Source organism: Mesorhizobium sp. WSM4809, from assembly GCF_055811655.1.
Genome location: NZ_JBVVQW010000002.1, coordinates 220,392 through 269,818 on the forward strand (window position 1 = coordinate 220,392; position 49,427 = coordinate 269,818).

The following is a 49,427-nucleotide window of genomic DNA, read 5'->3' on the forward strand; positions in this document are numbered from 1 at the left end:
TTCGTCGCGTCGACGCAAGCGCCATCCAGCCATACACCGGATGGCGCTGCCTCCTTCGAGGATTGTCTCAAGGTCGCGCCCGTGCCCGTTCGCCATGGCGGGATCGACATCGACCTCGCCATGCTGATCTACACCTCGGGCTCCACCGGCCGCCCCAAGGGCGTGATGATGACGCATCGCAATATCGATGCCGCGGCCGAATCCATCACGACCTATCTGCGCAACACCCCTGACGACATCATCCTCAATGTCCTGCCCCTGGCTTTCGACTACGGCCTCTATCAGCTGCTGATGGCGATGAAGCTCGGCGCGACCCTCGTCCTCGAAAAATCCTTCGCCTTTCCGCAGGCCATTTTCGAGCGCATCCGCGCCGAGAAGGTCACCGGTTTCCCGCTGGTGCCGACGATGGCGGCGCTGATCCTGCAGATGCGCGATTTGGCGCCGGGTTTCCTGCCGAGCCTGCGCTATATCTCGAACACCGCCGCCGCCCTGCCGCCGGTGCATATCGCCCGGCTGCGCGAGCTGTTCCCCGGCGTGCAGCTCTATTCCATGTACGGTCTAACGGAGTGCAAGCGCTGCACCTACCTGCCCCCGGAGGAGCTGGACCGCCGGCCGGGTTCCGTCGGCATCGCTATTCCCAACACGGAAGCGATCGTCGTCGACGATGAGGGCAACCGCGTGCCACCGGGCGTGGCGGGCGAGTTGGTCATCCGCGGCCCGCATGTCATGCAGGGCTATTGGCGCAACGACGTGGCCACGGAGCAGATGCTGCGTCCCGGGCCGCATCCCTGGGAAAAGCGGCTCCACACCGGCGACCTGTTTCGGACGGACGAGGACGGCTTCCTCTATTTCGTTGGCCGTAAGGACGACATCATCAAGACGCGCGGCGAAAAGGTTGCCCCGAAGGAAGTCGAAGCTGTGCTGCACGCCCATCCCGGCATCGTGGAAGCCGTGGTGACCGGCGTGCCGGATCCGGTGCTCGGCCACGCCATTGCCGCCCTCGTCGTTCTCTCGGACGAGACCCTGAGCGAACGGGACATCATTCGCTACTGCTCCGTTCATCTCGAGGATTTCATGGTGCCGAAGCTCATCGAGTTCCGCCGCGAGTTGCCGAAGACCGATACCGGAAAGGTCAGCCGAAGACTGGCGGCCGAAACGTTGGGGACTGCAGAATGAACCACTCCCTCGCCCCGAGCCGTCCCGCCTTCTCGGCCGACGCGCTGACGCTCGACAACGCTGCGGAAACCGATCGCATCGTCGCCGGGTTGCGCGAGCAGCTACGCGGCATGCGCAAGCGCGGGCTCGTGCTCGGCCTCTCTGGCGGCATCGATTCCAGCGTCTCGGTCGCGCTCGCCGCCCGCGCCGTCGGCGCGAAGAACGTCTTCTGCCTGTTCATGCCGGAAAACGACTCCGATCCCGACAGCCTCCGCCTCGGCCGGCTGGCCGCCGAAACCTTCGGCGTCGAAGCGATCGTGGAGGATATCGGCCCGACGCTGCACGCGATGGGTTGTTATGAGCGGCGGGATGCCTTCATCCGCGAGCTGGTGCCGGAATACGGGCCGGGCTGGGCCTCAAAGATCGTCATCGCCAATTCGCTCGCCGGCGAGGGCTACAACATCTCCTCGCTGGTGGTGCAGGGCCCCGAAGGCCGGCAGACGAAGCTGCGCATGTCGCCGGCGGTCTATCTCGGCATCGTCGCCGCCACCAACATGAAGCAGCGCACGCGCAAACAGATCGAGTACTATCACGCCGACCGGCTGAATTTCGCCGTGCTCGGCACGCCGAACCGGCTCGAATACGACCAAGGCTTCTTCGTGAAGAATGGCGACGGCGCAGCTGACGTCAAACCGATCGCCCATCTCTACAAGAGCCAGGTCTATGCGCTTGCCGCCCATCTCGGCATTCCCGAGGAAATCTGCCGCAGGGCGCCGACGACCGACACCTATTCCCTCGAGCAGACGCAGGAAGAGTTCTATTTCTCCCTGCCCTATGACCGCATGGATATTTGCCTCTTCGGCCTGAATAACGGCCTTTCAGCCGTGGAGGTCGGCACCGCCGCGAAGCTGACTACGGTCGAGGTCGAACGCGTCTGGGCCGATATCGCCGCCAAGCGCCGGGCGACGCGCTATCTGCACCTTGGCCCGCAGCTCGTCCGCCCCGTCGAGGAAATCGCCTGCTGAGATCGGCGCGACAATCGGGATTATGTTGCCGCGCGCGCACAATGATGGCCTATTCGAACCGCTCCCCGGCCAGGCGATTCCAGTGCTCGCCGGCCAGCCCGTTGAAGAAGCCTTGCGAGCTCAGGAACGCGTTCACCAGTTCCTCGTCGCGCGAATGCACCACGGTCGAGGCCGGTTGAGTGAAGGCGACCCGTCGACCCAGCATCGCTGCCAGCAGGGCGGGTTGCGTCCGGCCGCGCAGGCCGGCGGCGCCGCGCCGCGCTGCATCGCCAATCAAGCAGTCGATGACGGAACCAGCTTGCCCCGGCAGGGCCAGAACCTGCAGCACGCGCGCCATCCTGCCCGGGCGGGTGTGATAGAGGAAGGCGCCGACCAGCGCCCCGCTGGGGGAGGAGACGGACGCGAACACGGCCTCGCCATAGTCCGGCTTCTGGGAAGCCTCCCCGAGGATATGCGCAAGCTGCTCCGCGCTCCAGTCGGGTCGGAGCGGGAACTGGCGCATCAACGGGTCCAAAAGAGCCGCAAAACCGGCATGATCGATTTCGGCAACCTTGAGGCCGCCCTTGCGATTCCAGAGTTCCGGGACCCCGGACCAGCGCATCTCGTTCTCCTGCATCCGTCCGCGAAGATAGCGATCGAGTCCGCGCGCGAGCGGGTCAAGCAAGCGCACGGCGCCGGCTCGCCGCGAGGCTAGATCGAGCAGGAAGGCCGAAGGCCGGATTACCCGGATCCAGTCCAGGCTGTATTGCGGCAGGGCGACCCCGCGCAGTTTCGTCCACATCTGCGTCGAGAGGGCATTTGCGGTTTCGCTGAAGGAGATGTCCTGCGGCCCGGCCAGGAATGTCCTGAGCAGCCTTGCGCCGGCCATCGGGTCGTTCGCCCGCGTTTCGACCATGAGCGAACCACAGATGGCGGCGCGCAGCTTGCGCTGGCCATGCCTCATCGGCAGTACATTCACGCCGACAAAGCCTGAAATGTCGCCTTCGCTCGCAATATGGACGAGAGACGCGATCTCCGGATCGCAGACCGGGCCTTCAAGATAGTGCCAGCGCAGATAAGTCTCAAGCGCCGGAGGCGGCGGCTTTCCACCGTCCCGGAAGGTTCTTTGAAAGAGCCCGACGACGGCCGGAATATCCGCAGCCTGCAGGGGACGAATCTGGCTCATGCCAAACTTGCGGAGGATGAGATCGCGGGCGCACCGTTCTCCAGCTTGCGGAGGAGTGCGACACGCGGCATTCCGACCTCATCCTTGGCGAATGTCACGGGTTCATAGGCCTTGGCTCTGGCTATCAGGGCAGCCACCTGGCGGTCCTGCCCCTGCCCGAACTCGAACAGCAGCCAGCCACCAGGCTTGAGGAAATCGATTGCGTCCCGGATCAGCCGCTGGTGGATCGAGATGCCGTAAGGCCCCCCGTCGAAGGCCTCGCGCGGCTCGCCCTCAAGCAGATGCGCGCTCTCGCCTTCGAGGCGCGCGGTCGAGATATAGGGCGGATTGCAGACAATCATGTCCGCCGCGCCGATAAGCCCATCGCCCTCCAGCGCACCGAACAGATCCCCTTTCCGGATGGCGACCCGGTCCTGAAGGGCCAAGCGTTCGGCATTGCTACGGGCGAGCGCGACCGTGCTGTCAGTCACGTCCACCCCCCAGACGCAGGCCGACGGAACTTCCGCCGCGATCGCCAGAGCAAGGTTGCCGGAGCCGCAGCACATGTCGATCACCATCGGGCCGGGCGCGCGATCGCGAAGAATCGCGAGCGCGCTCTGTCCGAGCAACTCTGTTTCCTTACGCGGCACGAGAACGCCCGGAGCCAGTTCGAGCATCACGCTCATGAAACGATGCAGGCGGGGCGTAGAACGACCGGCTAGGGCTGCTGCTCTGTGCGGCACGGCGGTTCCTTACGTCATCCGACGGTATTGCATACACAATGACCTATCGCGCTCCGGTAAACGGCTGCTAAAGATATCCGCCGATACTTCGCAGCGCGCCAGCTCGGCCATATAGATGCCGTCCCATCCAAGGGATGTGGCTCCAATCAGAGCTACCCAGCTGTAAACTTCAATGACCGACTTTGGGCGCATTGCTGTCATTCGCCTCCGGCGCATAAGTCGCCGCGTCGCCTAACACGCTAAGCCCGCCACTCATCCTGTCAGGCGGCAGTTACCTTGGATCGGATTCTCCGCCTCAAGTATCCGCTTCCAGCAAATGAAGATTGAAAGTTTTCCATTCCGTTTGTGGATTCATTTTTTTCAAAATTTTGACTAAGACGATATAACGCATTGACTTTATGCCGATTAAAGTCCCTCTCCCGCTACCACTTCAAACGCCACTATCGTACGCAATGGCCGATTGTGGCGGGCTGCCCATGCGGTGTCCTGTGCGATAGCGGCTATATCTGACCTTCCTAGGGCGAGTAGAAGCCTTCAGCGACCTACAGCATCTCGCTCAGTGACGCCAATGCGGCTAACGATGCCGTCACCAGATATTCTCGCCGTCACCCACGCGTATCGGCTTCACCCATCGGAAGTTTCGCGCTCGCCTGCCGGGCTTCGCCTTCGATCTCGATCTTGCTCCGCGCTTGAAGATCGAAGCGCACCGTTACGGTGCGCATGCGCGCATGCAGGACTCCGTCCAGCGTACCGCGCATTTCATGCAGATAAGTCAGCGACGATTTCCCAAGCTTTTCTATAACGCTGCGAACGGTGACCAGAGTTCCCGCCGCGGTTTCATGCACGTAGTCGATCTCCATCCTCACATCCGCCCAGCCGAGGGTCGGCGTCAAACGAGGATCGGCAATCCTGCCCAGCAACTGGAAACTGGCGTCATCAAACATCGCCACATAATGACGAACGTTGAGATGGCCCATCGCGTCGCACATCCAAGGATGCACGACGCCGACATAGGTTTCGATGCCGGGCGTCAAAACCCGACCTCGTTTGCGCCCTTGAGATCCAGCAGTTGACGGGCTTCGTCGGGCGTCGCGATTTCGAGCGACAACTCGTTGAGAATGCGCTTTATCTTGGCAACCTGTTCGGCATTGCTCTTAGCGAGCGTGCCCTTGCCGACATAGAGGCTGTCTTCCAAACCGACCCGTACATTGCCGCCCATGATCGCGCCCATCGTGCAGAGATTTATCTGGTGCTTGCCCGCGGCAAGGATCGACCAGAGATAATCGTCTCCGAACAGCCGATCAGCCGTCCTGCGCATGTGCATCATGTCTTCTGGGTCGGCGCCGATTCCGCCCAGCAGCCCGAAGATCGTCTGGACGAAAAGCGGCGGCTTCAGCAGCTTGCGGTCTAGAAAGTGCGCAAGCGTATAGAGGTGACTGACATCGTAGCACTCGAACTCGAATTTCGTGCCGTAAGCCTGGCCGACTTCGACGATGATACGCTCGATCTGCTCGAACGTGTTGGAGACGATGCCCTTCTTTGTGTCTTCCAGGTAGCCCTTCTCCCAGTCGTATTTCCAGTCGGTGTATTTCGGCGCGATGTGGTGCAGGGCGAAATTCATAGATCCCATATTGAGCGAGCAGAGTTCCGGCTTCGAAGCGTGCGCGGCTTCAAGGCGCTCTTCGAGGGTCATCTTCAGCCCGCCGCCGGTGGAAATGTTCATCACGGCGTCGGTCTGCTGCTTGATGCGCGGCAGGAAATCCATAAACAGCTTTGGATCAGGGGTAGGCTTGCCGGTCTCCGGATCGCGGGCATGCAGATGGATCACCGACGCTCCGGCTTCGGCTGCTCCGACGGCGGCGTCGACGATCTCGGACGGCGTTATCGGCAGATACGGGCTCATCGTCGGCGTGTGGATCGAGCCGGTGACCGCACAGGTGATGACGACTTTCGGCGATTTCTTCATTGTTGAACTCTCTCTTGTCTGCCTTTTGTTGTTATCTCTCGAGCGCGAGGCAATCCTCACGACCACAGCCCAATCGAACCGCCTCGCCCGCATTGAGTTCGGACCGAGACGACGATGCGGCAAGCTTGACAATGAATTTCAGGCCGCCCGCCGTCACAGCGACGAGCCGGATGTGATCCCCGACATAGACGGACTGAACGACGGTTGCCGCAATCACGTTGAGGGCGGTGGAGCCATCGTGCAATAAGGACATGCGCTCGGGCCTGATCGACAGCGTCACCCTGGCGCCCGCAGGGGGCGTCGCGCCAGGGGAAATGGCGTTCAACACCAGATCGCCATCGTCGAGATGGACGGCCACGCCACCGTTTTCACCGCCGGCAAGCACGGTGCCGGACATGCGGTTGTTCTCGCCGATGAAGCTCGCCACAAAGCTGCCCGTCGGACGCTCATACAGTTCGCGTGGTGTCGAAAGCTGCTCGATGCGGCCGGCACTGAACACCGCGATCCGGTCCGACATGGTCAGCGCCTCGGTCTGGTCGTGTGTCACATAAACGAACGTGACGCCGAGCCGGGCATGGATATCCTTGATTTCGAACTGCATCTGCTCGCGCAATTGCTTGTCGAGGGCGCCGAGCGGTTCGTCCATCAGGACAAGATTTGGTTCGAAGATCAGGGCGCGGGCAACCGCGACGCGTTGTTGCTGCCCACCCGAAAGCTGCGCCGGACGCCGGTTGCCGAATTCGGGCAACTGGACCATATCGAGAACGTTCCTGACACGTCGCGTCACCTCGTCGCGGCCAAGTTTGCGGACCTCGAGCGGGAAAGCCAGGTTTTCGGCGACCGTCATGTGCGGGAAAAGCGCGTAGTTCTGGAACACCATGCCGATGCCGCGACGATTGGCGGGAACGTTGTCGATGCGCTGACCGTCAATGAGGATTTCGCCCTCGGTCGTATCTTCGAACCCCGCAAGCATCATCAACGCCGTCGTCTTGCCAGACCCGGAAGGCCCCAGCAGCGTCAGGAATTCGCCGCGCATGATTTCCAGGTCGAGCTGACGCACCGCCTGGACCGTCTGCCCGTAGCGCTTGCTGACGCCACGAAACTCGACATGAACCGGGCCACGCGGGGATCCGCCCATCACCGCGCCTGCGCCTTGGGATCACGGCGTGCCGAAGCCGGGCGTTTGCGCGCAGGCTGAGCCTCAGCCGCCGCCGCGGCGCGAAGAATGATGTCGGCGGCCTCACGCAGATCGGCAACCAGCGCCTTGCGCGCAGCCGCGCCATCGGCGCGACGCAGCGCCGCGAGCATTTCGTCGTGATGGTCCAGGCCCAGGCCGTAGGTCACGTCCGAGCGGACGATGTTCAGAAACGGTCCTGCCTGCAGCCACAATTTCTCAATGATCTGCTGGATGAGAGGTGACCGCGCGGCATGGTACATCGTGAAATGGAAGCGCCTGTTCAGGCCGAGATAATTAGCCATGACATTGCTCTCGACGCATTCGCGCATCAGCCCGTTCAGCTTCGCCAATTCATCGAGTTCTTCGGGCGTGATGGTCGTCGCGGCCCACTCGGCCGCCGTTCCTTCGACGCTGCAGCGCACACGCACCAGATCCGAAATACGCGCCACCGTGGCCTCGGGGACGATGACGCCCCGATTTGGGTGGTCGAACATTGCCTCGTCGCTGACGAGTTGCCGCAAGGCCTCGCGCACCGGCATGGCGCTGGTCCGGTACTGTTCGGCAAGCTGTCGCACGACCAGTCTTTGGCCGGGCAGGAAGTCACCGTTCATCAGTGCTTCCTTCAAGCCCGTATGGACACGAACATGAGCTGTCTTTTGCGCGGCCGAGCCGGCACTGGCATCCTTGCGATCAAGCATCAGTTTGTCCGGCGCGGCAGTATTTTGAGGTTGCTCGACAGGAAATCGTCGAATGCGCCGGCGAAGCCGTCGAGTTCGGCGTCGCCAAATGGCAGTGACAACGCCAGCATGCCGCGCGGCGTCACGTAGTACCCTCGCAACAGCATTTCGATATGGCAAAGCGCAATCACCGAAGGATCGGCATCGTCGAGCCGCGCCGGAGTGTCCACCGGCCCCCTGACGAAATGCAGGTTCATCAACGACCCACGCCCTATGACGATGCCCTCGACGCCATGCCTTTCAAGGGAGACGTTCATCGCTTCGCGCAGGCGATCGCCGCGCGCATTGATCGCGCGGCTCGCCTCTTGCGTCAGCACCTGGGTCAGACCGGTGAAGCCAGCAGCCATGCTGAGAATATTGTTGTTGAACGTCCCGCCATGCGAGAACGCACCGGGCAAAGCCGGATCGAAGCGATCGACGAGGTCGGCGCGTCCACCGAATGCGCCAAAACTGGCGCCGCCGCCGATATACTTGCCGAGCGTCACGAAATCGGGAAAAATCCCATGCGCCCCGTGGAGCGCGCGGTAGTCGAGGCGCGAAGTCATGACCTCGTCGAAAATCAGCAGCGCCCCGGTATCCTTCGTCACCGCGCGCAGCGCTTCCAGGAACTCACGCGTCGCCGGGATGCAGCCGCCGCCGCCCATCATCGGCTCGACGATCACCGCGGCAAGCTCGTCGCCCTGTTCCTTGATGACCGCCACGGCGCCTGCACTATCGTTGTAGTCGGCGAAGACAAAGGGGAAAGGCAAATTGAGTGGCGAGCCGCCATGCGCAAAGGTGAGTACGCCACCGTGGTAGCCCTCGCGGAATGCGAGTATCTTCGAGCGCTGGGTAATGGCGCGAGCCGCCGAAATAGCCATGATGTTCGCCTCGGTGCCCGAGTTGCAGAAGCGCACGCGCTCGATGGCCGGAAAACGGTCGACCACCGCGGCAGCCAGGCGCGCCTCATAGCGGTTGGGTGCGCCCAGCATGATGCCACCCTGTATGACGTCCACAAGGGCCGCCGAAATCGCCTTGTCGGAGTGGCCGTAGAAACCGGCACTGTATTCCGAGACCAGGTCGACATAGGTATGGCCGTCCAGATCGGTCACCCTGCAGCCTTCACCGGAAACAAACGATACGGGGAATGGCCGATACCATAGAACAGCCCTCGTATTGCCGCCCGGCAACGATGCCGCGGCCTCGTTCTGACGCGCCAGGCTGTTCGGGTTGGCGTCAGCGAAACGCTGTCGCGCCTCGTCCAGAACAGCAGCGAGACTGACATTGGCGCGCACGTCTCTAGTGCCTTGCAGCATTCGATCAAATCCCTTTGGCTTTTTCACTTTTTTGCACCGTATCGTAAATTCCTGTTGCTAATCAATCCATTTTGCGTTTGAAATTTGATCAAATCCACAACGATAAGAAAGGGGAACTGCAATGAGGACTTATCTGCAAGCCGTATCTGCCGCCGCGATCTGCCTCGCGACCTCGACTTTGGCCGCGTCCGCGGCCGACCCCGTCACGGTGGTCGGCTGGGGGGGTACATGGGACAAGGCCTACAAGGATGGGGTCTGGGACAAGTACACCGAAAAGACGGGCGTTCCGATCGTCATGGAAGAATGGGGCGGCGAGGTCGCCAAGGTGCGTGCCCAGGTGCAGGCAGGCAACATCACTTATGACGTCGTCTCGGTCGAAGCGCCCGCCATGGAAGTCGGCTGCGCCGAAGGCCTGTTCGTCCCGCTGACGCCCGAGATCACCGGCGACGCGGCGAATTATCTTCCAGGCACCCTGCACGAATGCGGCGTCGCATCCGACACCTGGGCTACGGTCCTTGCCTACAACACGAAGGTCTACAAAGGTGACGCCGCGCCGAAGAGCTGGGCGGATTTCTGGAACGTCGAGAAATTTCCGGGAAAGCGCGGGCTTTACCAGCAGGCACAGTTCACGCTGGAAAATGCGCTGATGGCCGACGGCGTGAAACGCGAGGACATGTACAAGGTGCTGGCCACGCCGGAAGGTGTCGATCGGGCTTTCGCCATGCTCGACAAGATCAAGCCGAACGTCGTCTGGTGGTCCACAACGACGCAGGGCATCCAGAACCTCGACAGTGGTGAAGTGGCTCTCAGCGACGGGTTCAATGCGCGCATCACCAACGAAGCCATCAACGAGAAGAAGCCCTATGCGATCGCATGGGACGCTGGCTTCTTCTATGGCACCGACTACTGGGCGGTGGTGAAGGGCGCGCCGCACCAGCAGGCCGGGCTGGATCTCCTCAAGTGGTTCTCCATCCCTGAAAACCAGGCCGGCTTCTCGAAACTCTATGCCTATGGCACCGGCCGCAAGGAAGCCGCCGACCTCATTCCCGCGGATTGGAAGGCCAACCTGCCGACGTCGCCGGAGCACCTTCAGTACGGCGCCTCCTATGACAACGACTTCTGGACCGAGCACAAGGAAGCACTGGAAGAACGCTTCAAGGCCTGGCTCGCGAAGTAACCCAGGCATGTTGGTCGGGACAAAGCCGGCTATGAAGCGGCGCCAACGGGGCGGCATGCTCGCCCTGTTGACGGCCCCGCTTATTCTGTTCGTCGTCATTCTGTTTCTGTGGCCGGTAGCGCGCTTCCTCGCTCTGGCCGTCGACAACTCGGATTTCTCGAACAACCTGCCGCGCACAATTGCCGCTCTGGCGGGCTGGAATGCGGATAGCGGCCTGCCTGGCGAACCCGTCTTTGCAGCACTCGTCGAGGATTTGGCCGACGCGCGGCGCGCCGGGAAGGAAGGCGTCCTGGCGCAACTCGTGAACCAGCGCGTCGTCGGCAGCCGTTTCCTCGTCATCAAGACGGCAAAGGATGCGGCCGACGGCAAACTCACTATGCGTCCCGTGCGCGACGAGGTGCTCTCCAAACAGGCCGGCTGGAAAAACATCGATCTCTGGCAGGTCATAGCGCGCCAGCAAAGCGCGCGAACGGACTATTATCTGTTGGCGAGCCTGGACCTGAAGCGAGGCGCGGACAATTCGATCGAAGCCGTTTCCGCCGACCGCGCCATCTTCGTCGACGCGCTGCTGCGTACGATCTGGATCAGCATCGTGGTGACCGTCATCTGCGCGGTGCTCGCCGTGCCGCTGGCGCAGGCAATTGTCAGCGCGCCCCCGGCGTGGTCGAAGCTGATGTTCGCGTTGATCCTGTTTCCGCTCTGGACGTCGCTGCTGGTGCGCACCGTCATCTGGATCATCGTGCTGCAGAAGAACGGCCCCGTGAATTCCACTCTGCTCGGATTGGGTATCGTCAGCGAACCCCTCGACCTCATCTACACCCGCTTTTCGCTCTATTTGGCGATGGTTCAGGTTCTGCTGCCTATGATGGTGCTCTCCGTCGTCGCTGTCATGCGGCGGGTTCCGACCACCTACATGCGCGCGGCACTGTCGCTGGGTGCGCCGTGGCTCACGGCGTGGCGCCGCGTGCAGTTACCGTTGATCCTGCCAGGGATCCTGTCCGGCGGGGCGATCGTTTTTGTCTTCGCACTTGGCTACTACATCACCCCGACGCTTGTCGGCGGGCCGACCGACCAGATGATCTCCAGCTACATAGCTTTCTACACGAACAGCACACTGAACTGGGGCATGGGTGCAGCGCTTTCGCTGCAACTGCTGATGATCCTCGTGTTGTTTGCGTTGCTGTTCTGGACGGCGTCCGTCCTCTTCCGCCGCAAGGCGCATGTCGCATGAGCGCCGACCGCTTCCGGAAGTGGCTGATGTATGCCTATGCGGCGACGTTGCTGGCGTTCATCATCCTGCCCCTGCTGATCGTGATCCCTATGTCGCTGACCTCGAGCAATTCGCTGGCATTTCCGACGCCGGGCTGGTCGCTGCGCTGGTATGCCGAACTGTGGGTCGACCAGCGTTGGCCGAACGCACTGTGGAACTCGGTCGTCATCGGGCTGTCCACCACGGTTCTGGCGTTGCTGCTCGGCATACCTGCGGCGATCGGACTCGCCTGGGGCGATTTTGCCGGCAAACGGATTCTCTACGCGATCATCGCCGCGCCCTTAGTGACGCCGGTTGTCATCGTCGGCGTCGCGGCTTTTTCATTCTTCGCCACACTGGGACTCGTAGGCAACAAGCTATCCATCATTCTGGTGCATACGGCGATGGCCGTGCCTGTGATGCTGACGACTGCCGTCGCCAGCCTTTCGACCTTCGACCGGACATTGGTTCGCGCGGCCGCATCGCTCGGCGCCGGCACCATCCGCACATTCTTCAAGGTAGTGCTGCCGCTGATAGCGCCGGGCGTCATTACAGGGGCCATCATCGCCTTCATCATCTCTTTCGACGAAGTCGTCGTCGCAAGTTTCCTCTCGACAGGCGCGGAGCGAACCTTGCCTCGCATGATCTTCTCCGGGGTTCGCGAATCCATCAGCCCTGCCATCGCGGCCGTCGCTGTGCTGCTGATCGCATTCTCTGCGACCCTGCTTGGTGTCATCGCCATCCTTCAGGGCCGCTCGCAAACTCTCCGCGCAAGGGCATCGGCATGAGACTGGTTCCATCGGTACAGCAGTTGGAGACCGAGATGACGACCTGGCGGCGGCATCTGCATGCCAATCCAGAACTCGGCTTCGAAGAGTTCGAGACGGCGCGTTTCGTGGCGGACAAACTGCGCTCGTGGGGCATCGAGACGACCGAAGGCGTCGGACGGACAGGTGTCGTCGGTACGCTCAGGGGCAGGCTCGGCGCTGGTCGCAGTCTTGGCATCCGAGCCGACATGGACGCCCTGCCGATGACCGAGGCGCGGCCGCTGCCGCATGCATCCCGCATTCCCGGGAGGATGCATGGCTGCGGCCATGACGGTCACACGACGATGCTGCTCGGCGCAGCCTCGGCGCTTGCCCGCTCGCCCGACTTCGCCGGCACCGTGCATTTCATTTTCCAGCCGGCCGAGGAGGGCCGAGGTGGGGCCCTCGCCATGCTGAATGATGGCCTTTTCGAGCGTTTCCCCTGCGATGAAGTCTACGCGCTGCACAATTGCGAACGGCCGCTGGGCGAGATCGCCGTCCACCACGAGACGGTGGCAGCGGCGGCTGATCGCTTCGAGATCGTCGTGCATGGAAGGGGCGGCCATGCGGCGATGCCGCATCTTGCGATCAATCCACTCCCCGTCGCCGCGCGCATCCTGCTGGCAATCGAAGCCCTGCCCGGTCGCCTGACCGATGTGCACTCTCCGGCAATCGTCACCGTTGGCAGCCTGCGCGCCGGCGAAGCCTTCAACACCATCCCCGATGCGGCGTTTCTGACCGGCACCGTGCGCACCTTCGACCATCAGGTTCAAAAGACGCTGGAGATGGCAATCCGCCGCATCGCGAAAAACGAGGCCGAAGCTTTTGGCGCCAGCGTCGATATTCGCTACGAAACGCCCTTCGCGCCGACGATCAACACTCCGGCGCAAGCCGACGCGATGATCGCGATTGCGAACGAGGTGATGGGCTCGGAACGTCTCGTCGTCGATCCGCCTCCCGAGATGGGTTCTGAAGATTTCTGCTACATGTTGGAACAGCGGCCGGGCTGCTATTTCTTGCTTGGCCAGGCGGACGACGCGCACCAGGCCGCCGCGCACGACACCAATTACGATTTCAACGACGCTATCCTGCCGATGGGCGCCAGTCTTTGGGTCAGGCTGGTGGAGCGCCGCCTGTCCGCCGCAGGCGCATCGTGATGCAGTTGCCGGAAAAAGACATCCGCTGGCGGAGCCATTGGCTGCGGCAGGCATTGCCCGAGGACCCGGACCTTGCGCCTCCGCTCGAAGAGACAACGCAGGCCGACATCTGCATCGTTGGCGGCGGGTATCTCGGACTGTGGACCGCCATTCGCCTCAAGCAGCACAATCCAGGCTTCGACATTGTCATTGTAGAGCGCGACATTTGTGGTGGTGGCCCGAGCGGCCGCAATTCCGGAATGGTGCTTTCGGCGTGGACCAAATACAGCGCGCTTGCCGCGCTGCGCGACGGAAACGACGCGCTTTCGATCATCAAGGCATCCGAAGCCGCGATCGGCGGCATCGAGGCTTTCTGCAAGGCCGAGGCAATCGACGCCTGGTTCGATCGCATCGGCTGGATCTGGGGCGCTACGTGCGAAGCACAGCTTGGCGCCTGGGACGACGCGTTAAACAAGCTGGCAGCGCACGGCTACGTCCCGGCGCGGCGAGTTTCGCGCCCGGAGATCGCGGCGATGGCCGGTACGACGAGCCACCTTGGCGGTGCGTTCGACGCTTCGTCGGCAACTGTGCATCCAGGGTTCCTGGTGCGCGGCCTGCGTCGTGCAGCGCTGAACCGCGGCGTTCGGATCTATGAAAAGTCGCCGATGAAGCGGTTTTCGCGACGTGGCAAGCTCACGGTGGAAACGGCGAAAGGAACTGTGTCCTGCGGCAAGGTCGTGCTTGCCATGAACGCCTGGTCCGGGGCGATTCCGGAACTGGCCCCTGCGATCTTCAACATCTCCAGCGACGACGCCATGTCACAGCCCATTCCAGACCTTCTCGACAAGGTCGGCTACCGCCGGGCGCCGCTGATGATCGATTCCCGCGTCTTCGTTGGCGGTTGGTCTCCGACGCGCGATGGTCGGCTGTCCGTCGGCGTCAGCGGTGGCGTCATTGGCTTCGGCGGCATCGTCGACCAGCGTTTCCATGGCCTGTCGCCACGGGTCGCCGAAATGCGTCGCGTGCTGCGGGATGGCCACCCGGCGCTCGCCGATTTCCCGCTCGAAACATCGTGGAACGGCCCGATCGACCGGACGGTCAGCGGCGTGCCGCTGTTCGGCGCTTTGCCCGCCAACCGCGATGTCGTCTACGGCTACGGCTTTTCCGGCAATGGCACGACAATGGCTTATATCGGCGGCGAGATCCTCACCAGCCTGCTGACTGACGGCGAATCGGAACTGACGCATTCGGCGCTGGTGCGTCCGGTGGCGCGCGGTTTCCCGCCCGAACCCTTTCGCTTCGTCGGTGCGCATTTCGTCCGTGGCGCGGTGCGTCGGCGCGACGATCTTGAACATGCCGGGCGCAAGCTGGATCCGGTGACGAGATGGCTCGCCGGGCTGGCTCCGTCCGGCGTCACTCCCTCCAAAGCCAATCTTCGCGCAAAGAAAGGATGACAATGTCCAAGGCCAGGATTTTCAAGCACAGCGAGTTGACTCTGAAGCCATCAGTCACGCCGACCGGAACGTCGTCGATCGCGCGCGTCATCAATGCCGAGATCAGCCGGACCATGGGCGGTGGCATTGAGTATCTGGAGAACGCCTCGATCGACTGGACCGTGACCTATGACGAGGTGCTGTTCATCCATGAAGGCACGCTGACGATCGAACTGGATGACGGCCGCCACGAATGCCGCCCTGGCGACATCGTCTGGCTGCCCAATGGCACGCATCTGAAATACATCGCAACCGAACGCACCGGCTATTTTTACTGCCTGTACCCATACGACTGGGCCGCGCGGCAAGGGACGGTAGAACCTTGAAGTGACAGGCATATCATAGGTTCGCCTTTCACCGCGCAGTTCCGGGGTAGTGAAACAGCTGTTGGCAGCTCCGCGAAGTACGCATTGCAGGTCAATATCGTCGGCTGCAAAGCGTCACGCTTGGAAGCGATTTCATGGTGATAGCGGCCAGGAAGGGCAGCTAGCCAGCTTTCCGCCCAAGTACGATGTGAGATATCCGCCGATCCGCCTGGCAGACGGCGGATTGTCATCATAGCAATATGCATATTAGCTATTCCTTGACAATCTGCCTGGGCTCTGGTTTCCTGATTTAACGGGTGTTTAACCAAGTTCGTTGCGTTTTTTTTACGGACGGTGTTCGCATGTCAACGTTAGTTGTCGCGGACCCGCGGGGGGTGTATCTCGCTGGTCTGGAATGGGTTTTGCAGAAGGCTGGACACGATGTTGTCGCCCAGTGTCGCCGCCCTGTGGACGTTCTCGCTCATGTGGAGCGCCATCGACCTGATATGGTCATCGTTGGCGTGGATCTCGCGGACCAGCAGACATCAGGTCTTTCCTCACGGCTGAAGGCCTGCAGCAGCGCTCTCGGCATCATCTTCATCGTGCAGCCAACCGGCGGGCTCGATGTCAGGGAAATACAGACGCTCGACGTCGACGGCCTGTTTCTGGACGGCATCAGCCACCGCTTTCTCATCGAATGCGTGAATGCGGTGGCGGCGGGCAAGAAGTGGATCGACAACAAGATCGTCCAGCAGCTGCTGATGCCCGGATCGCAGCCGCAGCCAATGTCCAGGCTGACCGGGCGGGAGACCGAGATCGCCGATCTCGTCTCGCGCGGGCTGCGCAACAAGGCCATCGCGCAGCGGTTGCACGTATCCGAAGGCACTGTGAAGATGCACCTGCATCACGTCTATGAGAAGCTGCACCTCGGCAGCCGGGCGGAACTGGCCTGGGTGTCGCATGGCAAGGGCCTCCCCCCCTCAGGAACGGGCCTCCTCTGAAAGCTGCACTTTTATCGGGCATCCAAGTGAGGCCGGCAACGGGCAGGAAAGCCGCGCGATAGCATCGGCCGTGACATCGTCTGTTTCTCGACGATTGCGGACGCCTGCTCTCGGTCCGACCCGCCTGATAACCGGGGATTGACTTGGCGGTTGCTGGCTCTCCCCTCCTCCGGTTCCTTTAGCAAACAGGCTACCACAGCATACACCGCAAGCTGCCGCTTTGCGTCTCGCCTAGGTTGAGTCCAGAGCCTTGAACGTCCGGCCCCTCGAAGGGGGCCGGATCGCTTGCGTTGAAGCTAATGAAGGCTACGAGAACGTCATCAAACGATGAAGTCCTGGCTTGCGAGGATGCTTAGTGTTTGAGTAGCGGCATCCCCGTCGAGGTCGGTGTTTGCCAGCGTGAATTCGAACGGCTGATCGTCAACCGGACCCTCGATGCTCGTCGAGAAGTCGAGGATGCGAACACCCGAGTTGGCACCGGCGACGTGGAACTGAACGTAGGCCGTGTCGAAGGCTTGACCACCATCGTCGTCGATGGTCACGGTCTGATTGCCCGAGCGCAAGCCAGTAACGTTGTCGATATTGTGATCGATCAGATTGCCGCCATCGTCGTAAAGCCACGATTCTACCGTGATGGCGTTGATGTTTCCAATTCCTGCGACCGCGAAGGCCAGATTGTTGATGTCAGACCCGTCCGCAGTGGAGAAGGTGAAGCCCTCATTGTTGTTGATCTGCGAAGCCTGACCGCCTTTCACGCCGAACCCAACTGCATCGGGGTTAAGGTCGTCAGCCGCTACAGTCGGGCCTCCCAGTGGAGCAGTGTTGAACGGCGCAAAGGCTGCCTCGGTCGCGTTCGCTGCGGGCGTAGCGTTGAAGATCAGACCGTCAAAGACGATGCTGCCGGTGTTATCCACCGTGGGTACTATCAAGGTCTCCTGGGGACCGCCCGACTTGACCGCATTGAAGTTGAGGTCGGACTGCTCACCCTGGGGTGTGAAGAGCACGTCGAAGGTGTATCCCGAGTCGGTCACGTTCAGTTGGTAAAGGTCCGTATCGGTGGCCACGTCGTGGTACGTCAGCGTGGTTCCGTCGGCGTTGAGAATCTCCTCGATGGCAGTGCCACCGAGATCGGTGTAAGCGGTGATGGTGACGTGTGAGCCATCGGCTCCGGGAGTAAGGTCGAACGTCCCGGTGTCCTGTTGATTGGCGGCCAATCCGACCTGGAACGGCGTGGCATCACCAGTGATGCCGTCGAACGTCGGCCCGGCGTCCTCGAACACGAGGTGCGTCCCGAGATCCTCGTGGTTGACGACCGTCACCTCGCTCGATGAGGGGAACGCGACTTCGAGGTTCTCAACGCGCACGCCGGACGTGCTTTGCTTCGTGTCGTAGAAAAATCGAACGTAGATTTGGTCGACGCTATCGGCCGATTCGATGGTGTAATTCTCAAAGACGGAGCTGCCCCCAGGTAATACTACTGTGTCGGTCCCGTGCTCAATTACTATCCCATTATCGACAGTCCACCACTCAATGTTAACGCTCTTCACGCCGCCTACGCCCTGGACGTCGAACCTGATACCGCCGATCTCGTTCGCATCCGGACTAGCAGAAGTCCAGGCCGCGTCTTGAACGAAGAAGCCCTCATTTTGATTCAACTGAGAGGCTTGGCCGCCCTTCACACCGAAGCCGATCGCGTTGGGGTTCAGATCATCATCGGTTCCGGGGTTCGTGTTGATGGTCGTCGGATCAGTGACTGCACCTGCCGGGAAGATGAGCCCATCAAACTTGGCGCTGTGATTGTCAGTGAGATCGGCTGTCGCAACCGTGAGCGTCTCCTGCGGACTACCTGACGGGATCGACGCGAAGTCCAGCGACTGAAACGTCGTTACGAGTTCGGTGGTCGTTACATCCAGTGTGATCTTGCCTTCGGCGAAAGACAGGATGTCGGCATCGTCAACGGCGAGGGGATCGTTGTGATGCAGCGGTTCGTATTGGACGAGGTAAATCTGCGCTGACGACACGTCAGTCTTATCAAGCGCAACCGCGAACGCCAGATCGCCCGTGGGGTCAGCGACACCATTCACGGCCTCGCGCCCATAAATGACGCCGCCCTCGTTGTAGAGGAAGATTTCCGTACCGTCGACGGTAAAGAGGCCGCTCGTCGTGCCGTCAGCGGGGATCGACAGCGCCAAATCGGTCGCTCCGGTTGTGTCAAGTAGGGCGGTGTTGACGGCCACCTGCGGAAAACCTGTCGTGGCGTCGGTACCGAGACTGATTCCCGCCACACCCAGGGCCACGAGATCGTCGATGAGCGCCTGGTCGAGGAGGACATCATTGTCATCGGTGACGGTCTGTACGCCGATCTGCTCATCGAGAACGAGATTTGTGTTGGTAATAGTAGCCATAACCTGCCTCCCAATTGTGATTGAGCTGTTCCAGGGTTAGTTGGATTAGGTCAGGCCGCGGCGAAATGGTGGATCGTAGAAAACCACGATTGCCCCCCCGGCTATCACTTGAGATGCCAACAAACCCTGGCTGCTGAGGGGCCTATTTGGCGCAGCCTAAGGACGGCTGGTCAACTTTCCGTCTGATAGTATTACGACCTATATCGAACGATATATATCGTTTCGAAAGTGTCGCTGCCATCAATATAACTAGAAACATTAGCCCGCGAGAAGAGCCGTAGTGAAAGCTCGCATCCGAGCAAGCCACACGTGTCAACCGCTTTGCAAAACTGAGCCCCGATCAGCGTCCAATTTTGACTCCCTCTAAGTAAGGGCACGTTGTTTGGCGCTCGCAGGAGCTTTCGGGTTGCAGCCCGCCGAGCGCGGATGAGTTTGGCCGTGTTAGGTTGATCAGGCGCTGTTCTTGATACGCCGGAACTCGTTGCCCCGTCTCGACGATCTCATAGTGATGGATGAGACGATCCGAATTAATCGAGGATGACGAATCCGTGGCGGGTGAGATAGTCGGCGATGCGGCCCTGCTTGCCGGCACGACCCCGGTCTTGAACTGGTCGACCAGACCGAAGACGTTGCACCTGCACCTTCTCTACGAAAAGCTGCACCTCGGCAGTCGGCCGGAATTGGTCTGGGTGTGGCGCATGGCATGGGCCTCGCCCCCCAGGAACGGGCCTTCCTCCGACATCCGCGCTGGCATCGACATGAGGCCGGAAAGGCCGGAAAGCCGCGCGATGGCATGCCAATAAGATCCGTCGCAGCGCCTGCGCCGGACTGATATATCGAAAGATATATATCGTTCGATCAGGTGCGGACATTGACCTCAATACCATCGAACCGGGAATGGACGCCTCCTCTTAGGCCGCGACACAATGGAGGATCACGGCCGCATTGGCTGCCCCGCGATCTGTTGCACGAGATGTCATCCCGCGAGATATGAACGATGAAGATCACCCAACAGCCCCCTGCCCTGCAAGTGGTTATGAAAGAGGTCAGGCGCGCCATCCGGCCACTGATCTGGTTCAGCGGCGGCATCAACGTGCTGATGCTGACCGGGGCGCTATACATGCTCCAGGTCTACCACCGCGTGCTGTCCAGCCACAGCCTGGAGACGCTGGCGATGCTGTCGCTGATGGCGGCGGCCGCGCTCGGGACGCTCGCCGGGTTGGAAGTAATACGCGGGCGTCTTCTGGCCAAGGTCGGATCATGGATGAACGCGCGCTTGGGACCGGTTCTCCTGACCGCATCGGTGGAATATGCCGCCTCGGCGCCCGGCCAGGCCAACGCCCGTCCGTTGCGCGATCTGGACCAGGTGCGGAATTTCTGCACCAGTCCCAGCATCTTCCCGATCCTCGACGCGCCTTGGGCGCCGCTGTTTTTCGCTGCCATATTCATCATGCACCCCTGGCTGGGTTGGCTGGCGCTTGGCGGCGGGATCATCCTGTTCGCTTTGGCGCTGCTCAACGAATATGTCACGCGAAAGCCCTTGATCGAGGCTGCGGGTGCGCAGTCGCGGGCCTATGTGCAGGCCGAGGCGGCGATCCGCAACGCCGAGGTCGTCCAGGCGATGGGTATGCTAAAGCCGCTGATGGAAGGCTGGAAGGCACAGCAGGACGAGGCGAACAAAGGACAAGTCCTTGCCGCTAACCGGGGTGGGGTCATCGCGGCCATCGCGCGTTGTCACCGGCTGGCCCTGCAAATGGCCATACTCGGCCTCGGTGCCTATCTGGTTCTTCGCAACGAGGCCTCGCCCGGTATCATGATATCCGCCTCGATCCTGATGGGGCGCGCATTGTCACCGGTCGAGCAAGCGATCGGCACCTGGAAGGCGACGGTCGGAGCCCGTGCCGCTTACCGGCGCCTCACCGCGGTCGCCGGACAGCACCGGGAGGCCACACCGGTCCTGCCACTGCCCCGTCCGAAAGGCAGGTTCGAGGCCGACAACCTTGTGCTTGCCCGACAGGGTGGCGAGCATATCCTCAAAGGCATCAACTTCCGCCTCGAGCCCGGTGAAGCGATGGCGTTGATCGGCCCGAGCGGGGCCGGCAAGACGAGCCTGGCGCGCATACTCGCCGGCGCCTGGCGCCCGTCCGCGGGGCGCGCCTTGCTGGACGGAACGGATGTCGCCCAATGGGCGGCGGAGGACCGTGGTCGTCATGTCGGCTATCTGCCGCAGGACATCGAACTCTTCGCCGGCACCGTGTCCGAAAACATTTGCCGCTTTGCTACGCTCAACCCGGCGGTCTTCAACAAGGTGGTCGAGGCCGCGCAGCTGGCGGGAGTCCACGAGCTGATCAAAGGACTGCCGAAGGCGTATGGCACCGAGATCGGCGAAGCAGGTGCGATACTGTCGGGCGGGCAGCGCCAGCGCATCGGGCTGGCGCGGGCCCTCTACGGCGATCCCGCGCTGCTTATCCTCGACGAACCCAATTCCAACCTCGACAGGGAGGGCGAGGAGGCATTGATTGCCGCTCTCGGCGTGGCCAAGGCGACGAACACGACCGTTATCCTGATCGCGCACCGCGCCAACATTTTGGACAAGGTAGACAAGATACTGGTCCTCAACAGGGGTCAGCAAGATCTCTTCGGGCCGCGCGACCATGTCTTCAACGAACTCGCCAGCCGTGTCGGCAAGGTGGCCCATCTGCCCAAGGCGGCCCAGTTGCCAGCCCTTGAAGTGGTGAAGGAAATCAAAGAGGTCAAGGAAGCATGAGCCGCCCCCCCGAATTGAACGTCGTGCCGCTGCCCCGTCCCCCGCCCTCGCTGCTGGAACCGGTGCCGCTGCGTCTCACCGGCGTGACGTGCACCGGCTTCGCGATCATGTTCCTGTTCTTCGGCGTGGCCGGGGGATGGGCGGCCCTGGCGCCGCTGGACAGCGCTGCGGTAGCGTCGGGCGTGATCAAGGTCGCCGGCGACCGCAAGCTCATCCAGCACCTCGAGGGCGGCATCATCGCGGAGTTGAACGCCGCCAACGGGGATATCGTCAAGGCGGGCAAGATCCTCGTCCGGCTCGACGGCACGCAGGCAAAGGCGCAGCTCGACCTGATCCAGAACCGGATAGCAACGCGTGAGGCGCTGGCCGCGCGTCTCAGGACCGAGCGTGACGGCAAGACCGAGATCGAGTTCAATCCGGCGTTGCTCGCAAACCCCGCGATCGCCGTGAAGGACGCGGTGGCAGCACAGCGTGACGTGTTTACAGCGAAGCACCACAATCTGAAGGACGAGCGGGAAATTCTCGGCCAGCGCCGTCACCAGGTCGAGGAAGAGATAACGGGGCTGGAGCAGCTTGTCGTCACCGAAGACAAGCAGATCGAGGCAATCGAGGGCGAAAGCAAAGACCTTGAGGGTCTGCTCAAGAAAGGGCTGACCACCCGCGAACGGAACCTGTCGCTCAGACGCCAGCAGCGGGAGATCGAGGGCGAGCGCGCCACCAATGTCGCGGCAATCGCCCGTGCCGGAAGCGCCATGGCCGAGATCGACATGCAGATCCTGAACCTCAACACAGTGCGCCTGAACGAGGCCGTCGACGAGTTGAGCAAAGTCGAGGCGGAGCTGTTTGACCTCGGACAGCAGGAGCGTTCCGCCAGGGACGTGCTTAGCCGTACCAACGTCGTCGCGCCCGTTGACGGCATTGTCATGGAGCTGAAGGTCCATACGGCAGGCGGTGTCGTGAAACCCGGTGAGACATTGATGACGATCGTCCCGCTCGGACAACAACTCGTGGTCGAGGCTATGGTCAAGCCGGAGGATGTCGAGACGATCGCACCCGGACAGCCCGCGCGCGTCAGCTTCCCGGCCTTCGCCCGCTACAACCTGCCGCCGCTCGAGGGTGTTGTGGAGATCGTGTCGGCTGACCGCATGGTTGAGGAACGCAGCGGCGCACCGTATTTCGCCGCGACGGTTGTGATCGACAAAAGCGAACTCGGCAAGCTGGAGGGTCGCAAGCTGCTGCCCGGCATGTCGAGCGAGACGATGATCCGGACGGGGGCTCGCACCGTTCTCTCTTATCTCGCCGAGCCGATCACGCAGAACTTCCGCCGGGCCATGCGGGAAAAATAGCCGTAAGCCGCCTAACCGGATTCAGGAAAGCAGCATTCGCCCGGCCGTGATCGCCAGGAAGAATGCAAAGGCAAGTTTCAGGTAGCGCGGGTTGAGCGCGTGGGCGAGCCTTGCGCCCAGAGGGGCGAACAGGAAGCTCACGGGCGCTATGATGGCAACCGCCGGCAGGCTGACGTAGCCCAGGCTGAGCGGGGGCCTGCCGGCAATCTCGAGACCCGACCAGATGAAGCCGGCCACCGCCGGAAGCGCGATGAGCAGGCCAAGTGCCGACGATGTGCCGACGGCCCGGTGGACCGGAAAGGAAAAGCTGGAAAGCGTCGGCACCGAGAGCGTGCCGCCGCCAATTCCCATGAGCGAAGAGACAAAGCCGATCACAGCAGCGATCGCGCGGTTGATCCAGCCGCTTTGCGGCAGGTGATCGGAGATCACGAGGTGCTTCGGCAATGCCATGTTGACGGCCACCAGCAGGCCGACGACGCCGAAGACCAGCCGCAAGCCGGCGCCCGGGATGAATTTCGACATGATGCCGCCGATGAGGGCACTGACGAAAATGGCCGGTCCCCACAGAGTGAGCAGTGCCCGGTCGACATTGCCGCGCCTGTTGTGCGACCGCATCGACGAGATCGAGGTGGGGATGATGACCGCAAGCGACGTCGCGACAGCCAGATGGCTGATCACAGCAGGCGAAAATTGGAACAGGCTAAGTACCCAGAACAGCACCGGGACGATGACGATGCCGCCGCCGACTCCCAGCAGACCGGCGAGCACGCCGGAGGCAATTCCGGTCATGGCCAGGCCGGCGATCAGCATTGCAATCGTCAGCCCGTCGAAAACCGACGTGTCGAATCCGAAGTCCACTATGATTTTTCCTTGATTGGCCATTTGCGGCACGGCCTTGCGGACACGGCCGCTCATCCGCTGTTGCGACCCAAAATGCAGGTCGCCCAGAAGGGTCGTAGCGTTTTTGGGATGCGCTTTGGCTAGTGGCGCACCATCCCGGCGTCGACATTGAGCGTCTGGCCAGTGATCCAGCGCGCATCGTCGGAGGCCAGGAACGAGACCACATCGGCGATATGCTCCGGCTGCCCTTTGCCTTTCATCGCCTGAAGCATCTCGACGAAGCCGAACGCCTCGTTGTGCGGGCTCGCCTTGACGCCGTCGCTCTCGATCAGGCCGGGCGTCACCGCATTGGCGGTGATGTTGTATTTGCCAAGCTCGGTGGCGAGCGCCCTGGTGAAGCCGATGACGCCACCCTTGGCCGCGACATAGGCCGCCATGTTCGGCGTGCCGGCAAAGAAGGTGTTGGATGCGATGCTGATTACCCGTCCGGCCTTCCCCGCCGCACGCATCTGGTCCGTACCGGCACGGCTGACGATAAAAGTGCCGGTCAAATTGACGTCGATGATCTTGCGCCAGTGGTCGAGATCGACATCGTCCCAGGCGACGAACGGCACGATGCTGGCATTGTTGACCAGGATGTCGATGCCCCCGGTCAGGGCCTGGATTTCGGCGAAGAGTGCCTTGACCGATGCCGGATCGGAAATGTCGGCGGCGATCGCCCTCGCCTTTCCGCCTATCGCCGCAGCCGCCGCCCCGGCACCTTCGGCATTGATGTCGCCGACGATGACGGTTGCCCCGTCGGCGGCAAGCCGCGCTGCGATCGCCTTGCCGATACCCTGCGCGGCGCCTGTAACCAGGGCCGTCTTTCCCGCAAGCCGTTCAGTCATGAAAATGCTCCCTCAATCCGTGGTGATGTCTGTTCAGGCGTCGGCGTCGATCACGGCCAGCGCCGCGTCGATGCCCCTGCCGATCGCCAGTTTCTGGCCGGCCGCATTCATGGCGCCGCCCAGTGCCGTCAGCGCCGCGATCGCATAGATCGGCTGGGCTGTCGGTCCCATATGGCCGATGCGCGTCAGCTTTCCCAAGGTCTCGCCGCGCCCCGACGAAAACACCACGCCGTAACGGGCGCGCGCGGCCTGGCGAAGCGCCTTCTCGTCGACACCTTCGGGCGTGCGGACAGCGGTCGTGGTCGGCGACGCGATGCTGTCGCTGGCAGCCCAGATCGACAGGCCCATCGCGGCAACGCCAGCGCGCATGGCCTTGGCGGTGAGTGCATGGCGCGCCCACACCGCCTCCGGTCCCTCATTGAGATAGAGGTCGAGCGCGACATCGAGCCCGTTGATCTCCGAGACCGACGGCGTGAATGGAAACGGCTTGTCCCGCGACCACGCATGCTCCCAGTCGACGATGCTGAGCATCGACGCGCGCGGCGCCAGGGGATTGGCCTTCATCTTGGCCCAGGCCCGCTCGCTGACACCCATCATCGTGAGGCCGGGAGGCGCGCCCAGGCATTTGTTCGGGCCGGTGACATAGATATCGGCCTTGCAATCCTCGGGATGCGTCTTCATGCCGCCAAACGACGAGACGGCATCGACGATGAGATAGCCGCCATGCGCTGAAACCAGCGCACCGATGGCGTCGATCGGATTGATGGTGCCGGACGGCGTGGTGGTGGCAGACGGAAACGACGGTGATCTCCGGATGCGCCTTCAGCATTGCCTCGACCTCCTGCGGATCGATCGCCTCGTTATAGGGCACCTCGATCTCGAGCAGATGTGGCGAATAACGCTTCGCCCAATAGCCGAACCCCTTGCCGTAAACGCCTGAGGCAAGGTTGAGCACGACATCGTCCGGCGTGATCAGCGAGGCCGCGGCGGCCTCCAGGCCAAGCACCGGCTCGCCATGCAGGATGACCGGCTTGTTCGACAGCCGCATCGCCTTTTGCGCCTTGTCGACCACACCTTCGTAGAAAAGCTGGAACGCCGGGTCGTAGTCGTAGAGCACCGTGCGCCCGAGGCCGCGCAGCACTTCGGCATAGGCGTTCACCGGCCCCGCGGTCAGGGTGATGACCGGATCGGCATGTTCGAGATAGCGCATCGTCTTGGTCTCCGGATTGGCGGGGTCAGCCGTAGAATTGCGTGCCGGTCCTGTAGGTCTTGAAGTTGTCCATGTCGTGCGAGTACATCAACTCGGCGCCATGGTCCTCGGCAAGTTTCTTCACCTTGCGCATCGAATTGACGCCCGCTACCGGATCGATGTGGAACGCCGCCTGGCACAGCGTTTCAAGGCTCTTCTGCGTATAGGCCGCATCGATCGTGAACATGATCGGCTTGCGCTTGGGGAACTCGACCAGCAGGCTGTAATGGCCGATCGAATGGCCGGGCGTCGAGATCAGCCGGACGCCCCTGGCAAGGTCGACGTCGCCATCGACGCCTTCGAAGCTCGAGTTCGCCCGTGTCGTTCCCGCAAGCAATTGCCCGGTCGCGCCACGCGCTTCGGCAGCCTCCGCCGAAAAACTCAGATCGGAATAGCCGAGATGTTCGAAAGGCTGGGGATTGCACGCCTGCGGCACCTCGGTCCGGTGGCAGATCTTCTTGGCATGCGGAAAATACTTGTTGCCGCCGCAATGATCGAAGTGGAAATGCGAGTTGACCACGACGTCGATGTCCTTCGGCTCAAGGCCGAGCAGCGCCAGGGCGCCGGGGATGGTCTGGTGCTTTTCCTGGATCGGCTTTTCGAATGGCAGCACCTTCATCACATGATCGTAGTCGTAGCCGGTGTCGATGAGGAACCGGCCCTCGGCATGTTCGATCAGGATCGAATAGACCGGGAAGCGCACTTCGCCGCCAGGGCCGCGATTCCAGAACACATGATAGCCGTCGAGAACGAGCGAGCCGCCGTCGAGCAGGTAGACCTTGGTATCCGACATTCTTGCCTCCTTTCTTGGCGCGGGTCCCGTCCGCGCATGAATTGTCCTCAGCGCGCGCCGCGCTCGTATGGAATGCCGAGCGCCGCCGGCAGGCTCGCGCGCCGGCCGAACAGCACCAGCATGATCATCACCGCCAAGAACGGCAGCATCTGGATGATGTCGGTCGGTATGTTGATCCCGGCCACCTGCATGGCCGTCGTCAGCGACAGGCAGACACCGAACAGCAACGCACCGAACAGCACCCAGATCGGGCGACCGCGCGCCAGCATGGCCAGCACGATGCCGAGAAAGCCCGCGCCATTGGTGATGAACGGAATGAACAGCCCAGCCCCGACATTGGCGAGATAGGCGCCGCCGAGCCCAGCCAGCGCTCCGGTCGTCAACACGGCGATGGTGCGGGTCCGCACGACATCGATGCCGGCGACATCGAGCGCGGCCGGCTTGTCGCCTGCCGCCTGCAAATTGAGGCCGAGTTGCGTGCGCCGATAGAGGTAGCTCATGCCGAAAACCAGCGCGACCGCCAGATAGACGATCAGATGATGCTTGAAGAATGCAGGCCCGATGACCGGGATGTCCGAAAGCAGCGGAATGACGGTAGCATCCGCCGCGGGCAGGCGCGGGTAGCTGCGTGAGAACTGGAAATGGTGGAGCAGTGCCGTCAGGCCCTCGAGCCCCAAGGTCAGCGCGATGCCGATGACGATCTGGTTCAGCCCGATGCGCACGCAAAGCAGCGCCATGACAAGCGCCACCGCAGCACCCCCGGCGGCACCGGTGAGAAAGCCCAGCCACAGCGACCCGGAATAGAAAGCGCCGACAAAGCCGAGATAGGCGCCGGCCAGCATCATGCCTTCGATGCCGATATTGAGCACGCCCGCCTTCTCGGAGATCTGCTCGCCGAGCCCGGCAAGCAGCAGCGGGATCGCCGCGGTGACGGCGCCGAACAGGAGCGCGCTGAGAAAGACTTCGCTGAACAGCCCGGTCATGCCCTAGGCCCTCCGCGACTGGTTGTATCGGTGATCGAAATATTCGGCGAGCGCGAGCACGATCAGCACGATGGAAACCAGCACCAGAGTGAAATGATTGGGCACGCCGAGCCGGCGCGCCGCGCTCTCACCGCCGATCGAAAGCACCGAAAGCAGGAACACGAAGCCGATGGCTGCAAAGCCGTTCATGCGGGCGAGAAACACGGCGGGTATCACCGCAAGCCCGTAGGCGGGATTCCAGTCGGCGCGGACATTGCCCTGGACGCCGATGATGTCGACGGCGCCGGCAAGCCCGGCCAGCCCGGCCGAAATGGCGAAGACGGCGACGGTCAGGCCGGGGACACCGAGTCCCGAGTGAACCGCCGCGCGTGGATTGGCGCCGACGATCCTCAGCTTCAGCCCGAACGCCGTGCGCGTCATCACCAGATGCACGATGACGATCGCCGCCAGCCCAAGCAGCAAGCCGCTGGTGATGGTCGTTTCGAACAGGCGCGGCAACCGGTCTTCCACCGGCAGCGTACGGGTCTGCGGCACGGTCGTGTTGGGGTCGCGAAACGCCAGCTTGACCAGCACATTGGCGAGCGAGGTGCCGAGGAACGTCATCATCAGCGTGGTGATGATCTCGTTGACGCCCTGATAGGCACGCAGCAGGGCCGGCACCAGCGACCAGATCATCGCCACCACCATGGCGATGAGGAACGAGCAGACCAGCGCCAGCCAGGCTGGCATGACCTGCACGAACATAGGAGCGCTGGCCGCCGCCGTCACCGCGCCGAGCAGGAACTGGCCGTCGCCGCCGAGATTCCACATGCCGGCGCGAAAGGCCACGATCAGGCCGGCGGCAAGAAACAGCAGCGGCGCCATGCGCGTCAGCGTCTGCTGGATGCCGAGCGGCGAGAACAGTCCTTTCTCCAGCACGAAGCCGTAGTAGGCGAGCGGGTCGACGCCGACCGCAAGCAGGATACAGCCGGCTATGACGAGAGCGATGAGGATCGGGCCGAGCGTCATCAGCAACCGATGCGCGATGTCGCGACGCGTCGTTGCCCCGCTCGTGGCATCGAGTGCGGTAGCACTGACCGTGGGTGCGGTGTCGATGCTCATGCGGCAAGTCCGATCATCAGGCGACCGACCTTGGTGCGGGCGTCGTCTACGTTCTCGACGGTGCCGACCAAAGCGCCATCGGCGATGACGGCGATGCGGTCGCACAGACCAAGCAATTCCTCGAGGTCGGTGGAGATCAGCAGCACCGCAAGGCCACGCGCCGCCGTGTCGCGGATGCGCTGGCGCGACGCCAAAGTGTTGGCGAGATCGAGCCCGTAGGTCGGCTTGTTGAAGATCACCACCTTGGCGCCTTCAGCCAGTTCCCGTGCCAGAAGCACCTTCTGGATGTTGCCGCCGGACAGCCGCGCGACGGGCGTCTTCAGGCTCGGCGTACGCACGTCGTATTCGCGCACGAGCTGCGCGGCGCGCTTGTCGATCTCCGCGCGCTGCTCGACGCCGTTGCGCCAGAACGGGGCCGCGCCGACCTGCTTGAGGAAGAAGTTGATCGAGACCGGGAAGGTTCCGACAGTGCCCTCGCCCAGCCGGTCGTCGGTCAGGTAGCGAAGGCCGCGCCGGCGGCGCTCGCCGACGCTCAGCGTCTCGATGGCGGCGCCGTCCAGCCGTATCGAGCCGCCGGCAGCTGTACGCTGGCCGGCCAGCGCTTCCGCCAGTTGCTTCTGGCCGTTGCCGTCGATGCCGGCAATGCCCAGGATCTCGCCCGGGCGGATGTCGAAGGAGATCGACGACAGGCCCGGCGCATTGTCCGTCGGCGCGACCGCCAGATCTGCGACCTGAAGCAGCGGGGCCGCTTCTGCTCGGGCAGTGCGGACCGGACGCTCGACGGCTTCCGGATCATCCTTCTGCTTGCCGAACATCAATTCCACGATCTCCGAGACGATCTCCTGTTCGCCCAGCGCGCGAAACCGCTCGGGCGGGATCTCGCCGACCTTGCGGCCGAGCTTCAGCACCGAGATGCGATCGCCGAAGGCAGCCGCCTCCTTGAGCTTATGGGTGATGAAGACGATCGCCAGGCCCTGCTCGACAAGGCGGCGCATCAGTGCGCCGAGTTCGTCGATGCCTTTCGGCGTCAGCATGGAGGTGGACTCGTCAAGGATGAGCAGCCGGCTGTTGCGCAGCATCGCGCGCAGAATCTCAACCTGCTGCTGCTCGCCGAGCGACAACTCCGATACCTTGGCTTGAAGCTTGACGGTGATGCCGAGCGTGCCGGTGATCTCGGCGACGCGCGCCGCCAGTTCCTCGGTCCTGGGGCGCTGCCACCACGGCCCGCCAAGCAGGAGATTTTCCGCCACCGTCAGCGTCGGCACCAGCATCATGTGCTGGAATACGGTGCCGATGCCGAGTGCCAGCGCATGGCGCGGCGAGGTGATCGGCGTCGGTTTGCCGTCGACCAGTATGCGTCCTTCGTCCGGCTGCTGCAGGCCGGACAACATGCCGATCAGTGTCGATTTTCCAGCGCCGTTCTCGCCCAGCAACACATGCACTTCGCCCGGGCGGATCGACAGGTCGACGCTGTCATTGGCAACGATGCCGGGGAACCGTTTGGTCACGCCTTCAAGCGCGACGATGTCGCGCCCTGCAACGGACGATGAAGAAAAACCGCTCATGAAAGCCCAGCACCAAAAAACAGGAATCGTCCGGAGGGGTGAACGGATCACCCCTCCGGCAGCCGACCGTGATCGCCTTACTGGGCGACGCTGGTCATCAATGCCCTGACGGCGGCCGCGTCATAGACCGGCTCAACCTTGATCTTGCCGGAAATGACGTCCTCGCGCAGCGCCTGGATTTCCGTCCAGGCATTGTCCGGGATCGCAGCGGTCTTCAGCAGCTTGACCGAGTCGTCCTTGAGGCCGATCGTATAGTGTTTGGTGCCGAACGTGTCGGCCTTCAGGTCGGCAATCATGGCCGCATAGACCGGCTCGATGTTCCACACCACCGACGACAGCAGGAAGCCCTTGTCGATCGGTGACTTGTCGCCGATGACGTCGATGAAATAGACCTTGCCGCCATCGGCTGCCTTGGTCGTCTCGACCGCCTGCAGCATGCCGAAGCTCGAACCGTTGCCTTGGCCGAAGATGATGTCGGCACCCGATGCGATCACGCTTTCGGTGACGCGCTTGCCGCCGGCCGCATCGCTGTAGGCGGCAGGGCCGATCACCGCATAGGTGATCTTGACGTCAGGATTTTCCGCCTTCACGCCTTGTGCGAACGCCGCCGACTGCGAATTCCACGATGGCGGTTCGCCCGAGACGACGATGCCGACCGACTTGGAACGCGACACCTTGGCGGCGAGACGGCCGGCCAGATAGGCACCCTCGTGGCCGCTCAGCGTGTAGTCGGCGACGAGGCCCTTCTCCAGGCCGGCTGGCGTGTCGACGATCGCCACCGGAACTTTCAGTTCCTTGGCGATTTCGGGCGCCGAGGTGTTGTAGCCGCTGGCATGCGCGATCAACAGGCTGGCGCCGTCGGAGGCAAGTTCCCGCAAGGTCGGACGAACATCGCCATAGCCGAGGCCCTGGGCCACGACCACTTCGACGCCGGCGGCCTTGCCCGCCGCCTTGGCGGCGTCGATGCCTTGCTGGTTCCAGCCATAGTCCGTGCCTTCTTCGGGCGTCAGGATGGCGATCGACTTGACCTCGCCGGCAAGCGCGCCGCTCATCAAGACACCGGTCAATATAGCTGCACTTACACTGCTCTTAAGAAGCTTAAACATGTTACCCTCTCTGTTGTTTCACCAATCAATATTCTTATTGTTATTGCGCAAAAGCGAGATAGACTGCCTAGGAAAAATTACATTATGGAGCTCAGGCAAAGTGAAGATCCGTTATGCCCTTCCGGTGATGCTGGCGTTGTCGTCCTTCGCCAACGCGGTTGAGTTGCACCATGTCACCGTCCGCACCGGCACTGACGGGCTCGACATGGTTCCGTTGACGATTTCGAATGCGGGCAGCGAAAGCCTCTCCTGCAACGCCGACTTCGCCCACTGGTATTCAGCCGGGATCGCAACGGTCGAGCCGGGCAAGAAAACCCGCGTCGAGCTCTGGTTCGATGCGAAGACCGGCACGTTCACGATCCTCAACGACAAACGCGAGAACCTGCCCGTCGAGCGGCTGTGGTGCGGTCTGGCGAGCCGCGCATATGCCACCCGCGTGCAGGTCACGCTCGACCGCACCGATGCGGCGAAAGGCGAGCGTGATGTGTCCTGCGGCATCGCGCGGGACAGCTTTGTCTGCCGGTAGGCGCTCATCGAGCTTTCCGTTCGAACACCGCGCGCCCCTTATTCTTTTGCCAGGAATGCGTCGGTGAAGACGTCGTCCGCCGACAGAGCCGCCTTGAGCACGCCCTGGTCCGTCAGCGTCTTCAGGGTCTCCTCCCACTGCGTCTTGGTCATCCAGCCGAGACCGTGTTCCTTTGTGTCAGGGCTGCTGAACGTCGATGCGATGTCGGCGTTGATCTGCGCCAGCAGCACATCCTTTTTCTCCGCATAGCCGGGCGCCGCCTTGGCGGTGATCTCGGCAGCCTCTTCCGGGTGTGCCACGACATAGTCGAAGGCCTCCCTGTATGCCCTGACGAAGCGGCGCACGACGTCCGGCTTGTCCTTGATCATCGCCTGCGAGGTGAACAGGCCCGAGCCATAGGCTTTCCACCCATGGTCCGCCCCCATCATGATGCTGAGCGAGCCGGGGCCTCCGGCCTTCGCTTCCAGTTCGGGAACCTCCGCATCGATATAGCCGACGACGGTCTGAACCCGGCCCAGCAGCAAATAGCTTTCATAGGGAGGCGAGACGCTGTTCAGCGTCATGTCTTTTTCGGTCAGGCCGTTGGCGGCCAGGAAGCCCTTGAAGAAGATGTAGGTGGAACCGGCCGGATGAATGCCGATGGTCAGTCCCTTGAGGTCGGACGGCCTGGTGAGCTTCAGCGTCTTGGCCAGCGAAATGATCCCCAGCGGCGAGTGCTGATTGACGGCCGCCAGCGCCACGACCGGGACATTCTGCGACCGTGCGACGGCAAGCGTGGGAAGATCGCCGAACCCGAAATCCGCGTTCTCATTGCCCACCAGCCGCATCGCGTCCGGCGAGCCGGATCCCTTGCGGATCTCGGCCACATCGATGTCGTTCTTGGCGAAGAAGCCCTTTTCCTTGCCGACGAAGAACATGGCGTGATTGCCGCGCACCACCCAGTCGAGCTGGACGTTGACCTTGTCGGCCGCCAGAGCCGCGCTGGAGAAGCCGAGCGCGCCGACAAAAGCTGCCAAGGTAGCTGCCTTGATAAGTGACCGTCTCAGCATGTTTTGTTCCCCTTTATGAATTTGGTTGATCGAGTGGGCCTAGGACTGGCTGAATTTCGGCGCCCACGGCACCACGATGCGTTCGAGGATTTCGGCGGCGTAGTAGAAGGCGATGCCAAGCACGGAAACGAGCAGCAGCGCTGCGAAGACCAGCGCCGTGTCGAGCTGGGTCGAAGCGAACTGGATGACGTAGCCGAGACCGTCCGACGCCCCGGCAAATTCGCCGACGATGGCGCCGATCACGCTCAACGTGGCGGCGATCTTGGTTCCGGCCATAAGGTTCGGCAGCGAGTGCGGAACGCGGATCCTGAACAGGATCTGCGTCTGGCTGGCCCCGACCGAATTCATCAGCGACAGCAGCGAGCGGTCGACCGATTGCATGCCGGCCAGCATAGAGAGCGTCACCGGGAAGAAGGCGATGACCAGGATCAGGCCGATCTTGGGCGCCAGTCCATATCCGAACCAGAGGATGAAGATCGGCGCGAGCGCGACTTTCGGCACGTTCTGGAACAGCACCACCAGCGGATACAGGGCGCGTCCCAACCAATCGAAGCGCACGATGAGCAGCGCAATGGCGATGCCGACCACGACCGAGACCAGGAAGCCGAACAGGATCTCGCCCGCCGTCACCAGCGTCGCCTGCATCAGCGTGCCCCATTGCGCGACCAGCGACTTCGCGATCTCGGACGGAGCGGGAATAATGAAAGCGGATATGGCAAAGACCCGCACGGCCGCTTCCCACAGCACGATCGTCACCAGCAGCAGGATGACCGCAGGAAGCCAGCTGCCGGTCGCCGCACTCCAGTTGGAGGCGAGGCGCGGCTCGGAAAGGTCGGTGATGGGTTGGTCGCTCAAGACGCGCCTCCCGGTTGATGGCTGGAGCGCAGCATCGTTCGCAACTGGACCACCAGCCTGACGAACTCCGGATCTTCGGTGACCGACAGGTCGCGCGGATAAGGCAGCGCAATGTCGAGGCTCTCGGTGATCCGCCCGGGCTTGATCCCCAGCACGTGAACATGGCGCGACAGATGGATGGCCTCGTCGATGGAATGGGTGACGAGCACGATCGTCTTGCCGGTCCGCTGCCAGATCTCCAGCAGCGACTGGCCCATCGAATCGCGGGTGATGGCATCGAGCGCGCCGAACGGTTCGTCCATCAGCAGGACTGCGGGATCGAGCGCCAGGGCCCGTGCAATGGCGACCCGCTGCCGCATGCCACCCGACAGCTCGTTCGGCCGCTTGTGGGCGCTGTCGCCAAGCCCGACCAGTTCCAGCATCTCCTGCCCGCGCGCCCGCAGATCCGAGCGCGACAGCGACTTGTCGGCAATGCCGAGCAGCAGCGAGGCATTGTCGACGGCGTTTTTCCAGGGAAGCAGGTTGGCGTCCTGGAAGACGAGACCGATCATCCGCTTGCGCGCCGCCTCGATCGGCGCGAGCCCGGCGATCGAAACGCTGCCCTGGGTCGGCTGCACCAGCCCGGCCAGCACCTTGAGCAAGGTGCTCTTGCCGCAGCCGGAAGGGCCGATAAGGGAAACGAACGACCCCTTTGGCACCGAAAGATCGATGTTCCTGAGGATCAGTTGACGGGCCATGACCACCGAAACGCCCTTGGCGGAGATCAGATCGTCATGGCGGATATGGGCCGGCTTGTCGCCGGCGGCCCGGATGGTTTCAATGCGCATGGCTTGCCGCCCCGCGCGCTGTTTTCTGTCGCACCCGCACCATCTTGATGGCGGAGGCGCCCTTCACACAAACAGCCGACCGGTGGAACTCCTCGAACCGGCCTGCCCTCTGCGCACCATGTGACATTGGCTACTCCCGGCCTTCCAGGATGCGCCGCACCGCGACGAGCTTGCGCGCCCGTTCACCCTGCAGCGCCTTTGTCTGCTCGGGCGTGTAGGCAAACATGCCCTCGCCCGACTTGATGCCGAACTTCGACGCAGCTGTCTTCTCCAGCACCATCGGCGCGACATCGTCGCGGTTGGAGAGATCGGCATTGAGGAAAGACGAGACGGATTTGTAGATATCCAGCCCCGCCATATCGAGCAGCGCCATCGGACCGATGACCGCGATCTTGTAGCCGATGCCCCACGACACGCAGGTGTCGAGGTCTTCCGGCTCGATGACGCCGCGCTCGACAAGATCGACCGCCTCGCGCAGCAGCGCATAGAGCACGCGGTTCTCGACGAAGCCTGGAACGTCCTTCTTCACCACCACCGGCAGCAGGCCGATCGAGCGGATGAGATCGCGGATAACAGTCACGGTTTCAGGCGCGGTCTTTTCGCCGCCGATCACCTCGATCATCGGGATGATGTGCGGCGGGTTCGACCAGTGCATGCCGACCATCCGCTCGGGATGCGAGATATGCGCCTGCAGCTTGGTGATCGGGATGCCCGACGTGTCGGAGGCGACGATGACGGACGGGCCGATCAGCGGATCGATGTCGCGATAGGTCTGCGCCTTGATGTCGATATTCTCGGGCACGTTCTCGATCACCAGTTCGGCGCCATCGACGGCCTCGGCGATCGTCTCGACGAAACGCACGCTGCCGGCGCCAGTCCCGGGCGCCTTGATGTCGAGACGGTCGAGCACGCCGCCGGCGAGATCGAGCATGCCGCGGGCGCGCTCGATTGCCCCTGGCGAAACATCATACGCCGTCACATCGAGCCCGCCGCGCGAAAGCCGCGCGGCGATGCCTGGACCCATCGTTCCCAGTCCGATGAGAGCGGCGCGCTTGATCATCATGCCGCCTTTGCGGGAGCAGCAGTGGTTGCCGCCTTGAAGGCCGGCCGGGCGGCGATTGCGGCCACCCAGCGCTCCAGATTGGGCATTGACGGCCGGTCGATCTTGAAGTCGACGCAGCGCTTCAGGATCGGCGCGCAGGCGATGTCGGCAAGGGTCAGCTTGCCGAGCGCCAGGAAGTCCTTGCCGGCCAGGTGGCCGTCGACGATCTTGAGCTGCGCGACAAGGTCCTTCACTTGTTCCTTGTATTCGGCGGTCTGTTCTTCGGGCGTGAGCTTGGCGCCCTTGAAGGCCGCCAGGTAGCCCGGATTGACCGCAGCCAGCAGGAAGTCCATCCAGCGCTCGACCTCGGTCTTTTCGGCCGGCGTGGCGCCATTCAACTGTTCGCCGCCGAATGCCGCGAGATAGCGCAGGATGGTGTTGGACTCCCAGATCACGGTGTCGCCGTCGACCAGCGTCGGCACCTTGGAGGTCGGGTTGAGCGCCTTGTATTCCGCCGTCTGCGTGTTCTCGAACTGGCGGCCATAATCCTCGCGCTTGTAGGAGGCCCCCAGCTCTTCGAGCATGAAGAGCACCTTCTGGACGTTGCCTGATGTCTGGCGGCCTAACAGCTTGTACATGTCGTCTCCTCGCTAGTGTCCAAGGCCTACTTGCTCGCCGGGAGCGGCTTGTAGACGATGGCGTCCATTTCGATCTTGGTGTTGATGACGGCCTTTGCCTCGACGGTCGTGCGTGCCAGAACGGCGTCGCCGATCCCTTCGAGGAACGCCTTGTTGTAGCGACCGAAATCGCGCGTATCCTCGAGATAGGTGGTGATCCGCACGACATCCGACAGCGTCGCGCCTTCATGCGCGATGACGCGCGCAATGGTCTTCAGCGTCGCCAGCGTCTCTTCCTCGATCGTGCCGCTGATCATGTTGTTGTTCTCGTCCTTCGGCACCTGGCCCGAGACGAAGATGAAATCGCCGGCACGCACCGCCGGATGAAACGGCAGGTTCGGGTTCTTGTTGCCGATGGCGTAGTGGCTGGCGGATTTTCGCGTGCTGTCGCTCAACATACCCCCCTAGAGAACGCTGGTTTCGATGATGTCGACGCCGCGGATGCGATCGATCAGGTAGACGATGCCGCGGTCGTCGATGGTCACGTCGTTGGACGAGGAACGCTCCGCCCCCTCCGGCGCGTCGGGCATGAAATGGCCGACTTCCTTTGGCGCGAACGGATCGGCGATGTCGACGAGGCGCAGCCCCTGCGCGAACCATGCAAACGGAATGACGGTTCCATTGAACCGCTCGGAGGGCTGGTGGCAGCCCGTCATCGGCGGTTGCGGCGCGCCATCCGGGTCGAGGCCAGGCACCTGGAAGGTCGAGATCGGCAACGGGTTGGTCTCGTCGGTGATGTCGTAGATCCAGGTGAAGGCCGGCGGTGAAGGTCGCAGTTTGGCGACATCCTCGTCGGCCACCACCATGATGTTGCGGCCCTTGAGCGGCCGTGGGATCGGCAGGCAGGTGTGGGTGGGATGCGGAAAGCTCGGGCTCGAATTGACGTGCGAGACCAGCTTCGGCTTGGTGATGTCCGAAATGTCGAGGATGAACAGCCCGTGATGCCAGTAGCTGACATAGAGCCGGTCGCCCATGCGCAGAGGATGGTGGCAGCGCGGCGTGACATAGTCATGCCACGGGTATTCTTCCCCGCCACCCGTCCACTGGCCGGGTATCCACCAGCGTCCGACCTCGACCGGCTGTGCCGGATCGATCAGATCGAGGATCATCACGATATTGCCGACATAACCGTCGGCGGTCGGCGAGATGTAGACGTAACGGCCGTCGAAGTCGTAGCGGTGGACGCCCTTGCCGCCGGTTATCCATTTCGAGATGAGCTTGGGCTGCGCCGGCTTGGTTGTGTCGTAAAGCGCCAGTCCGCCGCCGAAATCGGCCGGGCCGGCATCACCAAAGCGCTCGTGGTTGATGATCATCAGCCCGTCCTTGGCGCGCACCTTGTGCGAATGCCAGCCGGGCGGAACATCGATCGTGGCTATCTTGCGCGGATTGCGCGGGTCGGAAATATCGACCAGCGTCGTGCCGCTCGGCGGCCGCATGTGGCCGATATAAAGGATGTTGCCATCGACCCAGACCTGGCCGCCGCCTGGACAGTCGACATGGCCAATCTGCTTGGTGTTGAACGCCGAAACCAAATGCATACACCCTTGCTGCTGAAGCGTCGTTTTCGATGTCCACGCCGCCAATCGCGGCGGGACAGTGCTTGCCGAAGGACCGGAAACTAGACGAGGCGGAGCAGATCGCCGGCCTGGTTGCGGCCCCAGCGCTTGTAGAGGAGCAGCGCCTTCTGCGTCGGCGCATCAGTGGCGCCGAAGAAGATCACCGGCTCGCTCGACGAGCCGTTGACATGCTCGACCCAGGAACCACCAGGTATGGCGATGGTGTCGAACTGGTTCCAGTCATAACGTTTGCCGTCGATGATCGAATGGCCGTTGCCGCGGAACGGCGCCAAGAGCAGGCTGGCGGTCTCGCGCTGCGGCAAGGTCTTCTCGCCGGGGCGCAGCATCTGCACGTAGAAATTGATGGTGTGGAAGACGGGTCCGCCGGTGGTCGGATCGACATAGTCGATGACGATGCCTTCATGGGGGTCGCCATCCCAATCCTTGTGGGCGTCGAGGACTGCTTCCATCTTCTCCCAGCGATAGACATACATCGGCGACGACAGGCCGCCGCCGCGCTTGTGATCGACGAAACGCGGCATCAGGCCACCCTCGCCATAGATGCGCTGTGAGTAGTCACCGGGATAGCGGGCGGTCTGCACCTTCTTCTCGACTTCCTTGCCATCGACCATCTCGGTGTATTTGTGATCGAAATGGACGGCATGCAGCGTTTCGACCAGCGGCAGGTCGAGCACCGACAGGTTGACCGCCTGCTCGCCGCCGACGGTGCCATGATTGTGCCAGGCGTCGTTGGGCGTCAGCACCATGTCGCCCGGGCCAAAAACCACGTCTTCGCCCTCGACGCCGGTGAAATTGCCCTTGCCGGTCAGACCGAAGCGGATGGCGCTCGGCGAGTGCTTGTGCGGCGGCATGATCTCGTCGGGATCGTTCAGGCGGTAGGCGGTGTACATGGTGCTGACCGATGCACGCTTGGGCGCAAGACCGGGATTGACCAGGATCAGCGAACGGCGCTCACTGTCGTCCATGGTCACCAGTTCGGCGGCGCGCTGCAGCAGCGGCTCGATGTCCGAATAGGACCACACGAAGGGAACGGCCTTCGACGTCGCCATCAGCTGCTTGATCTCGTCATGGTCGACGCCTTCCGACGTCGCCCAGAACGGAAACATGTTCTTTGCGTAGAGGGCGTCATAGAGGCCCTTGAGTGCTGCCTTCTTGTTGGTGAGCACATCGTTAGCTGGTTGCGCCAGGGACATATCGGACACCTCTCGTCACGAAGAAAATACTTCTAACCAACTCAACCGTATTCGCATTGGTTTTGCTCGACAATAGCCAAATTGCGAATTTTATAAGTTTTTGGTTGAGGTGCATTTTTGGAAGGCAAATGCCCAGAAATAGGCAGAATAGCCTAGAAATGCGCGAGATACGGCTCGCAATCAGGGTGTGAACCGCTTCGCCACGGCCATGCGGAAGCGCATGACAGTCCAACCAACGCAGTTTTTCAGTCTCAACCAAAAGACTTTGGTTGTATTCCGGCCGCCTCTATCAGGCCGCCACGCTCTGTTGAGCGCGGCTGCGGATCAGATCCGCGGCCTTTTCGGCGATCATGATGACCGCCGCATTGATGTTACCACAGACGAGGTCGGGCATGACCGAGGCGTCCACGACACGAAGTCCGGCGATGCCGCGCACCCGCAATTCCGGATCGACCACCGATGCCGCATCGACGCCCATGCGGCACGTGCCGGCCGGATGATGCACGGTGATCGAGGTCTTGCGGATATGCTCGTCGATCTCTTGGTCGCTCTCGCATTTCGAGCCGGGAAAGAACTCCGCGCCAACGAACGGAGCCATGGACGGCTGGCTGGCAAGGTTGCGCGCAACGCGAAAGCCGGCGCGAAGCGATTGCCAGTCGCGCTGCGAGGACAGGAAGTTCTGGTGGATCAGCGGCGCGGCGACCGGATCGCTCGACGCCAGCTTGACGCTGCCGCGGCTCTCCGGCTGCACCGCAACGATACGGGTCGCAAAGCCGTCGGCGAACGGCGCCTTGAACGGCGACATGTAAGGCCATGCCCCCAGCGGTGCAGCGGTGAAAAGCAGCTGCACGTCCGGCAGCGGCCGGCTTGCGTCGCTCTTCAGGAATGCCACGACGCCGCCAGGCACATCTCCCGAAAAGCCCTTTCCGGTGAGATAGGTCTTGACGAAATCCAGCCCGATACGATCGGCCCGCATCATCTTGAGAAACGGTCCCGGCTGTTTGCGCCGATACATCAGGATGACCGAAACGTGGTCCTGCAAATTCTTTCCGACCTGCGCACGATCGACCTTCGTCTCGATGCCATGCGCCGCGAGCTCACCGCTGTCGCCTATGCCTGACAGCATCATCAGCTGCGGCGTGTTGATGACGCCGCCGGCAAGCAGGACTTCGCGCCGCGCCAGAACTTCATGGCTCGCCCCGCCTCTGGTGTAGGCAATGCCCGTTGCACGGCCATCCCTGAGCAGGATCTTCGTCGCCATCGCGCCGGTCAGCACCTTGACGTTGCCGCGGCGCATGGCAGGCCGCAGATAGGCGGTCGCGGTCGAGCAGCGGCGGCCGTTCGCAATTGTCATCTGCAGCCGGCCGAAGCCTTCCTGTATGGCGCCGTTATAGTCGTCGGTCTGCGGGTATCCGGCATCACGGCTGGCTGTGGCGAAGGCATCGATCAGTTCGTCCTTGTACCGGCAGAACTGGGTGTTCAGCGGCCCGCTGCCACCACGGTACCGGCTTTCCCCCGCTTCCCAGCGCTCCTGCTTCTTGAAGTAGGGCAGCACCTTGTCGAACGACCAATCCGTCAGGCCGCTTGCCGCCCAGCGATCGTAGTCGCCGCGATTGCCGCGCACATAAGCCATGGCGTTGGTGGAGGAAGAGCCGCCGATGACCTTGCCGCGCGCGCATTCGACCTTGCGCCCGCCGACATTGGCCTCGGGCTCGCAGAAATACATCCAGTCGTGGCGGCGCTCGGTCAGTATCTTGCCCCAGCCGAGCGGGATGTGGATCATCGGATCGCGGTCCCAATCCCCCGCCTCCAGCAGAAGCACCGATACGGCAGGGTCCTCGCTCAGCCGGTTCGCCAGCACACAGCCGGCCGATCCCGCACCGACAATGACGTAGTCAAAGGTTTCGCCAGCCGGCATGCGTGATCCTCGGGAGAAAACGGCCCGCCGCGATGGCAACCGTCGACATGGGCAGTCAACCATCGCGCAACTGGTGTTGTCAACCATTGCGTACAGCTGTAGATTGGTTGAATTGGTTGAGTGCCGTCGAACAGGCTTTCGTGTCACAATATGATGCCGGACGTTGAGTCGGCGGTCTGCCGATCGGACAGGAGATTTGGTTTTGAGCGCATTCGAGCCGCAGGTCGGACCATCGGATCTCGACGACATCATCGCTGCGGTCCGCCAGTTGCAGCAGGGCGGCGGCAAGCTTCCGTCCGAGCGCGATCTTGCGGAACATCTGAGCGTCAAGCGCCATCAGCTTCGCAAGGCGCTTGAAGTGCTGCGCCTTTCGGGCGACCTCAAACCGGCGCGCGCCAGGCGGGCGCCGACCGCCCTTCCGAGATATGGCGAGGAACTGGTCAGGGTAACCAATCCGATCGAGGTCCTGGAATTGCGCCTGATCATGGAGCCGGGCCTTGCCCGACTGGCGTCGCTGCGCGCCTCCTCTTTCGAGACGGCGCGGATCCTCGACGCGGCAACCACGCCGGAGAACGCCCCGTCGGGTGAGGTCGACTTCGCTTTCCATCTCGCGATCGTTGCCGCGGCCCGCAACCATCTCGCCGCGGAATTCTACAAGATGCTGCGCCAGGTCGGCGTCGATGCGCGGGTGAAGGTTGCGCGCACCGCAGCCCCCACCTGCCCCAAGCGGATCGCCCACCGCGACGGCGAGCATCGCCTGATCGCCGAGGCGATCTCGCAGCGCGATCCCGAAGCGGCAGAGGCCGCAATGCGCGCGCACCTTTTGTCCGTGCAGAGACAGATCATGGAACGGTCGAATGCCGGCGCCTTTGCCGCGTGATCGTATCAGCTTCCGATAGTGAGCCTGTGCGGGGAATTTCAAATTGAAACGTCATTTCGACGTGCTGGTGATCGGTGCGGGATCCGCCGGCTCGGTTGTTGCCAGCCGGCTCAGTGAAGACCGGTCGTGCCAGGTCGGCCTCGTCGAGGCCGGGGCGATGCCGGCCGATCCCGACATCGCCGATCCGCTGAAATGGACGATGCTCCAGGGCCGCGCCTACGACTGGAGCTACCGGACCGTGCCCCAGCCCTTCACCGCCAACCGCGTCCATGAATGGCCGCGCGGCAGGATCGTCGGCGGCTCGAGCTGCCTGCATGCAATGGCCTATGTCCGCGGCCATGCCGATGATTTCGAACCCTGGGCGCAAGCTGGCGGCGAGCGCTGGTCCTATCGGGGGTTGTTGCCGGGCTTCATCCGCAGCGAAGCCTTCACTGCCTTCGACGGGCCGACACGCGGCAAGTGTGGCCCGCTGGACGTCTATCTGCCGGACGCCGAGGTCAGTCCGGTCGTGCGGGCCTACATCGCTGCCGGGCGCGCCATGGGTGCTCCCGCCCTGAGCGACCACAACAGCGGCGAACTGGTCGGCACTAGTCCCAATTCACTCAACATACGTGACGGCAAGCGCCTGAGCGTCGCCGACGCCTATCTGTCGTTGCAGGTCATGGCGCGGCCGAACCTGACCTTGCTTGCCGGCCACGAGGTCGAGCACCTGGTGCTGGACGGCCACAAGATCACGGGCGTGAGCGTGGTGTGCGAGGGTGAGACCGGAACGCTGTCCGCCGACCGGATCGTCCTTTGCGCCGGCGCAGTATCCACGCCGCTCATCCTCATGCGGTCGGGCATTGGCTGTCCCGATACGCTGAAGCAAGCTGACATACGTTGCCTTGCCGATCGCGGCGATGTCGGCCGCAACCTGCAGGATCATCTGCTGGCTCTCGGCAATGTCTACAGCACGAAGAAGCCGGTGCCGCCCTCCCGCCTGCAGCACTCCGAATCGCTGATGTACCTGCACAGCGACGACCCGACCCGCTCCACGGGAAGTCCCGATATCGTGCTCGCCTGCGTCGTCGCGCCGTCGGCGGCCGAGGGCCTGAAGACCCCGCTTTATGGCTCGGCCTTTACCATCCTGTGCGGCGTCACTCATCCAACAAGCCGCGGGCGCATCACACCGAGCGGCCCGGGCCGCAACGATGCGCCGGTCATCGACCCGCATTACCTCGAAACCGAACACGATCGCGCGACATTCAGGATGGCGTTGAAGCGGGCGCGCATGGTCGGCCATCATGCGGCCCTGGACGAATGGCGCGATACGGAGATCCTGCCAGGTGCACCGGTTCAGTCCGATGCCGAACTCGATGCTTTCATCGCCAGGGCTGCTTCCACCCATCACCATCCGGCCGGCACCTGCCGGATGGGTCGTGACACTGAGGCCGTCGTCGATCCTGACTTGCGGCTGAACGGCTTCGACAATGCCTTTGTCGTAGACGCCTCGGTGATGCCGGCGATCCCGAGCGGACCGATCAACGCCGCGATCGTCGCCATCGCCGAAACCTGGGCGGCGTCTTCACGGGCTACCCCGTCGTCAGCGTAACCGCGGCCGCGTCCGACAATTCCCCTGGGTTCCGAATGGCTCTGGTTCCCGGCGATTGTCAGCTATGGAGATGCGTCAGTTCAAACGCGGCTCCGTCCTGGACGCCGGCCATGCGCTGCTCGGCGGACCGGAACATGTCCGCGAACTCCACCTGGTTTTCGAACACCACGCCGCCGACCTTGACGGTCAGGGCATCCTCGGTCCCTTTTGGCGCGAAATAGACTTGCGCGATGCGCGCCCTGATACGCTCGCCGATTTCCCTGGCTTCTGCTTCGGTCGCGCCGGCGAGGAAAACCCCGAACATCGACGTCCCCATGCGTCCAACCAGATCCTCCGCGCGCACCGACGATTGTATGGTCGAAGCTATGAGCCGCAAGGCTTGATCGCCCCATTCAAGACCAAAGCGCAGGTTGATGGACCGCAGATGTTCCGAATGGATGACCAGGAAGGCGCCCGATTTCGGCCCCGGCACCGACGGCCGTGCGGTTCTTTTTTCGACCATCGACGTGAAGACCGCTCCGTTCAGGCAGCCGGTCATGGTGTCAAAGGTTGCCGACTTGTCGAGCTCCCGGCGATAGCGACGAAGCTCGATCTGTTTCAATCCAACGAACAGAAAAAGCGGAACGCCAAGGACAACGGGCAACAGGATTGCCGTGATCATGCTGCGCCCAAATGGCGTCAGCGCCTCGGAGAACAGGAGCAGGTAATTGAGGCCGACGGAAACGCCCAGGATTGCAGCGGTTCCCAGAAAGGTCAGCAAAGCGACGCTTTTCCATGCCTGGTCGGTGGTGCTCGCCATAGTCTTTATCACTGGCCGATCTCCTGTGGTTGGGCTGGTATAAGGCCGGTGTGTTGCAATTTCAGTTTCAAGGAAGCTTGCAATTTAATCGATTGCGCGATGACCCCATCAAGGCTGCGCCCGTGGCGGTTAACAAACAAAACATCAGGGAATGAATGGCAGGCTATTGCGCCGGGCCGAATATGCCCATCCCAGCCTTTCGGGCTGTCGCCTCCGCCTTGCCGTAGATGCCGCTCGGCAGCGCCGTGGCCCAGCCGTTGGAGACAAGCCAGGCGCCAACATCCTGCTTGCCCAGCCTGCACGGTGCGGCGACGGCAAAACGCTCGACGTCCGGCGGTACGAAACAGTGCAGCGCGCGTCCCCTCAGCCAGGAATTGAAAACGGCGCGTGCGCGAAGGCCGCAAGGCCAGGTGACGTCATGAAACGAGCAGGAGCTGTCGAGATCGATGCCCCGCACTCCGCTGATGACCACCTTGCGGCCCATGGCTTCGAACATCGCCGACGATGTGGCGATCGGGCGGTAGAGCAAGACCTCCCGCCAATCCCCGGGCATTGGCGTTTTCGGGGGCACGGCGAGACCGAGCTCGCTGAGTGGCGGACGGGGCTCGGCCCGTTCGATCTCAGCGGGATCAAGCCGTGGCGGAGCGATCAGGTCTTGAGCAACCTTGCGCGCCGGCTCCAGGCGTTGCGCGCCGGCAACCGGGGCAACCGGCCGGATAGGCCGGGTATCGCCAACATCCGGCGACGGGGCACGGACAGGCCGATCGACCGAAAGCAACGCCCCGCCCTGAATGATCAGCAGTATCCCGGCCAGAAGCAGGAAGCTTCCGAGCGCGATTGCCACGCGGCTGCGGCCCGGCCTGTCCATCAGCTCGAACAGGTTCTCAAGCAGGCTCGCCGGTCAGAAACCCGACGTCGATTTGGCAACCAGCTTGAGCGCACCTTTTTCAATCCGATAGAACGGCATCGAGCGTTGGCTGGATCCGTCGGCCCGAAACCGGAACAGGCCGGTCGAGCCACGAAAGCCGTTTGGATTTTCGAGAACTTTCTTGCTGAAACCATCAGGCCCGACCGCGCTGGCAATCCCTGCCGTCAGGGCAACCATATCATAGGCATAGGCCACGTTGACGTCGGCAGGATAGTTGTATGTCGTCCTGAAGCGGTCGGCGATCGGCCCGGTTTCACTTGGATCGAGCGTGGCGATAAACGCCCCCTCGAAGAGCGGATCCATGGGGTGCTCCAGCCAACGGTTCGTTCCGACGACGGAGATGGTCTTTCCCGGAATGCCCTTCGATTTGAGGGCGGCAAGGATGGGCGCCGGACTGCCATTGCCGCTGGCGACAATGACGGCGTCGGGGGCGTCCACGAGTGAGCCCATTTCGTCGACCGCCTTCGCGCCACCGTCGCCGGCAGAATATCGGAGAGTGACCGCGAGCGCCGCGCCGTAGATGCTGAGGCTGTTTGCGACCCGCTTCTCCATGGCGCCGGCGTTTGGATTGTCCGCGACAAGCAGTACGAACTTCTTGCTGCCTTTCGCAGCCAATCCCGCGGCGCCGGCTGCGGCGCTGTCGGCTTCGCCAAGGAGCACGGCATAAACCCCGGCGCCGCCGGCGAAATTGTCGGCAAGCGCCAGAACCGGTGGCCGCTTCGATCCCGAAAGCGTGGCAATATGCTGGGCTGCCGGCAGCTCGGTCGGGCCAATGACGACTTTCGATCCCGTCGTAATGGCCGTTACCGCCAGTTTGCTGGCCTGCGCGCTGTCGCCCTTGGTGTCCTCTATCGTCAGCGTCAGCAATCCGTTGCCGATATCCGTCATCGCCAGCTTGGTCGCATCGAGCATCTTCCTGCCGTTTTCCCCGGCCGTTCCGGGGGCGGACAACGGCAGCAGCATCGTGACTTTGGTCGAGCCGGTGCCCAGCGACTGGGTCGCCTGGACGGGGCCGGCACCGGCGGCGCCGTTCTGCCCGGCAGGCGCGGCAACCGTCGCCGGATCGAGCACTTCGGACACGCCGCCCTTCGACTGGCAGCCCGACACGATCGCGGCGAGCGCCAAGGCGATTGCCCATGTCCGCGGACAGTGGACCTGTCGGCCAGCTTCCATGAATGCTCCACCCCTATGTGCCGCCGGATATTGTTCCCGGTCTGGTCTTCAACGCATGTTACGGCGGACTTGCAGTGCCGTCTGTAGTTCTTTTAGCCGCCGAAGAGCCTGCCTCTGAGCGCCCTGATCTGCCTTGCTTGCCCGGCACTTCGATAGTCGGCGCATTTCATGTATCGCGGCCCCGGCACGAACACGCGGCGCACGCAAACGCCCTTTGCCTGGGCAGGGGCTCCGCCCTCTCCGCCCGGCGAAAATGCGGAAAAGCCGAACGTCGCCACCGGCAAAGGCCCGGTCACTTCAAAGCCTTCCCTTGCCAGGATTGCCCGAGCACGCTGGCAGTAGCGGACCGAAAGGGCCGAGAACCGGCTTTCATTGTGCCCGGCGCGATACTTCATGACGGTGGTGCACAGATCGCCCCCGGCCAGCCTGTTGGCCTGTGCAAGATATTTGACCCCCAGCGCGATGTTGGCCGCCGGCGCGCTCAGATCGTCCAGGGAACCTCGAAAGCCGAGCATTCTGGCGGTCGACGGCATCACCTGCATCAGGCCGACTTCGCCGTCGGCGCCTTGCACGTCGGGATCGAAGCCGCTTTCGATCTCCATTACCGCATGCGCCAGCATCGGCTCCAGGCCATGGATCGATGCCTGGCAACTGGCGAATGACTTGAAAGCCTGCCGGGTCCACTCCGTGGCCGGATCACAGCGCACCGATTGCTTCAGTCCGGACGAAAGCTGTGGTTTCACGGATGGTCGTTCCAGCCAGTTGGCACTGGCCGGCGTGACCGTTTGGACAAAGCCAAACAACACGATCGCGCCCGCGACCGCCTTCAGGAAGGATCCGTCGGCTGTCATGATGGCCAACAGGCGTGGGTTCGCCTATCCGGTCAGTGCATGTACTCGACCATGCGATCGTGAAAACACTCGCATTTGTTGAGGTAGTCTTCGTCCTTGTAGTTCGTCTTCAGGTAGCCATAGGCCTTGCCGCAAGCGACCTTGGCCTCCGACGCCCAGACGAAGACGGGCCGCGACGAGTTGATCCACTCCGAGCTGTTGGCGACGGCAACCGACTCGTCCATCAACTTCACAACCTCCTGCTTCAGATCGACGATGTTGTCGTTCAGCACCAGGTTGGAGGTGCCGACGACACGGCAATAGTCGCCCGTCGGACCGTCGATGATGTCGGCGGCATACCCCGTCGACCCGACTGCCAGCAACAGCGTCGCAGCGGAAACAAGCAGTCTTGCAGAACGTTTCATATTGAGCTCCCCTAGATATTAGCGACGTATAACATAGTCACGTGGTTGTGCGCTATGGCGTTACACCACGTTTGCCGTTGTCTGATGCTGGGTTATGCCATCGTCGTAGAGCAGCGTGATCGTGTTGGCAGCGGGGTGGTTCGTGAGTTCCGCCACTTGGACAAAATTGGCCGGATCTCCCGATCCGCTCGTGTCGACACTCAGCACGCCGGTCCCTGCGTCGTAGTTGACGAAGTTGCCGACATTCGCAGGAGCCGAGTCGAACAGGGCTGTCAGGTCGATCTTGTCGCCGTCGCCGCCATTGAAGTCCGTGATCAGATCCTTGATGTCGAGGTTCTCAAGTCTGAACGTGTCAGTGCCCGTCCCGCCGGTGAGCGTGTCACTCCCGGCACCACCGACCAGCAGGTCGTTGCCGGCGCCGCCGATCAAAGTGTCGGCGCCGCCTTCGCCTCTGAGCGTGTCGTTGCCCAATCCGCCGGCCAGGTAATTGGCGCCGGAGTTTCCGTAGAGATAGTCATCGCCGGAACCGCCGATCAAGCCCTCGATGCCAGTCAGCGTATCTCCCGTGGCATCGCCCCCGGTGATGTTGCCATCACTCGGATTGCTGGGGGTGCCATGAACACCGGCGGCGCCACCTGCATCTGTCAGGTTTATCGAGATCGCCGCGCTCCCGGTATAGTCGGCAATGTCGGTGCCGGCTCCGCCTGAGATCGTGTCAGCGTGGGTGCTGCCGGCGATCACGTCGTTCACGGTGCCCGCAAACCCTGCCAGCGTAAAGGATCCACCCGAACTTGCAGCTACCTGGTGGATGTCCAAGGACTGGGTTGCACTAACGTCACCGTCACCATCGACCGCACTGACTTGAAAATGCAACGTGGTGTCGGATGGCAGTATCGTTTGTGAGATGTCGACGGCGGACAGCCTGATTTTCGAACCAGCATCACCGGTTATGGAAATTAGGTTGAAGTCGATCGAAGGATCGATGACCAGATGTCCGTTCGTAACTGTCGCCGTTCCGCTACGGGTCTCGCCGGTGACGGAATTGGTTGCGATCCACGATACAGAGCCCGAGCTGTTGCCGCTTGCCGCGAAATCGAGGCTGCCTATGAACTTCGGATTCAGCGTCGGTGCGTCATCCCCCGCGGTTGCGGAGGTGTGAAACTCCATGGTGAAGTTCTCATCTTTCTCGATAAACTGATCGGCGACACCGAAGCCCTGTGTCGAAGAATTGACGCCCGTGCCAGTACCGGTGAACTCGATCAGGCCATCCGATGTTTCAAGGAAAGGTGTCGGACCACCCGGCGACAGCCCCGTGAGCGTTTGAGTTACCGTTGTTGCTGCATCGGGTGTGATAAGCGCAAAGGCGTAGGTACCATCTGGATGCAAGGTGAGTGAATAGATGTCAGTCCCCGTGGAGGTTTCGGCCAGCAGCACCGTCGTTCCGTCAGCCTGGACTGCCGTGCTGTAGCTAACCCCCGTGATCGCCGGACCTGTGATGTTGAAATGGTTGACACCGTCGGCTCCCGCCACAAAGTCAAACAAACCGTTGACGGATCCGACCTCGTTGGGGATCGTCCCTGGCGTGAAAGCTCCAAGCGTCGGCACGTCATCGACGATGTCGACCAGGATGGAGCCGGTGGTGGTGTTGCCGTGGGCGTCGGTCACCGTATAGGTGAAGCTGTCCTT

At 62.5% G+C, this 49,427-nt stretch carries 44 protein-coding genes and 1 pseudogene (1 of these 45 only partly in view); 14 read left to right on the forward strand and 31 right to left on the reverse strand.

Going from position 1 to position 49,427, the window contains the following annotated elements; translation table 11 throughout:
* Nucleotides 1-1,176, forward strand: partial view of a class I adenylate-forming enzyme family protein gene (locus AC0L24_RS05630; protein ID WP_127809481.1) — the 3' portion only. It extends 369 nt beyond the left edge of the window; only the last 1,176 of its 1,545 coding nucleotides appear in the window; its start codon lies beyond the left edge, outside the window; the stop codon is at nucleotides 1,174-1,176.
* Nucleotides 1,173-2,180 (forward strand): NAD(+) synthase, encoded by a 1,008-nt coding sequence (gene nadE / locus AC0L24_RS05635; protein ID WP_127809480.1) that lies wholly within the window; start codon nucleotides 1,173-1,175, stop codon nucleotides 2,178-2,180. Before AC0L24_RS05630 ends, nadE begins: the two co-directional genes overlap by 4 nt.
* Before the next feature lie 49 nt (nucleotides 2,181-2,229).
* On the opposite strand, the gene AC0L24_RS05640 is transcribed toward nadE, so the two are convergent.
* From AC0L24_RS05640 to AC0L24_RS05670, 7 genes are all read right to left on the reverse strand, one after another.
* On the reverse strand, nucleotides 2,230-3,345 hold the full coding sequence (locus AC0L24_RS05640; protein WP_127809479.1) for a hypothetical protein: 1,116 nt from the start codon (nucleotides 3,343-3,345) through the stop codon (nucleotides 2,230-2,232).
* Complete coding sequence (locus AC0L24_RS05645) at nucleotides 3,342-4,010, reverse strand: N5-glutamine methyltransferase family protein (protein ID WP_245481877.1); 669 nt, start codon at nucleotides 4,008-4,010, stop codon at nucleotides 3,342-3,344. The genes AC0L24_RS05640 and AC0L24_RS05645 overlap by 4 nt, the downstream gene beginning before the upstream one ends.
* Nucleotides 4,011-4,672: 662 nt before the next feature.
* The gene (locus AC0L24_RS05650) at nucleotides 4,673-5,101 is read right to left on the reverse strand and encodes an acyl-CoA thioesterase (RefSeq protein WP_127399093.1); all 429 of its coding nucleotides are present in this window, start codon (nucleotides 5,099-5,101) and stop codon (nucleotides 4,673-4,675) included.
* Nucleotides 5,098-6,033, reverse strand: a complete 936-nt coding sequence (gene kce / locus AC0L24_RS05655; protein ID WP_127317813.1) for a 3,5-dioxohexanoate:acetyl-CoA acetone transferase — start codon at nucleotides 6,031-6,033, stop codon at nucleotides 5,098-5,100. Before kce ends, AC0L24_RS05650 begins: the two co-directional genes overlap by 4 nt.
* Before the next feature lie 31 nt (nucleotides 6,034-6,064).
* A complete protein-coding gene (locus tag AC0L24_RS05660) occupies nucleotides 6,065-7,171 on the reverse strand; it encodes an ABC transporter ATP-binding protein (protein WP_127270374.1) in 1,107 nt (368 codons plus the stop codon).
* Nucleotides 7,171-7,908: a GntR family transcriptional regulator gene (locus AC0L24_RS05665; RefSeq protein WP_127397404.1), complete on the reverse strand. Its 738-nt coding sequence runs from the start codon at nucleotides 7,906-7,908 to the stop codon at nucleotides 7,171-7,173. The genes AC0L24_RS05660 and AC0L24_RS05665 overlap by 1 nt, the downstream gene beginning before the upstream one ends.
* Nucleotides 7,908-9,242 carry an aspartate aminotransferase family protein gene (locus AC0L24_RS05670; protein ID WP_473563548.1) on the reverse strand — a complete coding sequence of 445 codons (1,335 nt, stop codon included), beginning with the start codon at nucleotides 9,240-9,242 and terminating at the stop codon, nucleotides 7,908-7,910. Before AC0L24_RS05670 ends, AC0L24_RS05665 begins: the two co-directional genes overlap by 1 nt.
* Nucleotides 9,243-9,363: 121 nt before the next feature.
* Between AC0L24_RS05670 and AC0L24_RS05675 the strand changes: the two genes are divergently transcribed.
* The 7 genes from AC0L24_RS05675 to AC0L24_RS05705 all read left to right on the forward strand — a co-directional run bounded on the left by AC0L24_RS05675 (nucleotide 9,364) and on the right by AC0L24_RS05705 (nucleotide 16,409).
* The gene (locus AC0L24_RS05675) at nucleotides 9,364-10,419 is read left to right on the forward strand and encodes an ABC transporter substrate-binding protein (RefSeq protein WP_127809476.1); all 1,056 of its coding nucleotides are present in this window, start codon (nucleotides 9,364-9,366) and stop codon (nucleotides 10,417-10,419) included.
* Between the two features lie 31 nt (nucleotides 10,420-10,450).
* Nucleotides 10,451-11,650 carry an ABC transporter permease gene (locus AC0L24_RS05680; RefSeq protein WP_164873800.1) on the forward strand — a complete coding sequence of 400 codons (1,200 nt, stop codon included), beginning with the start codon at nucleotides 10,451-10,453 and terminating at the stop codon, nucleotides 11,648-11,650.
* Nucleotides 11,647-12,456, forward strand: coding sequence for an ABC transporter permease (locus tag AC0L24_RS05685; protein WP_127809474.1), 810 nt, complete (start codon nucleotides 11,647-11,649; stop codon nucleotides 12,454-12,456). Before AC0L24_RS05680 ends, AC0L24_RS05685 begins: the two co-directional genes overlap by 4 nt.
* The gene (locus AC0L24_RS05690) at nucleotides 12,453-13,631 is read left to right on the forward strand and encodes a M20 aminoacylase family protein (RefSeq protein WP_127809473.1); all 1,179 of its coding nucleotides are present in this window, start codon (nucleotides 12,453-12,455) and stop codon (nucleotides 13,629-13,631) included. The genes AC0L24_RS05685 and AC0L24_RS05690 overlap by 4 nt, the downstream gene beginning before the upstream one ends.
* Entirely contained in the window at nucleotides 13,631-15,064 is a 1,434-nt protein-coding gene (locus tag AC0L24_RS05695; RefSeq protein WP_127809472.1) for an NAD(P)/FAD-dependent oxidoreductase, read from the forward strand. The genes AC0L24_RS05690 and AC0L24_RS05695 overlap by 1 nt, the downstream gene beginning before the upstream one ends.
* A 2-nt stretch (nucleotides 15,065-15,066) precedes the next feature.
* Nucleotides 15,067-15,429 (forward strand): AraC family ligand binding domain-containing protein, encoded by a 363-nt coding sequence (locus tag AC0L24_RS05700; RefSeq protein ID WP_164873799.1) that lies wholly within the window; start codon nucleotides 15,067-15,069, stop codon nucleotides 15,427-15,429.
* Between the two features lie 485 nt (nucleotides 15,430-15,914).
* Nucleotides 15,915-16,409 (forward strand): response regulator transcription factor, encoded by a 495-nt coding sequence (locus AC0L24_RS05705; RefSeq protein WP_245491318.1) that lies wholly within the window; start codon nucleotides 15,915-15,917, stop codon nucleotides 16,407-16,409.
* 320 nt (nucleotides 16,410-16,729) lie between these two features.
* On the opposite strand, the gene AC0L24_RS05710 is transcribed toward AC0L24_RS05705, so the two are convergent.
* Nucleotides 16,730-18,814, reverse strand: a complete 2,085-nt coding sequence (locus AC0L24_RS05710; protein WP_127809469.1) for a DUF5801 repeats-in-toxin domain-containing protein — start codon at nucleotides 18,812-18,814, stop codon at nucleotides 16,730-16,732.
* Between the two features lie 997 nt (nucleotides 18,815-19,811).
* Here AC0L24_RS05710 and AC0L24_RS05715 point away from each other — a divergent pair.
* Nucleotides 19,812-21,581, forward strand: coding sequence for a type I secretion system permease/ATPase (locus AC0L24_RS05715; RefSeq protein ID WP_128362986.1), 1,770 nt, complete (start codon nucleotides 19,812-19,814; stop codon nucleotides 21,579-21,581).
* Nucleotides 21,578-22,927, forward strand: coding sequence for an HlyD family type I secretion periplasmic adaptor subunit (locus AC0L24_RS05720; RefSeq protein WP_127809467.1), 1,350 nt, complete (start codon nucleotides 21,578-21,580; stop codon nucleotides 22,925-22,927). Before AC0L24_RS05715 ends, AC0L24_RS05720 begins: the two co-directional genes overlap by 4 nt.
* Nucleotides 22,928-22,948: 21 nt before the next feature.
* Here the strand turns inward: AC0L24_RS05720 and AC0L24_RS05725 are convergent, their stop codons facing one another.
* The 8 genes and pseudogenes from AC0L24_RS05725 to AC0L24_RS05760 all read right to left on the reverse strand — a co-directional run bounded on the left by AC0L24_RS05725 (nucleotide 22,949) and on the right by AC0L24_RS05760 (nucleotide 31,451).
* Nucleotides 22,949-23,785, reverse strand: a complete 837-nt coding sequence (locus AC0L24_RS05725) for a sulfite exporter TauE/SafE family protein (RefSeq protein ID WP_127809466.1) — start codon at nucleotides 23,783-23,785, stop codon at nucleotides 22,949-22,951.
* 122 nt (nucleotides 23,786-23,907) lie between these two features.
* The gene (pldH, locus tag AC0L24_RS05730) at nucleotides 23,908-24,654 is read right to left on the reverse strand and encodes a pyridoxal 4-dehydrogenase, SDR-type (RefSeq protein WP_127809465.1); all 747 of its coding nucleotides are present in this window, start codon (nucleotides 24,652-24,654) and stop codon (nucleotides 23,908-23,910) included.
* A gap of 33 nt (nucleotides 24,655-24,687) precedes the next feature.
* Nucleotides 24,688-25,864, reverse strand: a pseudogene (ppaT, locus tag AC0L24_RS05735) (pyridoxamine--pyruvate transaminase).
* Between the two features lie 25 nt (nucleotides 25,865-25,889).
* Nucleotides 25,890-26,696 carry a 4-pyridoxolactonase gene (gene pldA, locus AC0L24_RS05740; protein WP_127809463.1) on the reverse strand — a complete coding sequence of 269 codons (807 nt, stop codon included), beginning with the start codon at nucleotides 26,694-26,696 and terminating at the stop codon, nucleotides 25,890-25,892.
* Nucleotides 26,697-26,743: 47 nt separating this feature from the next.
* Nucleotides 26,744-27,679 carry a putative B6 ABC transporter permease subunit 1 gene (locus AC0L24_RS05745; RefSeq protein WP_127267958.1) on the reverse strand — a complete coding sequence of 312 codons (936 nt, stop codon included), beginning with the start codon at nucleotides 27,677-27,679 and terminating at the stop codon, nucleotides 26,744-26,746.
* Nucleotides 27,680-27,682: 3 nt separating this feature from the next.
* Nucleotides 27,683-28,780 (reverse strand): putative B6 ABC transporter permease subunit 2, encoded by a 1,098-nt coding sequence (locus AC0L24_RS05750; RefSeq protein ID WP_127809462.1) that lies wholly within the window; start codon nucleotides 28,778-28,780, stop codon nucleotides 27,683-27,685.
* Nucleotides 28,777-30,345: a putative B6 ABC transporter ATP-binding protein gene (locus AC0L24_RS05755; RefSeq protein WP_127809461.1), complete on the reverse strand. Its 1,569-nt coding sequence runs from the start codon at nucleotides 30,343-30,345 to the stop codon at nucleotides 28,777-28,779. The genes AC0L24_RS05750 and AC0L24_RS05755 overlap by 4 nt, the downstream gene beginning before the upstream one ends.
* Before the next feature lie 77 nt (nucleotides 30,346-30,422).
* Complete coding sequence (locus AC0L24_RS05760; RefSeq protein WP_127397073.1) at nucleotides 30,423-31,451, reverse strand: putative B6 ABC transporter substrate-binding protein; 1,029 nt, start codon at nucleotides 31,449-31,451, stop codon at nucleotides 30,423-30,425.
* Between the two features lie 100 nt (nucleotides 31,452-31,551).
* Between AC0L24_RS05760 and AC0L24_RS05765 the strand changes: the two genes are divergently transcribed.
* Entirely contained in the window at nucleotides 31,552-31,977 is a 426-nt protein-coding gene (locus AC0L24_RS05765; protein ID WP_473563549.1) for a hypothetical protein, read from the forward strand.
* A 38-nt stretch (nucleotides 31,978-32,015) separates the two neighbouring features.
* On the opposite strand, the gene AC0L24_RS05770 is transcribed toward AC0L24_RS05765, so the two are convergent.
* The 9 genes from AC0L24_RS05770 to AC0L24_RS05810 form a co-directional block, all read right to left on the reverse strand.
* A complete protein-coding gene (locus tag AC0L24_RS05770) occupies nucleotides 32,016-33,026 on the reverse strand; it encodes an ABC transporter substrate-binding protein (RefSeq protein ID WP_127397075.1) in 1,011 nt (336 codons plus the stop codon).
* Nucleotides 33,027-33,065: 39 nt separating this feature from the next.
* Complete coding sequence (locus AC0L24_RS05775) at nucleotides 33,066-33,881, reverse strand: ABC transporter permease (RefSeq protein WP_127809458.1); 816 nt, start codon at nucleotides 33,879-33,881, stop codon at nucleotides 33,066-33,068.
* The gene (locus AC0L24_RS05780) at nucleotides 33,878-34,708 is read right to left on the reverse strand and encodes an ABC transporter ATP-binding protein (RefSeq protein WP_127320950.1); all 831 of its coding nucleotides are present in this window, start codon (nucleotides 34,706-34,708) and stop codon (nucleotides 33,878-33,880) included. Before AC0L24_RS05780 ends, AC0L24_RS05775 begins: the two co-directional genes overlap by 4 nt.
* A gap of 130 nt (nucleotides 34,709-34,838) precedes the next feature.
* Entirely contained in the window at nucleotides 34,839-35,768 is a 930-nt protein-coding gene (fhmpcd1, locus tag AC0L24_RS05785) for a 5-formyl-3-hydroxy-2-methylpyridine 4-carboxylate 5-dehydrogenase (RefSeq protein WP_363279918.1), read from the reverse strand.
* Nucleotides 35,768-36,388, reverse strand: coding sequence for a glutathione S-transferase family protein (locus AC0L24_RS05790; RefSeq protein WP_013529861.1), 621 nt, complete (start codon nucleotides 36,386-36,388; stop codon nucleotides 35,768-35,770). Before AC0L24_RS05790 ends, fhmpcd1 begins: the two co-directional genes overlap by 1 nt.
* A 26-nt stretch (nucleotides 36,389-36,414) precedes the next feature.
* Entirely contained in the window at nucleotides 36,415-36,825 is a 411-nt protein-coding gene (locus AC0L24_RS05795) for a RidA family protein (RefSeq protein ID WP_013529860.1), read from the reverse strand.
* Nucleotides 36,826-36,831: 6 nt separating this feature from the next.
* Nucleotides 36,832-37,965, reverse strand: a complete 1,134-nt coding sequence (locus AC0L24_RS05800; RefSeq protein ID WP_128287611.1) for an LVIVD repeat-containing protein — start codon at nucleotides 37,963-37,965, stop codon at nucleotides 36,832-36,834.
* Between the two features lie 80 nt (nucleotides 37,966-38,045).
* Nucleotides 38,046-39,197 (reverse strand): cupin domain-containing protein, encoded by a 1,152-nt coding sequence (locus tag AC0L24_RS05805; protein WP_027039500.1) that lies wholly within the window; start codon nucleotides 39,195-39,197, stop codon nucleotides 38,046-38,048.
* Between the two features lie 289 nt (nucleotides 39,198-39,486).
* Nucleotides 39,487-41,115 (reverse strand): GMC family oxidoreductase, encoded by a 1,629-nt coding sequence (locus AC0L24_RS05810; RefSeq protein WP_473563550.1) that lies wholly within the window; start codon nucleotides 41,113-41,115, stop codon nucleotides 39,487-39,489.
* A gap of 202 nt (nucleotides 41,116-41,317) precedes the next feature.
* Here AC0L24_RS05810 and AC0L24_RS05815 point away from each other — a divergent pair, with 202 nt between their 5' ends.
* Both AC0L24_RS05815 and AC0L24_RS05820 read left to right on the forward strand, forming a co-directional pair.
* A complete protein-coding gene (locus AC0L24_RS05815; protein WP_013529856.1) occupies nucleotides 41,318-41,995 on the forward strand; it encodes a FadR/GntR family transcriptional regulator in 678 nt (225 codons plus the stop codon).
* A 43-nt stretch (nucleotides 41,996-42,038) separates the two neighbouring features.
* Nucleotides 42,039-43,586 carry a GMC family oxidoreductase gene (locus AC0L24_RS05820; protein WP_292631515.1) on the forward strand — a complete coding sequence of 516 codons (1,548 nt, stop codon included), beginning with the start codon at nucleotides 42,039-42,041 and terminating at the stop codon, nucleotides 43,584-43,586.
* 58 nt (nucleotides 43,587-43,644) lie between these two features.
* Here the strand turns inward: AC0L24_RS05820 and AC0L24_RS05825 are convergent, their stop codons facing one another.
* The 6 genes from AC0L24_RS05825 to AC0L24_RS05850 form a co-directional block, all read right to left on the reverse strand.
* Nucleotides 43,645-44,397 carry a GGDEF domain-containing protein gene (locus AC0L24_RS05825; RefSeq protein ID WP_127326711.1) on the reverse strand — a complete coding sequence of 251 codons (753 nt, stop codon included), beginning with the start codon at nucleotides 44,395-44,397 and terminating at the stop codon, nucleotides 43,645-43,647.
* 151 nt (nucleotides 44,398-44,548) lie between these two features.
* Complete coding sequence (locus AC0L24_RS05830) at nucleotides 44,549-45,253, reverse strand: thermonuclease family protein (RefSeq protein ID WP_473563551.1); 705 nt, start codon at nucleotides 45,251-45,253, stop codon at nucleotides 44,549-44,551.
* Nucleotides 45,254-45,286: 33 nt separating this feature from the next.
* Complete coding sequence (locus AC0L24_RS05835; RefSeq protein ID WP_473563552.1) at nucleotides 45,287-46,486, reverse strand: ABC transporter substrate-binding protein; 1,200 nt, start codon at nucleotides 46,484-46,486, stop codon at nucleotides 45,287-45,289.
* A 92-nt stretch (nucleotides 46,487-46,578) separates the two neighbouring features.
* Complete coding sequence (locus tag AC0L24_RS05840) at nucleotides 46,579-47,337, reverse strand: lytic transglycosylase domain-containing protein (protein WP_473563630.1); 759 nt, start codon at nucleotides 47,335-47,337, stop codon at nucleotides 46,579-46,581.
* Nucleotides 47,338-47,369: 32 nt separating this feature from the next.
* The gene (locus AC0L24_RS05845; RefSeq protein ID WP_127270682.1) at nucleotides 47,370-47,741 is read right to left on the reverse strand and encodes a hypothetical protein; all 372 of its coding nucleotides are present in this window, start codon (nucleotides 47,739-47,741) and stop codon (nucleotides 47,370-47,372) included.
* Between the two features lie 60 nt (nucleotides 47,742-47,801).
* Nucleotides 47,802-49,427, reverse strand: a 1,626-nt coding sequence (locus tag AC0L24_RS05850) for a calcium-binding protein (RefSeq protein ID WP_473563553.1), incomplete at its 5' end; no start/stop codon positions are given.

Coding starts and splice junctions, on each gene's coding strand:
- nadE (WP_127809480.1), top strand. CDS start 1,173: ATGAACCACTCCCTCGCCCCGAGCCGTCCCGCCTTCTCGGCCGACGCG.
- AC0L24_RS05640 (WP_127809479.1), bottom strand. CDS start 3,345: ATGAGCCAGATTCGTCCCCTGCAGGCTGCGGATATTCCGGCCGTCGTC.
- AC0L24_RS05645 (WP_245481877.1), bottom strand. CDS start 4,010: ATGAGCGTGATGCTCGAACTGGCTCCGGGCGTTCTCGTGCCGCGTAAG.
- kce (WP_127317813.1), bottom strand. CDS start 6,033: ATGAAGAAATCGCCGAAAGTCGTCATCACCTGTGCGGTCACCGGCTCG.
- AC0L24_RS05660 (WP_127270374.1), bottom strand. CDS start 7,171: ATGGGCGGATCCCCGCGTGGCCCGGTTCATGTCGAGTTTCGTGGCGTC.
- AC0L24_RS05665 (WP_127397404.1), bottom strand. CDS start 7,908: ATGCTTGATCGCAAGGATGCCAGTGCCGGCTCGGCCGCGCAAAAGACA.
- AC0L24_RS05670 (WP_473563548.1), bottom strand. CDS start 9,242: ATGCTGCAAGGCACTAGAGACGTGCGCGCCAATGTCAGTCTCGCTGCT.
- AC0L24_RS05675 (WP_127809476.1), top strand. CDS start 9,364: ATGAGGACTTATCTGCAAGCCGTATCTGCCGCCGCGATCTGCCTCGCG.
- AC0L24_RS05680 (WP_164873800.1), top strand. CDS start 10,451: ATGAAGCGGCGCCAACGGGGCGGCATGCTCGCCCTGTTGACGGCCCCG.
- AC0L24_RS05685 (WP_127809474.1), top strand. CDS start 11,647: ATGAGCGCCGACCGCTTCCGGAAGTGGCTGATGTATGCCTATGCGGCG.
- AC0L24_RS05690 (WP_127809473.1), top strand. CDS start 12,453: ATGAGACTGGTTCCATCGGTACAGCAGTTGGAGACCGAGATGACGACC.
- AC0L24_RS05695 (WP_127809472.1), top strand. CDS start 13,631: ATGCAGTTGCCGGAAAAAGACATCCGCTGGCGGAGCCATTGGCTGCGG.
- AC0L24_RS05700 (WP_164873799.1), top strand. CDS start 15,067: ATGTCCAAGGCCAGGATTTTCAAGCACAGCGAGTTGACTCTGAAGCCA.
- AC0L24_RS05705 (WP_245491318.1), top strand. CDS start 15,915: ATGGTCATCGTTGGCGTGGATCTCGCGGACCAGCAGACATCAGGTCTT.
- AC0L24_RS05710 (WP_127809469.1), bottom strand. CDS start 18,814: ATGGCTACTATTACCAACACAAATCTCGTTCTCGATGAGCAGATCGGC.
- AC0L24_RS05715 (WP_128362986.1), top strand. CDS start 19,812: ATGAAGATCACCCAACAGCCCCCTGCCCTGCAAGTGGTTATGAAAGAG.
- AC0L24_RS05720 (WP_127809467.1), top strand. CDS start 21,578: ATGAGCCGCCCCCCCGAATTGAACGTCGTGCCGCTGCCCCGTCCCCCG.
- pldH (WP_127809465.1), bottom strand. CDS start 24,654: ATGACTGAACGGCTTGCGGGAAAGACGGCCCTGGTTACAGGCGCCGCG.
- pldA (WP_127809463.1), bottom strand. CDS start 26,696: ATGTCGGATACCAAGGTCTACCTGCTCGACGGCGGCTCGCTCGTTCTC.
- AC0L24_RS05745 (WP_127267958.1), bottom strand. CDS start 27,679: ATGACCGGGCTGTTCAGCGAAGTCTTTCTCAGCGCGCTCCTGTTCGGC.
- AC0L24_RS05750 (WP_127809462.1), bottom strand. CDS start 28,780: ATGAGCATCGACACCGCACCCACGGTCAGTGCTACCGCACTCGATGCC.
- AC0L24_RS05755 (WP_127809461.1), bottom strand. CDS start 30,345: ATGAGCGGTTTTTCTTCATCGTCCGTTGCAGGGCGCGACATCGTCGCG.
- AC0L24_RS05760 (WP_127397073.1), bottom strand. CDS start 31,451: ATGTTTAAGCTTCTTAAGAGCAGTGTAAGTGCAGCTATATTGACCGGT.
- AC0L24_RS05770 (WP_127397075.1), bottom strand. CDS start 33,026: ATGCTGAGACGGTCACTTATCAAGGCAGCTACCTTGGCAGCTTTTGTC.
- AC0L24_RS05780 (WP_127320950.1), bottom strand. CDS start 34,708: ATGCGCATTGAAACCATCCGGGCCGCCGGCGACAAGCCGGCCCATATC.
- fhmpcd1 (WP_363279918.1), bottom strand. CDS start 35,768: ATGATCAAGCGCGCCGCTCTCATCGGACTGGGAACGATGGGTCCAGGC.
- AC0L24_RS05790 (WP_013529861.1), bottom strand. CDS start 36,388: ATGTACAAGCTGTTAGGCCGCCAGACATCAGGCAACGTCCAGAAGGTG.
- AC0L24_RS05795 (WP_013529860.1), bottom strand. CDS start 36,825: ATGTTGAGCGACAGCACGCGAAAATCCGCCAGCCACTACGCCATCGGC.
- AC0L24_RS05800 (WP_128287611.1), bottom strand. CDS start 37,965: ATGCATTTGGTTTCGGCGTTCAACACCAAGCAGATTGGCCATGTCGAC.
- AC0L24_RS05805 (WP_027039500.1), bottom strand. CDS start 39,197: ATGTCCCTGGCGCAACCAGCTAACGATGTGCTCACCAACAAGAAGGCA.
- AC0L24_RS05810 (WP_473563550.1), bottom strand. CDS start 41,115: ATGCCGGCTGGCGAAACCTTTGACTACGTCATTGTCGGTGCGGGATCG.
- AC0L24_RS05830 (WP_473563551.1), bottom strand. CDS start 45,253: ATGGACAGGCCGGGCCGCAGCCGCGTGGCAATCGCGCTCGGAAGCTTC.
- AC0L24_RS05835 (WP_473563552.1), bottom strand. CDS start 46,486: ATGGAAGCTGGCCGACAGGTCCACTGTCCGCGGACATGGGCAATCGCC.
- AC0L24_RS05840 (WP_473563630.1), bottom strand. CDS start 47,337: ATGACAGCCGACGGATCCTTCCTGAAGGCGGTCGCGGGCGCGATCGTG.
- AC0L24_RS05845 (WP_127270682.1), bottom strand. CDS start 47,741: ATGAAACGTTCTGCAAGACTGCTTGTTTCCGCTGCGACGCTGTTGCTG.